The 56,251-nt window shown below is 71.5% G+C and carries 52 protein-coding genes and 1 pseudogene (2 of these 53 running past the window's edge); 23 read left to right on the top strand and 30 right to left on the bottom strand.

Annotated features, from left to right (window positions below; genetic code table 11):
* Together IE226_RS23195 and IE226_RS23190 are read right to left on the bottom strand one after the other, a co-directional pair.
* Nucleotides 1-590, bottom strand: the 5' portion of a protein-coding gene (locus IE226_RS23195) for a hypothetical protein (RefSeq protein WP_229871485.1). 304 nt of this gene lie to the left of the window's left edge; the window shows 590 of its 894 coding nt (coding positions 1-590); its start codon is at nt 588-590; its stop codon lies beyond the left edge, outside the window.
* Between the two features lie 5 nt (nt 591-595).
* Nucleotides 596-1,135, bottom strand: a complete 540-nt coding sequence (locus IE226_RS23190) for a papain-like cysteine protease family protein (protein ID WP_373307022.1) — start codon at nt 1,133-1,135, stop codon at nt 596-598.
* 430 nt (nt 1,136-1,565) lie between these two features.
* Between IE226_RS23190 and IE226_RS23185 the strand changes: the two genes are divergently transcribed.
* Nucleotides 1,566-2,522 (top strand): hypothetical protein, encoded by a 957-nt coding sequence (locus IE226_RS23185; RefSeq protein WP_190083405.1) that lies wholly within the window; start codon nt 1,566-1,568, stop codon nt 2,520-2,522.
* 294 nt (nt 2,523-2,816) lie between these two features.
* Here the strand turns inward: IE226_RS23185 and IE226_RS23180 are convergent, their stop codons facing one another.
* Nucleotides 2,817-3,242 carry a Rieske (2Fe-2S) protein gene (locus IE226_RS23180; protein WP_190083248.1) on the bottom strand — a complete coding sequence of 142 codons (426 nt, stop codon included), beginning with the start codon at nt 3,240-3,242 and terminating at the stop codon, nt 2,817-2,819.
* A 220-nt stretch (nt 3,243-3,462) separates the two neighbouring features.
* Between IE226_RS23180 and IE226_RS23175 the strand changes: the two genes are divergently transcribed.
* On the top strand, nt 3,463-4,398 hold the full coding sequence (locus IE226_RS23175) for a carbohydrate kinase family protein (RefSeq protein ID WP_190083247.1): 936 nt from the start codon (nt 3,463-3,465) through the stop codon (nt 4,396-4,398).
* 291 nt (nt 4,399-4,689) lie between these two features.
* On the opposite strand, the gene IE226_RS23170 is transcribed toward IE226_RS23175, so the two are convergent.
* Complete coding sequence (locus tag IE226_RS23170) at nt 4,690-5,544, bottom strand: helix-turn-helix domain-containing protein (RefSeq protein WP_190083246.1); 855 nt, start codon at nt 5,542-5,544, stop codon at nt 4,690-4,692.
* Nucleotides 5,545-5,646: 102 nt separating this feature from the next.
* On the opposite strand from IE226_RS23170, the gene IE226_RS23165 reads away from it, so the two are divergent.
* On the top strand, nt 5,647-6,228 hold the full coding sequence (locus tag IE226_RS23165; protein WP_190083245.1) for a YceI family protein: 582 nt from the start codon (nt 5,647-5,649) through the stop codon (nt 6,226-6,228).
* 39 nt (nt 6,229-6,267) lie between these two features.
* On the opposite strand, the gene IE226_RS23160 is transcribed toward IE226_RS23165, so the two are convergent.
* Nucleotides 6,268-7,035: a crotonase/enoyl-CoA hydratase family protein gene (locus IE226_RS23160; protein WP_190083244.1), complete on the bottom strand. Its 768-nt coding sequence runs from the start codon at nt 7,033-7,035 to the stop codon at nt 6,268-6,270.
* Between the two features lie 141 nt (nt 7,036-7,176).
* Nucleotides 7,177-10,278: an excinuclease ABC subunit UvrA gene (gene uvrA, locus IE226_RS23155; RefSeq protein WP_194545473.1), complete on the bottom strand. Its 3,102-nt coding sequence runs from the start codon at nt 10,276-10,278 to the stop codon at nt 7,177-7,179.
* Nucleotides 10,279-10,500: 222 nt separating this feature from the next.
* Between uvrA and IE226_RS23150 the strand changes: the two genes are divergently transcribed.
* Both IE226_RS23150 and IE226_RS23145 read left to right on the top strand, forming a co-directional pair.
* The gene (locus IE226_RS23150; RefSeq protein WP_190083242.1) at nt 10,501-11,184 is read left to right on the top strand and encodes a maleylpyruvate isomerase family mycothiol-dependent enzyme; all 684 of its coding nucleotides are present in this window, start codon (nt 10,501-10,503) and stop codon (nt 11,182-11,184) included.
* A 10-nt stretch (nt 11,185-11,194) separates the two neighbouring features.
* Entirely contained in the window at nt 11,195-11,851 is a 657-nt protein-coding gene (locus tag IE226_RS23145) for an MBL fold metallo-hydrolase (RefSeq protein WP_190083241.1), read from the top strand.
* Between the two features lie 24 nt (nt 11,852-11,875).
* Here the strand turns inward: IE226_RS23145 and aroQ are convergent, their stop codons facing one another.
* Nucleotides 11,876-12,337, bottom strand: coding sequence for a type II 3-dehydroquinate dehydratase (gene aroQ, locus IE226_RS23140; RefSeq protein WP_190083240.1), 462 nt, complete (start codon nt 12,335-12,337; stop codon nt 11,876-11,878).
* A 79-nt stretch (nt 12,338-12,416) separates the two neighbouring features.
* Between aroQ and IE226_RS23135 the strand changes: the two genes are divergently transcribed.
* Nucleotides 12,417-13,733: an MFS transporter gene (locus tag IE226_RS23135; RefSeq protein WP_190083239.1), complete on the top strand. Its 1,317-nt coding sequence runs from the start codon at nt 12,417-12,419 to the stop codon at nt 13,731-13,733.
* On the opposite strand, the gene IE226_RS23130 is transcribed toward IE226_RS23135, so the two are convergent.
* The 7 genes from IE226_RS23130 to IE226_RS23100 form a co-directional block, all read right to left on the bottom strand.
* Complete coding sequence (locus IE226_RS23130; RefSeq protein ID WP_190083238.1) at nt 13,723-14,820, bottom strand: calcium:cation antiporter; 1,098 nt, start codon at nt 14,818-14,820, stop codon at nt 13,723-13,725. The genes IE226_RS23135 and IE226_RS23130 overlap by 11 nt on opposite strands.
* Nucleotides 14,821-14,853: 33 nt before the next feature.
* Nucleotides 14,854-15,024, bottom strand: a complete 171-nt coding sequence (locus IE226_RS23125) for a hypothetical protein (protein ID WP_190083237.1) — start codon at nt 15,022-15,024, stop codon at nt 14,854-14,856.
* Between the two features lie 46 nt (nt 15,025-15,070).
* On the bottom strand, nt 15,071-16,060 hold the full coding sequence (locus IE226_RS23120) for a TerC family protein (protein WP_229871484.1): 990 nt from the start codon (nt 16,058-16,060) through the stop codon (nt 15,071-15,073).
* Nucleotides 16,061-16,394: 334 nt separating this feature from the next.
* Entirely contained in the window at nt 16,395-18,332 is a 1,938-nt protein-coding gene (locus IE226_RS23115; protein WP_190083235.1) for a TerD family protein, read from the bottom strand.
* A 60-nt stretch (nt 18,333-18,392) separates the two neighbouring features.
* A complete protein-coding gene (locus IE226_RS23110) occupies nt 18,393-18,971 on the bottom strand; it encodes a TerD family protein (RefSeq protein ID WP_190083234.1) in 579 nt (192 codons plus the stop codon).
* A gap of 133 nt (nt 18,972-19,104) precedes the next feature.
* A complete protein-coding gene (uvrB, locus tag IE226_RS23105; protein ID WP_190083233.1) occupies nt 19,105-21,243 on the bottom strand; it encodes an excinuclease ABC subunit UvrB in 2,139 nt (712 codons plus the stop codon).
* Between the two features lie 40 nt (nt 21,244-21,283).
* Nucleotides 21,284-22,150, bottom strand: coding sequence for an MHYT domain-containing protein (locus IE226_RS23100; RefSeq protein WP_190083232.1), 867 nt, complete (start codon nt 22,148-22,150; stop codon nt 21,284-21,286).
* A gap of 249 nt (nt 22,151-22,399) precedes the next feature.
* On the opposite strand from IE226_RS23100, the gene IE226_RS23095 reads away from it, so the two are divergent.
* From IE226_RS23095 to IE226_RS23080, 4 genes are all read left to right on the top strand, one after another.
* Nucleotides 22,400-23,308 (top strand): glycerophosphodiester phosphodiesterase, encoded by a 909-nt coding sequence (locus tag IE226_RS23095; protein ID WP_190083231.1) that lies wholly within the window; start codon nt 22,400-22,402, stop codon nt 23,306-23,308.
* A gap of 242 nt (nt 23,309-23,550) precedes the next feature.
* Nucleotides 23,551-24,129 (top strand): methylated-DNA--[protein]-cysteine S-methyltransferase, encoded by a 579-nt coding sequence (locus IE226_RS23090; protein WP_190083404.1) that lies wholly within the window; start codon nt 23,551-23,553, stop codon nt 24,127-24,129.
* A 61-nt stretch (nt 24,130-24,190) separates the two neighbouring features.
* Nucleotides 24,191-25,453: an MFS transporter gene (locus tag IE226_RS23085; protein WP_190083230.1), complete on the top strand. Its 1,263-nt coding sequence runs from the start codon at nt 24,191-24,193 to the stop codon at nt 25,451-25,453.
* Between the two features lie 33 nt (nt 25,454-25,486).
* Nucleotides 25,487-25,627: a hypothetical protein gene (locus IE226_RS23080; RefSeq protein ID WP_190083229.1), complete on the top strand. Its 141-nt coding sequence runs from the start codon at nt 25,487-25,489 to the stop codon at nt 25,625-25,627.
* On the opposite strand, the gene IE226_RS23075 is transcribed toward IE226_RS23080, so the two are convergent.
* The gene (locus IE226_RS23075; protein ID WP_190083228.1) at nt 25,614-25,982 is read right to left on the bottom strand and encodes a cupin domain-containing protein; all 369 of its coding nucleotides are present in this window, start codon (nt 25,980-25,982) and stop codon (nt 25,614-25,616) included. The genes IE226_RS23080 and IE226_RS23075 overlap by 14 nt on opposite strands.
* A gap of 104 nt (nt 25,983-26,086) precedes the next feature.
* Here IE226_RS23075 and IE226_RS23070 point away from each other — a divergent pair, with 104 nt between their 5' ends.
* Both IE226_RS23070 and IE226_RS23065 read left to right on the top strand, forming a co-directional pair.
* Nucleotides 26,087-26,992 carry a pseudouridine-5'-phosphate glycosidase gene (locus IE226_RS23070; RefSeq protein WP_190083227.1) on the top strand — a complete coding sequence of 302 codons (906 nt, stop codon included), beginning with the start codon at nt 26,087-26,089 and terminating at the stop codon, nt 26,990-26,992.
* Nucleotides 26,989-27,902: pseudogene (locus IE226_RS23065) on the top strand (carbohydrate kinase family protein). Before IE226_RS23070 ends, IE226_RS23065 begins: the two are co-directional and overlap by 4 nt.
* A gap of 159 nt (nt 27,903-28,061) precedes the next feature.
* Here the strand turns inward: IE226_RS23065 and IE226_RS23060 are convergent.
* Nucleotides 28,062-28,886 carry a methyltransferase domain-containing protein gene (locus IE226_RS23060; protein ID WP_190083226.1) on the bottom strand — a complete coding sequence of 275 codons (825 nt, stop codon included), beginning with the start codon at nt 28,884-28,886 and terminating at the stop codon, nt 28,062-28,064.
* 146 nt (nt 28,887-29,032) lie between these two features.
* On the opposite strand from IE226_RS23060, the gene corA reads away from it, so the two are divergent.
* Nucleotides 29,033-30,169 carry a magnesium/cobalt transporter CorA gene (corA, locus tag IE226_RS23055; RefSeq protein ID WP_190083225.1) on the top strand — a complete coding sequence of 379 codons (1,137 nt, stop codon included), beginning with the start codon at nt 29,033-29,035 and terminating at the stop codon, nt 30,167-30,169.
* A 50-nt stretch (nt 30,170-30,219) separates the two neighbouring features.
* Here the strand turns inward: corA and IE226_RS23050 are convergent, their stop codons facing one another.
* The 3 genes from IE226_RS23050 to IE226_RS23040 form a co-directional block, all read right to left on the bottom strand.
* Complete coding sequence (locus tag IE226_RS23050; RefSeq protein WP_190083224.1) at nt 30,220-30,639, bottom strand: CBS domain-containing protein; 420 nt, start codon at nt 30,637-30,639, stop codon at nt 30,220-30,222.
* Nucleotides 30,640-30,755: 116 nt separating this feature from the next.
* Nucleotides 30,756-31,160, bottom strand: a complete 405-nt coding sequence (locus tag IE226_RS23045; protein WP_190083223.1) for a PPOX class F420-dependent oxidoreductase — start codon at nt 31,158-31,160, stop codon at nt 30,756-30,758.
* Nucleotides 31,161-31,277: 117 nt separating this feature from the next.
* Nucleotides 31,278-31,910 carry a nucleoside/nucleotide kinase family protein gene (locus IE226_RS23040; RefSeq protein ID WP_190083222.1) on the bottom strand — a complete coding sequence of 211 codons (633 nt, stop codon included), beginning with the start codon at nt 31,908-31,910 and terminating at the stop codon, nt 31,278-31,280.
* Nucleotides 31,911-32,017: 107 nt separating this feature from the next.
* Between IE226_RS23040 and IE226_RS23035 the strand changes: the two genes are divergently transcribed.
* The 3 genes from IE226_RS23035 (at nt 32,018) to IE226_RS23025 (ending at nt 35,370) form a co-directional block, all read left to right on the top strand.
* Nucleotides 32,018-32,713, top strand: a complete 696-nt coding sequence (locus IE226_RS23035) for a DUF2293 domain-containing protein (protein ID WP_190083221.1) — start codon at nt 32,018-32,020, stop codon at nt 32,711-32,713.
* Between the two features lie 593 nt (nt 32,714-33,306).
* The gene (locus tag IE226_RS23030) at nt 33,307-33,786 is read left to right on the top strand and encodes an anthrone oxygenase family protein (protein WP_190083220.1); all 480 of its coding nucleotides are present in this window, start codon (nt 33,307-33,309) and stop codon (nt 33,784-33,786) included.
* Nucleotides 33,787-33,879: 93 nt separating this feature from the next.
* Nucleotides 33,880-35,370, top strand: a complete 1,491-nt coding sequence (locus tag IE226_RS23025; protein ID WP_190083219.1) for a glutamate synthase subunit beta — start codon at nt 33,880-33,882, stop codon at nt 35,368-35,370.
* Between the two features lie 273 nt (nt 35,371-35,643).
* Here the strand turns inward: IE226_RS23025 and IE226_RS23020 are convergent, their stop codons facing one another.
* Together IE226_RS23020 and IE226_RS23015 are read right to left on the bottom strand one after the other, a co-directional pair.
* Nucleotides 35,644-35,859: a DUF397 domain-containing protein gene (locus IE226_RS23020; protein ID WP_190083403.1), complete on the bottom strand. Its 216-nt coding sequence runs from the start codon at nt 35,857-35,859 to the stop codon at nt 35,644-35,646.
* Nucleotides 35,860-35,952: 93 nt separating this feature from the next.
* On the bottom strand, nt 35,953-36,813 hold the full coding sequence (locus IE226_RS23015) for a Sco1979 family transcriptional regulator (RefSeq protein ID WP_190083218.1): 861 nt from the start codon (nt 36,811-36,813) through the stop codon (nt 35,953-35,955).
* A 263-nt stretch (nt 36,814-37,076) separates the two neighbouring features.
* Between IE226_RS23015 and IE226_RS23010 the strand changes: the two genes are divergently transcribed.
* The 3 genes from IE226_RS23010 (at nt 37,077) to IE226_RS23000 (ending at nt 40,510) form a co-directional block, all read left to right on the top strand.
* Nucleotides 37,077-37,445: an ATP-binding protein gene (locus IE226_RS23010; RefSeq protein ID WP_229871483.1), complete on the top strand. Its 369-nt coding sequence runs from the start codon at nt 37,077-37,079 to the stop codon at nt 37,443-37,445.
* A 98-nt stretch (nt 37,446-37,543) separates the two neighbouring features.
* The gene (locus IE226_RS23005) at nt 37,544-37,969 is read left to right on the top strand and encodes a hypothetical protein (RefSeq protein ID WP_190083402.1); all 426 of its coding nucleotides are present in this window, start codon (nt 37,544-37,546) and stop codon (nt 37,967-37,969) included.
* Nucleotides 37,970-38,596: 627 nt separating this feature from the next.
* On the top strand, nt 38,597-40,510 hold the full coding sequence (locus IE226_RS23000) for an ABC transporter ATP-binding protein (protein ID WP_229871503.1): 1,914 nt from the start codon (nt 38,597-38,599) through the stop codon (nt 40,508-40,510).
* A gap of 24 nt (nt 40,511-40,534) precedes the next feature.
* On the opposite strand, the gene IE226_RS22995 is transcribed toward IE226_RS23000, so the two are convergent.
* The 4 genes from IE226_RS22995 to IE226_RS22980 all read right to left on the bottom strand — a co-directional run bounded on the left by IE226_RS22995 (nt 40,535) and on the right by IE226_RS22980 (nt 44,346).
* The gene (locus IE226_RS22995; protein ID WP_190083216.1) at nt 40,535-40,744 is read right to left on the bottom strand and encodes a DUF8839 family protein; all 210 of its coding nucleotides are present in this window, start codon (nt 40,742-40,744) and stop codon (nt 40,535-40,537) included.
* A gap of 114 nt (nt 40,745-40,858) precedes the next feature.
* Complete coding sequence (locus IE226_RS22990; RefSeq protein WP_190083215.1) at nt 40,859-41,548, bottom strand: DUF899 domain-containing protein; 690 nt, start codon at nt 41,546-41,548, stop codon at nt 40,859-40,861.
* Between the two features lie 130 nt (nt 41,549-41,678).
* Nucleotides 41,679-42,947 carry a cytochrome P450 family protein gene (locus IE226_RS22985; protein ID WP_190083214.1) on the bottom strand — a complete coding sequence of 423 codons (1,269 nt, stop codon included), beginning with the start codon at nt 42,945-42,947 and terminating at the stop codon, nt 41,679-41,681.
* Between the two features lie 37 nt (nt 42,948-42,984).
* Entirely contained in the window at nt 42,985-44,346 is a 1,362-nt protein-coding gene (locus tag IE226_RS22980; RefSeq protein ID WP_190083213.1) for an amidohydrolase, read from the bottom strand.
* Between the two features lie 106 nt (nt 44,347-44,452).
* Between IE226_RS22980 and IE226_RS22975 the strand changes: the two genes are divergently transcribed.
* A complete protein-coding gene (locus IE226_RS22975; RefSeq protein ID WP_190083400.1) occupies nt 44,453-45,409 on the top strand; it encodes an endonuclease/exonuclease/phosphatase family protein in 957 nt (318 codons plus the stop codon).
* A gap of 79 nt (nt 45,410-45,488) precedes the next feature.
* Here the strand turns inward: IE226_RS22975 and IE226_RS22970 are convergent, their stop codons facing one another.
* Nucleotides 45,489-46,550 carry a phosphatidylinositol-specific phospholipase C domain-containing protein gene (locus IE226_RS22970; RefSeq protein WP_190083212.1) on the bottom strand — a complete coding sequence of 354 codons (1,062 nt, stop codon included), beginning with the start codon at nt 46,548-46,550 and terminating at the stop codon, nt 45,489-45,491.
* Nucleotides 46,551-46,786: 236 nt separating this feature from the next.
* Here IE226_RS22970 and IE226_RS22965 point away from each other — a divergent pair, with 236 nt between their 5' ends.
* Complete coding sequence (locus IE226_RS22965) at nt 46,787-47,320, top strand: DUF3574 domain-containing protein (RefSeq protein WP_190083211.1); 534 nt, start codon at nt 46,787-46,789, stop codon at nt 47,318-47,320.
* Between the two features lie 69 nt (nt 47,321-47,389).
* Here IE226_RS22965 and IE226_RS22960 read toward each other — a convergent pair whose 3' ends face one another.
* A complete protein-coding gene (locus IE226_RS22960) occupies nt 47,390-49,273 on the bottom strand; it encodes an FUSC family protein (RefSeq protein WP_373307021.1) in 1,884 nt (627 codons plus the stop codon).
* 257 nt (nt 49,274-49,530) lie between these two features.
* On the opposite strand from IE226_RS22960, the gene IE226_RS22955 reads away from it, so the two are divergent.
* Entirely contained in the window at nt 49,531-50,157 is a 627-nt protein-coding gene (locus tag IE226_RS22955; RefSeq protein ID WP_190083209.1) for a DUF4291 domain-containing protein, read from the top strand.
* Between the two features lie 21 nt (nt 50,158-50,178).
* Here the strand turns inward: IE226_RS22955 and IE226_RS22950 are convergent, their stop codons facing one another.
* Nucleotides 50,179-51,408: an SWIM zinc finger family protein gene (locus tag IE226_RS22950; protein ID WP_229871481.1), complete on the bottom strand. Its 1,230-nt coding sequence runs from the start codon at nt 51,406-51,408 to the stop codon at nt 50,179-50,181.
* Between the two features lie 185 nt (nt 51,409-51,593).
* Complete coding sequence (locus IE226_RS22945) at nt 51,594-54,623, bottom strand: SCO1167/SCO6262 family helicase (RefSeq protein WP_373307014.1); 3,030 nt, start codon at nt 54,621-54,623, stop codon at nt 51,594-51,596.
* A 329-nt stretch (nt 54,624-54,952) separates the two neighbouring features.
* Between IE226_RS22945 and IE226_RS22940 the strand changes: the two genes are divergently transcribed.
* Nucleotides 54,953-55,372 carry a RidA family protein gene (locus IE226_RS22940; protein WP_190083207.1) on the top strand — a complete coding sequence of 140 codons (420 nt, stop codon included), beginning with the start codon at nt 54,953-54,955 and terminating at the stop codon, nt 55,370-55,372.
* A gap of 52 nt (nt 55,373-55,424) precedes the next feature.
* Here the strand turns inward: IE226_RS22940 and IE226_RS22935 are convergent, their stop codons facing one another.
* On the bottom strand, nt 55,425-56,251 hold the 3' portion of the coding sequence (locus IE226_RS22935; protein WP_190083398.1) for a glycoside hydrolase family 6 protein. The gene runs 178 nt beyond the window's last position; only the last 827 of its 1,005 coding nucleotides appear in the window; the start codon falls outside the window, past its right edge; it ends in the stop codon at nt 55,425-55,427.

Raw genomic sequence — 56,251 nt, 5'->3', positions numbered from 1 at the left:
CGCCCCTGCACATACCAGGCGTTGATCTGCGGCTCGTGGAAAACGGTGCCCCCGGAGAGCTTGTCGGCGCCCACGCGCGCGTAGTGGGTCTCGTCGTCCCCGGTGGCTATGTTCACGACCTTCCAGGAGCCGCCCTGTTTCACCGTCCACAGGGAGGCCTCCTGTCCGTCGGAGGAGACCGCCTTGCTGGCGAGGAACTCCACGCGGCCGACCGGCGCGCCCTTCTTCCCGGCGACGAAATCCGGGGAGAGGTAGCGCACGGGCACGGCGGCGCCCCGCACACGCGGGTCCGCCGCGGCCTTGCTGACGGCACCCTCCCGCGCGAAGAAGCGGGAGAGCGTGTCGAGGGTCCCGGGGGCACTGGCGGCGTCATGAGCCGCCTCACGGGAAGCGGTCGAAGGACCAGGACCGGAGTCCGCGGAGGCGTAAGGCGCCGCGAGACCGAGCAGCAGGGTCGCTGTCGTGCCGGCGAGCGCCGCCGTCAGCAGAGGACGGCGAAGGGGAAGAGACAGGGGAAGAGACCGGGAAGCAGTCAGGGGCGAGGGCAGGGGCAGGAACAGGGACAGGGACAGGAGAAAGTGACGGCTCATCGCGCTCACGCCCCGATCCGGTACAGCGAGTGGGTCCAGGAGAAGGTGTTGTTGTTGACGTACCAGCTGTGCGAGGCCCAGTTGTAGCGGTCGCTGGAGGGCCACGGGTCGCCCCAGTAGACCCAGCTGTTCGCGTCGTCGTACCCGTAGAGGACATGCATGTGGCCGCCGCCGTTCGACCACTGGATGCGCGTCTCGACCGGGCGGCCCGCGTTGATCTCGCTCTGCACGGTCGGATAGCGCAGCCAGCCGCTGACGTACGAGCCGGGGCTGATGCCAGCCCAGTCCAGACCGTTCTGCACGTCACCGAGAGTGGCCTGCGAATTGGGGCACTCGGAGCTCTGGCTGCGCCCGAAGGCGGCGTTGCAGAACTGGTTCTGGCTGTAGTTCCTGCCGTAGAAGGTGGCGATCGTGTTCCCGGCGGCGGCCCAGCACCAGTTGGTCTTCTGCTGGGCCTGCATCGTGATGTTCAGGCGTTTGGCGGCGAGGAGGGCGGGGGCCGAAGGGTCGGCCGCGCCCATACCGGTGCCCGCGCCCATGCTCATGCCCGTGTCCGTGTCCGTGGCCGTGTCCGTGACCGTGCCCATGCCCGTGCCTCGTACGGAAGCGGACGGAGAGCTGTCGGGGACGGCCGTGGCCGTGGCCGCCGGCGCGGCCACCAGGGCCGCTGCCACGACGGCGAGCGCGGACAACCGTCTGCGTCCGCTGTACCTGCTGCTTCTATGGCGCATCGCGTTCCTCCCGAGCGGGGGGGTGAGGTGATGGAGGAGCGCGTCCGGACGCTGCGATTGAGCATCGAGTGTTGTCGGGTGCAGGTCAACAAGGTTCAATGCGGGATTACTTGGGCCGTGAACGGCGGCGTACGGATGTGAACACCCCTCGTACGCCCACCTGGTGGCCCGCTCCGACCGGCGCGTACGCCCGGACGGCCGATGTGAATGTTCACAGAAGGGCCTTGCGATGGGGCACGGCACGATGCGGCACGGCACACAGCTCGCGGACGGCGCGGGCGGCGCGCCCGCGGACCTGGAGACCGCCCTGCGCACCGGGCCCTTCCACGTCGCGCTGCGGGCCGCGATCGCCGCACGGCGCCTTCCCCTGCAACGCGTACGGCATCATCTCGCCCGCCAGGGCGTCAACGTCGGCCTGACGAGCCTGAGTTACTGGCAACAGGGCGCGCGGCGTCCCCAGCGCACGGAGTCGCTCCGCGCCGTGCGCGCTCTCGAGGAGATCCTCGATCTGCCGGAGGAGTCGCTGATCCGACTCCTCGCCAAGCCGTCCGACCACCCCGACTGCGAACGCCCCGCCGCCCGCTCCTACCGCTCCCTCATCGACGCGTCCGACGTCGTCCAGGAGCTGATCGCCGAGCTCGGGTCGCCGCTGGACGGCGGCCTGCACACCGTCGGGCACCACGAGCGGGTGCGTATCGGCGGGCGCCGGGAACTGCTCGGCCGCGACTCGCAGCACGTCGTGCGCGCCCACCGGGACGCCGTGGACCGCTACCTCGCGATCTACCACGGCGACCCCGGCTGCCTACCGGAACGCATCGGCGTCCACGCCCTGGAGAACTGCCGCACCGGACGTGTGCGGTGGCACCACGAGACGGGGGTGCTGGTCGCCGAACTGCTCTTCGACGCACGCCTGCGCGCGGGCGACACGCATCTGTTCCGCTACGGCTTCGAGGACGGCACCGCCGGGACGGCCACCGAGTACTTCCGGGGCTTCACCTTCGCGGGCGGTCAGTACGCGCTCCAGGTGCGCTTCGACAAGGACGCGCTGCCCGTACGCTGCCACCGCTTCACCCAGCACTCGGCCGCCGCACCGCGCGGCGGGCGCCAGGAACTGACCCTGAGCGGCAGCCATCGTTCGGTACACCTGGTGGAACCGCAGGTGCGGGCGGGAATCCTGGGGATCGCCTGGGACTGGGAGTGAGCTGCGGGACTGGGCCGGTTCGGGCCGGACCAGACCGGCAGGGGGCGGCCGGTCCGGGGGCGAGTGGTCCGGCTGGGAATGAGCTGGTGGCCGGGGCGGGCGGTCCTCTTGGGCATGAGCAGGCGGGCCGGGGCGGGCGGTCCTCTTGGGCATGAGCAGGCGGGCCGGGGCGGCGGTTCCGACCGGGAACGAGCAGCCGGGCGGTGGGCGAGCGGTCCGGCCAGGGTTGAGCAGGCGGGCCGACGCCGACCGGGATCGAGCAGGCGGGCCGGAGGCCAGTGGTCGGCGCGGGGCTCAGCCTGCGACGATCTTGCCGTCCTCCACCTTCACCGGCAGCTCCGCGAGCGGCGTGACCGCCGGGTCATGCAGGACCTTGCCGTTCGTGGCGTCGAACTGGCTGCCGTGACAGGGACAGATCAGCTTGTGCCCCTCCAGCTTGTTGATGGGGCACTTCGCGTGCGTGCAGATCGTGCTGAACGCCTTGTACTCGTCGTCCGAGATACGGCTCACGACCACGTTCTCGTCGGTGTACAGCTTCGAGGCGCCCACCTTCACCTCATCGGACGCACCGAGGTCCGTCGGCGCGGTCGGCGCCGAACGGTTGGAGCCGCCGTCGCTGCCACCGGAGGAGCAGGCCGTGATCCCCAGACCGGCGACCGGGACGACGGCGGCGGCGGCACGCAGCACGGTGCGGCGGGCGGGGGGCGGCGTGCCGGGCATGGAATCTCCACAGGTCAGGCGCTTCGGTGACGGATCAGACCATACCGGTGGGGGGCCACGTGCCCGCGTTGGGCACGGCCGTGCCCGAGTGCCGCCCGTGTCGGGCCGTACCCGCGGGAAAGCCCTAGCCTGTGCCGAAAGCCGGGGAGCACGAGCGCAGCGCCATGAGCGCAGAGCCACCAACGCAGAGCCGAGAGCGCAGAGCCGAGAGGAACCACCCGTGATAGTCGTCGCCGGAGAGGCCCTGATCGACCTCGTCCCGCAGGATTCCGCCGGCGAGGGCGTCGGTACCAGCACCGGCCCCGGACTGCCGGCGCTCGCCCCGCGGCTCGGCGGCGGCCCGTACAACACCGCGGTGGCCCTCGGCCGGCTGCGCACCCCCGTCGCCTTCCTCTCCCGCGTCTCGACGGACACGTTCGGGGACGCGCTGATCGACGGCTTGCGGACCGCGGGCGTCGACGTGTCGCACGTACAGCGGGGCGCCGAGCCGACGACGCTCGCCGTCGCCTCGATCGGCACGGACGGCTCCGCCGGGTACTCCTTCTATGTCGAGGGCACGGCGGACCGGCTCTTCACTGCCCCCGAGCGGCTGCCCGACGACGTACGCGCGGTGTCGTTCGGCACGTGCTCGCTCGTCCTCGAACCAGGCGCGAGCGCGTACGAGGAGCTGATGCGGCGGGCGGCGGCGCAGGGCGTGTTCACGGCGCTCGATCCCAACATCCGTGCGGGTCTGATCCCGGACGCGGACGCCTACCGGGCGCGGTTCAAGAGCTGGCTGCCGTCGGTCTCGCTGCTCAAGCTCTCGGAGGACGACGCGAGCTGGCTCGGCGGCACACCGCGCGAGTGGCTCGCTTCCGGCCCCGGCGCGGTGGTGATCACGCGCGGCGGCAAGGGCCTGACCGTCTTCACGCGGGACGGCGGGGAGTGGTCGGTGCCGGGCGAGCAGGTCGACGTGGTGGACACCATCGGCGCGGGCGACACGGTCAACGCGGCTTTGCTGCACGGGCTCTGCGGGCGGGACGCGCTCTCCGCGGAGTCCCTGGCCGGGCTCGGCGCGGAAGGCTGGAGCCAGATCCTGCACTTCGCGGCACGCGCCGCGGCCGTCACCGTGTCCCGCGCGGGCGCGGAGCCGCCGTACGCGACAGAACTGAGCTGAGACCACCCGCCCCCGGCCGACGTAACTGCGCCAAAACCACCCGCCCCCAGCGGAGCCGAGCCAAGACCGCCCGTCGCCGGCGCAGCTGATGAGCCGAGACCACCCGTCCCCCGGCGGAACTGAGCCGAGGCCATTCATCCCCGGCGCAGCTGAGCCAGGACCACCCATCGCCAGCGCAGCTGAGCCAAGACCACTTATCCCCGGCGGGGCCAAGCCGAGACCACCCGCCCCGGCGCAGCCGAACCGAGGCCGTCCGCCCCCGGCCGGGCTGAGCCAAAGGCCAGCCCCCCGTCAGCCAGTGACCGCGCGCAGCCCCCCCGGCTTGCGGCCGTTTAGGCGGTCCAGCGCTGCCGATGACGCGTCGTCGGCGGGGAGGTGGACGAGCAGGCGCTGGCCGTCGGCGTCGGGCAGCGTCAGCGTCTCGTACGACAGCCGCAGCGCACCCACCTCCGGGTGCGCCATGCGTTCGACGCCGCTGTGCCGGGGCAGTCGCGGCACGGCCGCCATGCGGTCGGCGAACGGCGCGCCGGCGATGACGGTCAGTTCGTCGGCGAATCCCTCGGCATGCGGGTCGGTGAGCATGGACTGGGTCCGGAGCGAGGCGACGTGTTCGTCGGCGACGCTGTCCCAGTCGGGGTAGGCGGCGCGGGCCCGTTCGTCGGTGAAGACGAAGCGGACGAGGTTCGGCCGCCCGTCGTCCAGGAGACCGAGCGGCCCCATGATCCGCTCGTAGCCGGACGTGTACGCGAGAACGTCGCTGAGCCGGTTGAGCAGGACGGCGGGGCCGGGCTCCAGGCGTTCGACGAGCGCCCGCACCGTGGGTCGCACCGACAGGGAGGGTTCGCTCGCCACCGGACAACAGGGATCGCCGCTCATCTCTTTCTCCAGGCGGCGCAGGTGGAAACGTTCCTCCACCGTCAGTCGCAGGGCATCGGCGAGCGCGCCGAGCACCTGCGGTGACGGGTGCCGGTCGCGGCCCTGTTCGAGACGGGCGAGGTACTCGACGCTGACGCCGGCGAGCGTGGCGACCTCGGACCGCCGCAGGCCCGGCGTGCGGCGCCGGGGACCGGTCGGGAGCCCGACCTCGGCGGGCGTGACCGCTTCACGGCAGGTGCGCAGGAAGGTACCCAACTCGTTGTCGCTCACGGGCCGAACGTACCAGTGGCCGGCGGGCCGGATCGTGGCCCTGTCACTACCAGTCTCGGCCCGGCCTTCCTCGGACGCGGACGGCCTCGCATCGTGGAGGGCATGACTTCTGACACGAGCACCGCCCCCGCGACGACCACGCTTCCCCTCCCCGCCGGGGCCTGGGAGATCGACCCGTTCCACTCCGCCGTGAACTTCACCATCCGCCACCTCGGGATCTCGAAGGTGCGGGGCCGGTTCACGGAGGTGACGGCCGGTCTCGTGGTGGGTGAGAGCGCCGAGACCTCGTCGGTGACGGCGACCATCGCCCTGGCGTCGATCGACACCGGCAACACGGACCGCGACGCGCATGTCCGCGCGTCCGACCTCCTTGACGTGGAGCGCCGCCCCACGATGACGTTCCGCTCGACGCGGGTCCTCGGCAAGGAGGACGATTGGAGCCTGGAGGGCGAGCTGACCATCGGTGACGTGACGAGGCCGATCACTCTCGCCGTCGAGTTCGGCGGGCTCCAGGCCTTCCCGGGCGACCCCCGCCGTCATGCGGGATTCGAGGCGACGGGCGAGATCAAGCGCAGCGACTACGGCCTCGATTTCGCCCCCGGCCTGCTCGGTGACGTGGTGAAGATCCAGCTGGACATGCAGTTCCTGGAGCCGGAGGCCGACGCCGCGCCCACCGAGAGCTAGCGGGTGCCGGGAGGGCCGGCGGTCGCCCCAGGGGTCCGGCTAGGCGCCGTCCGTGAAGGCCCCGTGCCGCCCCTCCCCCGCCGCGAACCTCGCCGCCCCGTCCGCCGCCTCGGCGAGGGACCGCAGGCCGTGGCGCAGTTCGCCCGCCATCGCCTCGTCCTCGGTCAGGCCGCCCTGCTCCCGTACGGAGAGTCTGTCGTTCCGCAGGCAGGTCTGGGGGAACGCGGCGATCTCCGCGGCGAGGTGTTCGGCGGCGGCGCGGGACGTGCCGGGCGGTACGGTCCTGTTGACCAGGCCCATGGCCAGCGCCTCGGGGGCGGGGACGGGGCGGCCGGTGAGCACCAGGTCCATCGCGCGGCTCTCCCCGATGAGCCGGGGCAGCCGTACGGTCCCGCCGTCGATGAGCGGGACACCCCAGCGGCGGCAGAAGACGCCGAGCACCGCGTCCTCGTCGGCGACGCGCAGATCGCACCAGAGCGCGAGCTCGAGGCCGCCGGCGACCGCGTGTCCGGAGATCGCGGCGATGACGGGCTTGGAGAGACGCATCCGGGTCGGCCCCATGGGCCCGTCGCTCTTCTCGGTCACCTCGTTCCCGGCCGGCGTTCCGATGGCCTTGAGGTCCGCCCCGGCACAGAAGGTGCCGCCCTCGCCCCACAGCACGGCGACCGACGCGTCGGGGTCCGCGTCGAAGGCACGGAACGCGTCGGCGAGGGCACGGGCGGTGGGCCCGTCGACCGCGTTCCGCACGTCGGGCCGGGACAGCACGATGGTGGTGACGGGACCTCGACGTTCCGTACGTACGGTCATGCCGCCCAGGCCACCACGCGAACGGGCCGCGGGACAAGGGGGAAACCCTTGTCCCGCGGCCCGTTCAGTTGCGCCCCCGTAAGGGGCGCGGGGAACTGCGCGACCAGCCACGACACACCCGCGGACACAAACGGCGAACCGTCAGCTCTTACGGGCCTTGGCCACCTTCTTCGGAGCGGCCTTCGCCGGAGCCGCCTTCTTCGCGGCGGTCTTCTTGGCGACGGCCTTGGTGGCAACGGCCTTCTTGGCGGTGGACTTCGCCGCGGAGACCTTCTTGGCCGGGGCGGACTTGGCCGGAGCCGACTTGGCCGGGGCCTTGGCCGTCGCCTTGCCCGCCGCCGACTTCTTCACGGCCGAGGACACCGCCCGCTTACGCCCCTGCGAGGCCCCGTCACAGATCCGCTCCGCCGCGAGGATGTCCCGCAGGAACTTGCCGGTGTGGCTCGTCGTGACCCCGGCGACCTCCTCGGGCGTGCCCTCGGCGACGACGAGCCCGCCGCCGTTGCCGCCCTCGGGGCCCATGTCGACGACCCAGTCCGCGGTCTTGATGACGTCGAGGTTGTGCTCGATGACGATGACCGAGTTGCCCTTGTCGACCAGACCGGACAAGACCGTGCTCAGCTTGCTGATGTCCTCGAAGTGCAGACCGGTGGTCGGCTCGTCGAGGACGTAGACCGTCCGGCCCGTCGAGCGCTTCTGGAGCTCGGAGGCCAGCTTCACGCGCTGGGCCTCACCACCGGAGAGCGTCGGCGCGGGCTGGCCGAGCCTGACGTACCCGAGGCCCACGTCGTTGAGCGTGCGCAGGTGACGGGAGATGGCCGGCACCGCCTCGAAGAAGTCGAGCGCTTCCTCGATCGGCATGTCCAGGACCTCGGCGATGGACTTGCCCTTGTAGTGGACGTCCAGCGTCTCGCGGTTGTAGCGCGCCCCGTGGCAGACCTCGCAGGGGACGTACACATCCGGGAGGAAGTTCATCTCGATCTTGATCGTGCCGTCACCGGAGCAGTTCTCGCAGCGACCGCCCTTGACGTTGAAGGAGAAGCGGCCGGGCAGATAGCCGCGGACCTTCGCCTCCATCGTCTCCGCGAACAACCTGCGGACGTGGTCGAAGACTCCGGTGTACGTCGCGGGGTTCGACCGCGGGGTGCGGCCGATGGGCGACTGGTCCACGTGCACGACCTTGTCGACCAGGTCGTCGCCCTCCACGCGCGTGTGCCGTCCGGGGACGGACTTGGCGCCGTTCAGCTCGCGGGCCAGGTGCGTGTAGAGGATGTCGTTGACCAGCGTCGACTTGCCGGAGCCCGAGACACCGGTGACCGCGGTGAGGACGCCGAGCGGGAAGGAGACGTCGATGTCCTGGAGGTTGTTCTCCCGGGCCCCGCGCACCGTCAGGCGCCGGGAGGGGTCCGCGGGGCGGCGCACGTCGGGCACCGGGATGGACCTCTTGCCCGCGAGGTACTGACCGGTGATCGACTTGTCGTTGGCCAGGAGCTCCTTCATGGAGCCGCTGTGCACGACCTTGCCGCCGTGCTCGCCCGCGCCGGGGCCGATGTCCACGACCCAGTCGGCGACCTTGATGGTGTCCTCGTCGTGCTCGACGACGATGAGCGTGTTGCCCATGTCGCGCAGGCGGACGAGGGTCTCGATCAGGCGGTGGTTGTCGCGCTGGTGCAGGCCGATGGACGGCTCGTCCAGTACGTACAGAACACCGACGAGGCCCGAGCCGATCTGGGTGGCAAGGCGGATGCGCTGCGCCTCGCCGCCGGAGAGGGTGCCGGCCGCTCGGTTCAGCGAGAGGTAGTCGAGGCCGACGTCGACCAGGAACTTCAGCCGTTCGTTGACCTCCTTCAGGACACGCTCGGCGATCTTCTTGTCGCGGGCCCCCAGCTTCAGCTGGGCGAGGAAGTCCGCGCAGTCGCTGATCGACATCGCCGAGACCTCGGCGATGGAGCGGCCCATGACCGTGACGGCGAGGACGATCGGCTTGAGGCGCGTGCCCTCACAGGTGGGGCAGGGCACCTCGCGCATGTAGCCCTCGAAGCGCTCGCGGCTGGAGTCGCTCTCGGCCTCGCTGTGGCGGCGCTTGACGAAGGGGACGGCGCCTTCGAAGGCGGTGGTGTAGACCCGCTCGCGGCCGTACCGGTTGCGGTAGCGGACCTCGATCTGCGTCTTGTGGCCGTTCAGGAGGGCCTTCTTGGCGCGCTGCGGGAGTCCGGCCCAGGGCATGTCGGTGGAGAAACCGAGGGCGTCGGCGAGGGCGCCGACGAGCCGCGCGAAGTAGTCCTTGGTGTGGCCGTGCGACCAGGGGTGGATGGCGCCCTCGTCGAGTGACTTGTCCTCGTCCGGGACGATCAGCTCGGGGTCGACCTCCATGCGCGTACCGATACCGGAGCAGTCCGGGCAGGCGCCGAAGGGCGAGTTGAAGGAGAAGGAGCGGGGCTCCAGCTCCTCGAAGGACAGGTCGTCGTACGGGCAGTACAGGTGCTCCGAGTACATCCGCTCGCGCTCGGGGTCGTCCTCGGGGAGGTCGACGAAGTCGAGCACGACCATGCCCCCGGCGAGGCCGAGCGCGGTCTCCACGGAGTCGGTCAGGCGGCGCTTGGCGGACTCCTTCACCGTGAGGCGGTCGATGACCACCTCGATGGTGTGCTTCTCCTGCTTCTTCAGCGTGGGCGGCTCGGAGAGCTGGATCGTCACGCCGTCGACCCGGGCACGGCTGTACCCCTTGGTCTGGAGGTCGGCGAAGAGGTCGACGAACTCGCCCTTGCGCTCGCGCACCAGCGGCGAGAGGACCTGGAAGCGGCTGCCTTCCGGCAGGTCGAGGACCTTGTCGACGATGGCCTGCGGCGACTGCCGGGAGATGGGCCGCCCGCACTCGGGACAGTGCGGCTTGCCGATGCGCGCGAAGAGCAGGCGGAGGTAGTCGTAGACCTCGGTGATGGTGCCGACCGTCGAGCGCGGGTTGCGCGAGGTCGACTTCTGGTCGATGGAGACCGCGGGCGAGAGACCCTCGATGAAGTCGACGTCCGGCTTGTCCATCTGACCGAGGAACTGCCGGGCGTACGAGGACAGCGACTCCACGTACCGCCGCTGGCCCTCGGCGAAGATCGTGTCGAACGCGAGCGAGGACTTGCCCGACCCGGAGAGCCCGGTGAAGACGATGAGGGAGTCGCGCGGGAGGTCGAGCGAGACGTTCTTGAGATTGTGCTCGCGCGCGCCACGGACGATGAGACGGTCGGCCACGCCGGTCCGCACCTTTCTTGAGAGAAGTGACAGGGGCGGGACCCCCGTCGAAAACAGACTAGGGCGAGCCACTGACAACGCCGGGGGGATGCCCTGGTTGATAACAAACCCGGACCATCAAGAATGCCCGACGCCGCACTCGACCATATAGCACGTGCATTCGATTTGCGGTCACGCTCAGACACCTTCACCCGAACGTGTGGCGCGACTATCGTCGGGCGCATGATTGATCATGTGCGCGACCTGGCGTCTGTACGTGACGCGACCGAGCGACTGCTCACCGCAGCCGCGAAACTGAACAACGATTCGATCGCCGAGCCGTCACGGCTGCCGGGCTGGACCCGCGGCCATGTTCTGGCTCACATCGCCCGTAACGCGGACGCGCTCGTCAATGTGCTGGCCGGACGGCCCATGTACGTCAGTGGTGACGCACGCGACGACGACATCGAGCGTGACTCGCCGAGGCCGCTGACCGAGCAGCTCGTGGACGTACGCGAGTCCGCGGCGCGTTTCGAGGCGGCGGGCACGATCCCCGCCGACTGGTCCCGCACCGTGGAACTGCGCAACGGTGTGACCGACTCCGCGTCCCGGTTGCCGTTCAGGCGATGGGTCGAGGTCGAACTGCACCATGTCGACCTGGGCATCGGGTACGAGCTCGAGGATCTGCCCGGTGAGTTCGTGCAGCGGGAGATCGCGTTCCTGGCGGCACGTTTCTCCGGAAGTCCGGATGTGCCGCCGACGCGCGTGACGGACGGCACGCACGCGTGGAGCACCGGCCGGGACGGCGAACCTCAGGTCACTGTCTCCGGCCCCGCGTCCGACGTGGTCGGCTGGCTCGCAGGCCGCCGCGACGGCTCCGCGCTGACGGCCGAAGGGGGGCTCCTGCCCTCCCTGCCGCCGCTATAGGCTGAGTCACATGACGTACAGCGGAGCAGTGAAGGTCGGCGGCGGGGCGGACGTGCACGAGCTGCAGGACCTGATGATCTCGAAGGTCGCCGTCGGCCCGATGGACAACAACGCCTATCTGCTGCGCTGCCGGGCCACGGACGAGCAGCTCCTGATCGACGCGGCGAACGACGCCTCCACGCTGCTCACGCTGATCGGTGACGACGGCATCACGTCCGTCGTCACCACCCATCAGCACGGCGACCACTGGCAGGCCCTCGCCGCGGTCGTCGAGGTCACCGGCGCCCGGACCTACGCGGGCCGCGAGGACGCCGCGGGCATCCCCGTACCCACGGACGTCCCGCTCACGGACGGTGACACCGTGAGCGTCGGGCACGTCGCCCTCACCGCGCGTCACCTGGTGGGCCACACGCCGGGCTCGATCGCCCTGGTGTACGACGACCCGCACGGCCACCCCCACGTCTTCACCGGCGACTGCCTCTTCCCCGGCGGCATCGGCAACACCCACCAGGACCCGCAGGCCTTCGCGAGCCTGCTGCACGACGTCGAGACGAAGATCTTCGACACGCTCCCCGACGAGACCTGGGTCTACCCCGGCCACGGGAACGACACGACCCTCGGCACCGAGCGCCCGCACCTCTCGGAGTGGCGCCGTCGGGGCTGGTGAGCCCCACGCGCGCGCAGGCGGGGCTCAGGCCCCGCCGACCAGCGCCGCCACCCGCTCCACCGCGAACGCGTACCCCTGCACCCCGCACCCCGCGATGACCCCGTCGGCTCGCTGGGAGACGTACGAGTGGTGCCTAAACGCCTCGCGCTGATGGATGTTGGAGATGTGGACCTCCAACACCGGCATTCCGTCACAGGTGTTGAGCGCGTCCAGGATCGCGACCGACGTGTGGGAGTAGGCGGCGGGGTTGATGACGATGCCCGCGTGGTGCTCGCGCGCCTCGTGGATCCAGTCCACCAACTGGCCCTCGTGGTTGCTCTGGCGCAGGTCCACGGTGCCACCGTGCGCGGCTGCCGCCTTGGCGCACAGCGCCTCGACGTCGGCGAGGGTGTCGGAGCCGTAGATCTCGGGCTGGCGCTGGCCGAGCAGGTTCAGATTGGGGCCGTTCAGGATCATGATCGGAGCGTTGGCAAGAGTGCGCGTCATGCCGTCAGCGTACTGAGGAAGCTCCCGACGCCCCCGCACGCCCCCGTAACCGGCCGTCACAGCGGGTAGTTGACGCGGCATGCGCAAGAGCCACTCCCCTCTCGGTACCACCGGCGCCGGCGGTGCGCCTTCTCTGCCGCGGCTCGCGGCCGCCTCGCTCGCCGGGACCGCCATCGAGTTCTACGACTTCTTCGTCTACGGGACGGCCGCGGCCCTCGTCCTCGGCCCCCTGTTCTTTCCGACTTTCTCGCCGCTCGCGGGAACTCTCGCCGCCTTCGCGACATTCGGAGTGGGCTTTGTGGCGCGGCCCCTGGGTTCCGTGCTCTTCGGGCACATCGGCGACCGGCGCGGGCGGCGCCCCGTACTCATCGTCTCGCTGCTCCTGACGGGCCTCGCCACGGTCGCCGTCGGCTGTGTGCCCACGTACGACTCGATCGGGACGGCCGCTCCCGTGCTGCTCCTGGTGTTGCGCTTCCTGCAAGGGCTCGGGCTGGGCGGGGAGTGGGGCGGTGCGGTGCTGCTGACCGCGGAGCACGCGCCTGCCGAGCGGCGCGGGCTCTGGTCGAGCTTTCCGCAGATCGGGCCCTCGCTCGGTTTCCTGCTGGCCAACGGGATCATGCTGGTGCTCTCGGCGACCCTCACCGAGGCGCAGTTCACCTCCTGGGGGTGGCGTGTTCCGTTCTGGGCGGCGGGTCTGCTCGCGGCGGCCGGACTCGCCCTGCGCACGTCGCTCCCGGAGAGCCCGAGCTTCCTGGAACTGCGGGAGCACGCGCGCGTGCCGCTCGCCGAAGTGGTGCGCGACCACTGGCGGCTCGTCCTGCTCACCGCGGGCGCCCTCGCCGTCGGGTACGCCGTGTTCTACGCGGTGACGACCTGGTCCCTCGCCTACGCCGTGGAAGAGCTCGACGTCAGCCGTACGGTCATGCTGGCCTGCATCATGGCGGCGGTCGTGGTGAAGGGCGCGCTGACGCCCGTGGCCGCGCTGCTCGGCGACCGGTACGGGCGGCGGCCCCTCTGCCTCCTCGGCTGTGCGCTCTGCGCGCTGTGGATGTTCCCGATGATCGCGCTGCTCTCGACCGGCGAGCCGCTGCTGATGTTCGTCGGCTTCCTGGTGGCGATGCTCGCGTTCATCACGATGTTCGCCGTGATCGCGGCGTATCTGCCCGAGCTGTACGAGCCGCGGGTGCGCTGCACGGGCGCCGCCGTGGGCTACAACCTGGGCGGGGTCCTCGGCGGTGCGCTCACCCCCGTCGTGGCGACGGCGGCGGCGCACGGCGAGGGGACGCCGTGGGGCGTCGCGGCCTATCTGACGGCCGTGGCCCTGCTGAGCCTGGGCTGCTTCGCCCTGCTGCCCGAGACGCGCCCCGCCTCGGAGCCGGCCCCCGTCACGGCGTGACCGCGAGCTCCAGGTACGCCGCGAACAGCACCAGATGGACCCCGCCCTGAAGCAGGGTGGCGCGGCCCGGCACGACCGTGAGCGTGCCGACGATCACGGTCAGCACGAGCAGCACCATGTGGGTCGGGCCGAGGCCGAGCACCAGCGGCCCGGAGAGCCAGAGGGAGGCGACGGCGACTGCCGGGATGGTCAGACCGATGCTGGCCATCGCGGAACCGAGGGCGAGGTTCAGGCTGGTCTGCACCCGGTCGCGGCGCGTGGCGCGCACGGCGGCGATCGTCTCCGGGAGCAGGACGAGGAGCGCGATGATCACGCCGACCACCGCGTGCGGCATACCGGCGTTCTCCACGCCGGACTCGATGGTCGGCGATACTCCCTTGGCGAGTCCGACCACGCCGACCAGGGCGAGGGCGAGCAGGCCCAGGCTGATCACGGCGGCACGGGTCGAAGGGCCCGCGCCGTCCTCGGAGTCGATCACCTCGCCCTTGCGCGTGATCGGCAGGAAGTACTCGCGGTGCCGCACGGTCTGGGTCGCCACGAAGAGGCCGTACAGGACGAGTGAGGCGAGTGCGGCGAAGGTGAGCTGTGCCGTGGAGAACTCCGGGCCCGGTTTGCTGGTGGTGAAGGTCGGCAGGACCAGGCTGAGGGTGGCGAGTGTGGCGACGGTCGCGAGGGCCGCGCCGGTGCCTTCGGACTGGAAGTGGACGACGCGGTGGCGCAGCGCGCCCACGAGGAGGCACAGGCCGATGATGCCGTTGCAGGTGATCATCACGGCGGCGAAGACGGTGTCGCGGGCCAGCGTGGCGCTCTTGTCGCCGCCGTCCGCCATGAGCGTGACGATCAGCGCGACCTCGATGATCGTCACGGCGACCGCGAGGACGAGCGAGCCGAAGGGTTCGCCGACGCGGTGCGCGATCACCTCGGCGTGATGCACGGCGGCGAGCACGGCCCCGGCGAGTACGAGCGTCACCAGGGCGACCAGCACGCCAGGCAGCCCGCGTCCCCAGGTGAAGGCGAGCAGCACGACGGCGAGGACCGGCACGAGCGCCGTCCACTGTGTGCCGAGCGCCCGGAGCCGAGTGACCATGCCTTTGATGCTGCACCGGGCGCCCGGGCTCCGCTACTTCAGCTCTGTCATCTCCCGTACGTCGCAGTCCGTGAAGGACGGACCGCTCGTGCACGGGGCGGCGAGCCGCTCGGCCATTGTGGTCGTCCGCGGAGCCTCGCTGTCGCGGCGCGCGTCCTCGGGCGGGGCGAACTCCACCAGCACGGGCGGCGGCCCGCGGCGCATTGCCGCGGGCCACCGCCCGTGCTGGTAACTCCTACGCCGGATGCCGTCAGGCCCCGATGCTGTCCTTCGGAGTCTCGTCGCCCGCCTTCTCCGCGGCCTCCTTCTTGGCCTGCTTCTTGGTGGCCATGAGGCTGGTGATCGTCGTGATGATCAGAACACCGCAGATGACGCCGAGCGAGACCGGGATGGAGATCTCGGGGACGTGCACCCCGTTCTCGTGCAGGGCGTGCAGCACCAGCTTCACGCCGATGAAGCCCAGGATGACCGACAGGCCGTAGCTGAGGTGGACCAGCTTCTTGAGCAGTCCGCCGATGAGGAAGTACAGCTGGCGCAGACCCATCAGGGCGAAGGCGTTCGCCGTGAAGACGATGTACGGGTCCTGGGTGAGGCCGAAGATCGCGGGGATCGAGTCCATCGCGAAGAGCACGTCGGTGGTACCGATGGCGAGCATGACGACCATGAGGGGCGTCATGATCTTCTTGCCGTTCTTCTGGATGAACAGCTTGGTGCCGTGGTACTGGTCGGCGACGCCGAACTTCCGCTCGGCGGCCTTCAGGAGGCGGTTCTCCTCCCACTCCTCTTCGTCCTCGTCGGCACGCGCCTCCTGGATGAGCTTCCACGCGGTGTAGATCAGGAACGCGCCGAAGATGTAGAAGACCCAGGAGAAGTTGGCGATGACCGCGGCGCCCGCGGCGATGAAGACCGCTCGCAGTACGAGCGCGATCAGCACACCGAACAGCAGCACCCGCTGCTGGAGATGGGTGGGCACCGAGAACTTCGCCATGATCAGGATGAAGACGAAGAGGTTGTCTACGCTGAGCGACTTCTCGGTGATGAAGCCCGCGAAGAACTCGCCGGACGCCTGGCCGCCGCCCCAGATCAGCAGGCCCACTCCGAAGAGCGCTGCCAGCACGATCCAGACGACCGTCCAGATACCGGCTTCCTTGATCGATACGTCATGCGGCTTGCGGCCGATGAAGAAGTCGGCCGCGATCAGGGCACACAGACCAAGAATGGTCAGCACCCATAGGGTCATTGAAACGTCCACTGCGCCTCCGGCGTCGTACGGCTACTGATCAGCGTCGTCGCTGCCGGAGGTCTCTTCCACCCGAGGCGGCTCACCGCCTGCGGGCCGACGCCCCGGGACCGATGGCGATCCGTATTGACGGGCACGTCGCGTTCGGGAGTACTCCCCTCCGCTGCAAGAAGAGTACGCGAAACACCAAGACTTAGTAAAGGAGATGGCAAGCGGGAGCCAAAATGCCAGGTCAGGCGAGTCAAAAGTCGCTTTACCGGCAGTTGCCGAGGTGGCCTCCCGCGGCCGAGGTGGCCTCCCGTGACGTCAGTGGCCTCCTGTGGCCGTCGTGGCGTCAGCGTCCGCCGGTGCGCCTGGCGTGCGCGACCTGGTCCAGGACCTGCTTCAGCACCCGGCTGCCGGGCGGCACCATCGGCGGTTCGTACGTCCACGCATGGCCCACCCAGGGGTCGGCGAGGTGATCGTCGGCCACTGGAGTGAGGCGCAGGAGCGCGCGCCAGAGCGGGTCGAGCAGCGGGCCGTACTCTGCGGCGTCCTCGCGGTCGGCGACCAGCATCAGATGCACGCCGACCGCCGGGCCCTCGTCCGCGAGGTAGCGGAGCTGGGTCACGGCGCGGTCGTCGAAGCCGTGCGGGAAGTCGTTGACGATCAACAGCTGCTCGGCGGTGTCCAGGTCCGGCGGCAGCGCGTCGGCCGCGCCCGCGCGGATCGCCATCTGCACGAGATCCACGCGCTGGGTGAGCTTGGCGAGCACCGCGGAGACGCCTGCCGCGCCGGCGGCCGGGGCCCCGTCGAGCACGCCCGCCGTCACCAGCGGGGAGAGCGCGCCGGCCGCGGCGCCCGCCGCGTCGATGACGTGCACCGTGAACTCACCGGGCGGATAGACCGCGAGCAGCCGCGCCGCGTGCGCGACCGCGCTGTCCATGGCGAGGCGGCGCAGCTGGTCCGTGTCCGCGAGGGTGTCCGTGCCGGACGAGCGGCCGCTGTCGATCCACAGGCCGCGCTCCAGAGGCAGCCGGACCAGCATCGGGATGCGCAGGTCGGGGCGCTCGGGCAGGTGGAGATCGCCCAGGCGCAGCGCCATGGGGATCTCCATGGGGGTGCGGTAGGCGTGCCAGACGGGGCTGTCCCAGCCGGCGAACGCCATCGGGAGCGCGGGTTCGACGACGCCGGACTCGGCGGCGAGCTGGTCCAGGTCCCGGTCGAGGGCGTCCCGCGCCCGGTCGACGAGAAGGCCGTGCTTGGTGCGGGCGGCCTCGCGCGCGAGGTCCCCGGTGTTGCCGATGCGGCTGCGCGGGTCGGACAGGACCTTGTCGAGCTCCTGGTCCATGCGCGACTCGGCGAAGTCGACGGCGCTTCGGTACGCGGCGGTGGCGCGGGCCAGGTCCTCGAACATGCCCCACACCTGGTTGTAGAGCCGCTCCTCCATGGACCAGCCGGTCGCGTCGCCCGCCACGGGCTGGGCGGCCCTGCCCGGCTCGGCCGGGGCCGCGGCCGGCGGGGGCGGCGGCGGTGCGCTGGTCTGCCGGCCGGGGTGGGTGTAGTTGACGGGGCCGCCGGTGGTGCCGCTCGCGTCGCCCGGCTGGTGCGGCGCCGGGACGGGCTGGGGAGCGGCCGCGCTCTCCGGGCCCGGACCCGCCGGGCCGGCGGCGGTCTGTCCCGTCGCCCGCACGCGGGCCTCGTCCGGGGGGCGGGGCGGTGGTGCGGCCACCGAGCGGGCGAGGCCCCTGGCGACCGCTTCGTTGATCGCGCCCGCCAGTTCGTGGGCCTGCGGGAGGCCCTGGTCGGTGAGCATGTCGGCGAGTCCGCCCGCGTACCCCTGTCCGACGGCGCGCACCTTCCAGGCGTCGTGCCTGCGGTAGAGCTCGAGGGCGACGACGGCGGACTCGGCGTCCAGGTCCGTGATGGTGTAGCTGGCGACCTCGGTTCCGTCGAGCCCGGTGACGGCCACGAAGGGGGCGGCGAGGGAGCCGAAGCTGACCGGTCCCCCGGCGCCGACGGGCAGCGCGAGCAGGACGTTGACCCGGTGGACGGCTTCGGGCACGGCGCCGAGGTCCACCGCGAGGCGGTGGTCGGCGGCGGCCTGCCGGGGCACTTCGAGGCCCGGCAGCGTGGGCGAGCCGGGATGGGCCACCCAGTCCGTGCCGCGCACCTTGCCCCGGTCGTCGCTGAGCGTGGCCCCCGCCACGATCGGCTTACCGACCGAGACCCGGATCTCCAGACGGGTCTCGGGAAGCGGGTGGTTCTGCCCCCGGACCAGCTCGGCCGTCATCGCCTTCGTCCCCCTCGTGCCCTCTGTACTACGGGTGCCGCTCCTGCTGGTGCCGCGTGCCTACAGGTGCGGCAGGATCGACGGCATCAGGTCCTGGAAGGTGCGGCCGTTGGCGGGATTGCCGATGGCCGTCATCTGCCAGCCCGCGCCCGCGCGGTGGACCTTCGCCATGATCTGCGCGGTGTACTGGCCGCCGCCGTCGAGCGTGTACCGGGCGAGCTCCTGGCCGTTGGTCTCGTCGACCAGGCGGCAGAACGCGTTCTGCACTTCCTGGAACGTCTGGCCCGTGAAGGAGTTCACCGTGAAGACGATCTGGTCGATGTGGACCGGGATCCGCGCCAGGTCGACGAGGATCGACTCGTCGTCCCCGCCCTGCCCGGCGCCGCCGACCAAGTTGTCACCGGTGTGCCGCACGGAGCCGTCGTCACTGACGAGGTGCTTGAAGAACACGACGTCGATCGGCTGCTTGTCGGCGAACAGGACCGCCGAAGCGTCCAGGTCGACCTCGCGCGTACGCGAGCCGAACAGGCCCCGCCTCGGGGCCGCCTGCCAGCCGAGCCCCATGCGCACCGCGGTCAGGGCGCCCCCGTCGTCCTTCTGCAGACTGATGGCCTGACCCTTGGTCATGTTGACCGTCACGCGCTGTCCCCTCTCGAACCGCCTGGGCAACCGCCGGTCTGTGCGGTTGCCCAGCACCCTACGCAGAGGCACTGACAGTGCCGTACCGCGGGAAGCACTTTGTGTCGGTCTTGCAACACACCAGGCCGTACGCCTACGCCTGCCCCGCCTCCCTCATCTGCCTGAGTTCCTTCTTCATCTCCGACACCTCGTCACGCAGCCGTGCGGCGATCTCGAACTGCAGGTCGGCGGCGGCCGCGCGCATGCGCGTGGTCATCTCCTCGATCTGCTCGGCCAGTTCGGCGGCGGGCCGGTCCGTGGGCACCTTCCCGGCGGGCTTGCCCTTGGCGGCCTTGTTCGCCTTGCCGCCGAGCGCGGGCACCGGGGCCTTGGCTGCCGTGCCCGCGTCGCCGCCCTTCGCCTTGCGGTAGTCCGTGCCGAGCAGCTGCTCCGTGTCGACCTCCTCGCGCGCGATCGCGGACACGATGTCGTTGATCTTCTTGCGCAGCGGCTGGGGGTCGATCCCCCTCTCCTTGTTGTACGCGATCTGCTTCTCGCGCCGGCGGTTGGTCTCGTCGATGGCCTGCTCCATCGCCGGGGTGACCTTGTCCGCGTACATATGGACCTGGCCCGAGACGTTGCGCGCCGCGCGGCCGATGGTCTGGATCAGGGAGGTGCCGGAGCGCAGGAAGCCCTGCTTGTCGGCGTCGAGGATCGACACCAGGGAGACCTCGGGCAGGTCGAGGCCCTCGCGCAGGAGGTTGATGCCGACCAGGACGTCGTACTCACCGGCGCGCAGTTCGCGCAGGAGCTCGACGCGGCGCAGGGTGTCGACGTCGCTGTGGAGATAGCGGACCTGGATGCCCAGTTCGAGGAAGTAGTCGGTGAGGTCCTCGGCCATCTTCTTGGTGAGCGTGGTGACCAGGACGCGCTCGTCCTTCTCGGTGCGTGTACGGATCTCGTGCACCAGGTCGTCGATCTGGCCCTCGGTGGGCTTGACCACGACCTCCGGGTCGATCAGGCCGGTGGGGCGGATGATCTGCTCGACGAAGCCGTCTCCGCGCGAGAGCTCGTACTTTCCGGGGGTCGCCGAGAGGTAGACGGTCTGGCCGATGCGGCCGAGGAACTCTTCCCATTTCAGCGGGCGGTTGTCGAGGGCGGACGGCAGCCGGAAGCCGTGGTCCACCAGCGTGCGCTTGCGGGAGGCGTCCCCTTCGTACATCGCGCCGATCTGCGGGACCGTGACGTGCGACTCGTCGATGACGAGGAGGAAGTCCTCGGGGAAGTAGTCGAGGAGGGTGTTCGGCGCGGTGCCGGGCGCGCGGTCGTCGAAGTGCATGGAGTAGTTCTCGATGCCGGAGCAGGAGCCGATCTGGCGCAGCATCTCCAGGTCGTACGTCGTCCGCATGCGCAGGCGCTGGGCCTCCAGCATCTTGCCCTGCTTCTCCAGCTCGGTCAGGCGCTCGGCGAGCTCCTTCTCGATGCCGTTGACCGCCTTCTCCAGGCGCTCCGGGCCCGCCACGTAGTGCGAGGCCGGGAAGACGTACAGGTGGTTGTCGTCGCTGATGACCTCGCCGGTGAGGGGGTGCAGCGTGGAGAGCGCCTCGATCTCGTCGCCGAACATCTCGATGCGGACGGCGAGCTCTTCATAGACCGGGAAGATCTCGATGGTGTCGCCGCGGACCCGGAAGGTGCCGCGGGTGAACGCCAGGTCGTTGCGTGTGTACTGGATGTCCACGAAGCGGCGCAGGAGCTGGTCGCGGTCGATCTCGTCGCCGACCTTGAGCGGGACCATCCGGTCGACGTACTCCTGCGGGGTGCCGAGACCGTAGATGCAGGAGACGGAGGCGACCACGACCACGTCACGCCGGGTGAGCAGCGAGTTCGTCGCGGAGTGGCGCAGGCGCTCGACTTCCTCGTTGATCGAGGAGTCCTTCTCGATGTACGTGTCCGACTGGGGGACGTACGCCTCGGGCTGGTAGTAGTCGTAGTACGAGACGAAGTACTCCACCGCGTTGTTCGGCAGGAGCTCTCGGAACTCGTTCGCCAGCTGGGCGGCCAGTGTCTTGTTCGGCGCCATCACGAGGGTGGGGCGCTGGAGCTTCTCGATCATCCACGCGGTGGTGGCCGACTTGCCGGTGCCGGTCGCGCCGAGCAGGACGACATCCTTCTCACCTGCGCTGACGCGCCGCTCCAGGTCGGCGATGGCCGTGGGCTGGTCGCCGCTTGGCTGGTAGTTACTGACGACCTCGAAGGGCGCCACCGTGCGTTCGATCTTGGATACGGGCCGCATGGAATCAACCGTACGACTCCGCACTGACAACGGGGTCGGATCACCAGCTCTGCGGGGTCCTGGAGTCGGGGTGCTGCGGTGGCCTGCGACCCGCCCGCGGGTCGTGCCGGTCGCCGGAGCGCGGGACGGGATAGGGGGCGCGCTGCCCCTGTGCGGCGCTCTGGAGCTCCGCCTTGCCCATCACCATCAGTGGGTCGAACATCACGATGACCCCCGCGAGGAGCAGGAAGGCGAGCGGGCCGATCATCATGGGCGCGAGCAGTTCGGCGGCCGAGTCCCCGCCGCTCGGCGCGGCGGACGAGCCGTGCAGGTGGACGCTGAGGGCGGCCATCCCCGTGTAGTGCATGCCGGTGACGGCCAGGCCCATGACGAGGCTCGCGCCCAGGCTCCAGAGGAAGCCCCTGACCTGTGCGGCCGCCCACAGTGCGGCGGTGGCGGCGACGACGGCGATCACCACGGACGCGGAAACGGTGAGGGTGTTGTACTCCAGCGTGCCGCGCAGACGCATACCGGCCATTCCCAGATAGTGCATCGTCGCGACGCCGAGGCCGGTGATCGTTCCCCCGGTGAACAGCGCCGCACCGGTGGCGCCGCGGTATCCCACGATGAAGATCCCGATGCCGACCATGACGATGGCCACGGCGAGGCTCGCGAAGGTCAGGGCCTTGTCGTAGTGGATCGGGGCCTCCTCCACGGAGAAGCCCATCATCGCGATGAAGTGCATGGTCCATATGCCGGAGCCGATCGCCGCCGACCCCAGTGCGAGCCAGCCGGGCCGCCAGGAGTGCGCCACAAGGAGTGACCTGGTGGTGCAGCGCAGGCCGAGCGCTCCGCCGAGACACGCCATGAGGTACGCCGTCACCGGCGTGACAAGTCCATAGCTGAAACCGTCGACCGTGCCCTGCATGCGGGGTAGCCCTTCCGCTTATTAAGTCTGAATGTCCGGGATTACACCCAAGTGGCCCCAGCCGGCCATTCCCTGACAGGCCATGGGCTGACGCAGAGAGTAAAGCTCACTCCGAAACTTGCGAACGATTTTCCGCGAAATAAGCCCGGCTGTCTCCGTTCAACCTGTGGCCATCCTGCACCTGTCTCGCGTTGGCCGTGGACTGTCACTCTCATCCGGTCCGTGCCCGAACATCGCGAGGAGTCACCGTTGTACGCACGCGTTGCCGCCGCCACCACTGCCGCTCTGCTCGGAGCCGGTGCGCTCACCCTCCCCTCCGCTACCGCTCACGCCGCCGACCGGCCGTCGGCGCAGACGTCCGCCTCGCACAAGCGCCCCCTGGTCGTCGCACACCGGGGCGCGTCCGCGTACGCGCCAGAGAACACCTTCGCAGCCATCGACAAGGCGGCTGACATGGGGTTCCGCTGGGTGGAGAACGACGTCCAGCGCACCAAGGACGGCGAACTCGTGATCATGCATGACGACACCCTGAAGCGGACGACCGACGTCGAGGAGCGCTACCCCGACCGCGCGCCGTGGAAGGTCGCGGACTTCACCGCGAAGGAGATCGCCACGCTGGACGCGGGCAGCTGGTTCGGCCCGGAGTACGCGGGCCAGCGGGTGCCGACGCTGAAGCAGTACATGAACCGCGTCTCGCGCAACCACCAGAGCCTCGTCTTCGAGTTCAAGAAGCCCGAGCTGTACCCGGGCATCGAGGCGCAGGGCCTCGCCGTCCTGCGCAAGACGGGCTGGCTGGACCGGCACCACGTCAAGAACAAGCTCGTCATCCAGAGCTTCAGCGCGGACAGCGTCAAGACGGTGCACAAGCTGCGGCCCGACATCAAGACCGGCTTCCTCGGCACGCCGGCGGTCGCCGATCTCCCCGAGTACGCCAAGTTCTCCGACCAGATCAACTCCACGCACACCTCCATCTCCGGCGAGTACGTCGCCGCGATACACGCGCTCAAGGGGCCGCACCGCAAGCGCCTGGAGATCTTCACCTGGACCGTGAACAACGCGACCGCGGCGCAGCGGGTGGCGGGCTTCGGGGTGGACGGCATCATCACGAACACGCCCGACGTCGTCCGCAAGGCCGTCTCCGGCCGAGTCTCCGGCTGACGGGGCGCTGCCGCGGGACGGGCTCGGGGTTTGCTCCGGGTCTGCGTCGGGCTTGCCCGGCCCTGCGTCGGGCTTGCCCGGCCCTGCGTCGGGCTTGCCCGGCCCTGCGTCGGGCTTGCCCGGCCCTGCGTCGGGCTTGCCCGGCCCTGCGTCGGGCTTGCCCGGCCCTGCGTCGGGCCTGCTCGGGCTTGCTCGGGGCGGCGTTGTCAGTGCCCGGTCGTACCGTGGTCCGCATGAACGCCATGGGGCAGCACGGGCAGGACGGTCAGGGCGGGCCGGAGCAGGACGGCCCGCGGCAGGTGGTGTGGGCCGTCGTCGCGAGCGACATCGGCCCGCTGATGCTCGCCGCGACGGACGAGGGCCTGGTCACCGTCGTCTTCCACGCCACGGACGCGGTGCGCGACGCGGCGCTCGAACGGCTCGGCTCCCGGCTCGGGGCCGAGCCGGTCGAGGCGGCCGGCTCCCCTCTCCTCGCCGAACCCATACGCCAGCTCGCCGCCTACTTCGCGGGCGAGCGGCACGACTTCGCGCTGCCGCTCGACTGGTCGCTCATCTCCGGGTTCAACCGCCAGGTCCTGCGTGAGCTGACGACCGTTCCGTACGGCGCCGTCGTGGGCTACGGCGACCTGGCGCGCCGCGTGGGACAGCCCGGCGCGGCCCAGGCCGTCGGCATGGCGATGGGCGCCAATCCGCTGCCGGTCGTGGTGCCGTGCCACCGGGTGGTCGAGAGCGACGGCGGCATCGGCGGCTTCGGCGGCGGTGTGGAGACCAAGCGACAGCTCCTCGCCCTGGAGGGGGTGCTGCCCCAGCCGCTGTTCTGACGGTTTGCGTGTCCCTGAGAACTCTGTTTCCCGCGTACGGAAGCGCTGGCACACTGCGTCAGTGACCTCGACCCTCGACGCTCCTGGCATACCCGCGCCGGAGGCGCTGCCCGCGCTGCGCCGCCGCACCACCGCGGTGCTGGTCTGCAGCCAGATACTGGGCGGACTCGGGGTACCGATCGGCATCGCCCTGGCCCCGATGCTCGCGACCGAGGTGAGCGGGACCGAGGCGCTGTCCGGCCTCGCGCCCACCGCGTCCGTGGCCGGCACCGCCCTGCTCTCGCTGCCGCTCGCCGCCCTGATGACCTCGCGCGGACGACGGCCCGGCCTCGTCCTCGCGTATCTGATCGGTGCGCTGGGAGCCGGGCTCGTGGTCCTTGCCGCCGTCATCGACAGCTTCCCCCTGCTGCTGCTCGGCATGGCGGGCTTCGGGGCCGGTTCGTCGGCCAACCTCCAGGCCCGCTTCGCGGCGGCCGACCTCGCCGAGCCCGACCGGCGGGGCCGCGCCATCTCGCTCGTCATCTGGGCCACGACCATCGGTTCGGTCCTCGGCCCCAATATCTCCGCGCCCACCAGCCGCGCCTTCTCCGGCACCTCCATACCCGAGGCGGCGGGCCCGTTCCTCTTCGCCGCCGTGATCTTCGCCGTCGCCGGTCTCGTGGTGGCGGTGCTGCTCCGTCCGGACCCGCTGCTCACCGCCCGCGCGCTCGCCCCGCAGGAGGACAATTCCGCGCAGAGCCGTTCGCTGCGGGCCGGTGTCGCCGCGGTGGCCGCGTCGCCGATGGCCCGGCTCGCCCTGGTGACGGTGGCCGCGTCGCACACGGTGATGGTCTCGATCATGGTGATGACCCCGGTCGACCTGGGACATCACGGGGCGGACCTGCAACTGGTCGGCCTGGTCATCAGCGGTCACATCGCGGGGATGTACGCGCTCTCGCCGCTGATGGGCTGGCTCGCCGACCGCTTCGGGCGGCTGTCGGTGATCGGTCTCGCGGTCGGGCTGCTGTGCTGCGCCGCGCTCCTCGCCGGCACGGCGGGGCCCGCCCACGGGCAGACCGCCGCCGGTCTCTTCCTCCTCGGCCTCGGCTGGTCCGCGGGCCTGGTCGCCGGTTCCGCGCTGCTCACGGACTCGGTGCCGCAGCCCGCGCGGGCCGCCGTACAGGGCCTGTCGGACCTGACCATGAACACGGCGGCGGGCATCGGCGGCGCGGTGGCCGGCCTGATCGTCGCGCGCGCGAGCTACGGCTGGCTGAACCTCATCGGCGTCTGCGTGCTGCTGCCGCCGGCCGCGCTCGCGCTGCGGCGGGCGATCAAGAAGGCCTGACTCCGGGTGCCGCGGTCCCGGCCCTCGGCTCGCGTGTCCCTGAGCGTCGTGGTCCCGTCCGTGGTCCGGGGTCTCGCGATCCCGGCCGTGGTTCGGGTTCTAGCGGTCCCGGCCGTGGTCTTCGCCGTGCTCCTCGCCGTCCTCTTCGCCGTGGTCCCGGTCAGGGGAGCGTGATGTGGTACGCCTTGCGCAGCGTCTCGTGCACGGTCCACGTCGTACGGTCGCCCTCGCGCAGGACGGCCGCGTCGCCGGGTCCGACCTCGATCACGTCGCCGCCCTCGACCGCGATGGTGGCACGGCCGCTGACGACCACGAAGAGCTCGTTGGCCTCGGTGTCGGTGACCACGCCGGGCGTGATCTGCCAGATGCCGCGCAGCTGCTTGCCGTCCGCCGACTCCCACAGGACCTTGCCGGTGACCTCCGGGGTGCCGGAGACGATCTGCGCAGGGTCGAGCGGCTCGGCCTCCAGGTCGACGTCCGGAATGTGTACGGCGAAGGAGGGCGCGACGGCTTGATCATTCGTGGTCATGGCGGGTCACCCTAGCCGGACCGTGCCGCAGGGGTTTGCCGGGGCACGTCGGCCGCCAGGGATGAGAGAAGACCCGACTGGCCCGACTGGCAGGAGGCAGGCCCGTGTTGGTGGTGTCCGACGAGGTACAGGCGGCTGTGGCGGACCGGCGGCCCGTGGTCGCCCTGGAGTCCACGATCATCGCGCACGGGCTTCCGCGTCCGCGCAATCTCCGGGTGGCGCGTGAGCTCGAAGAGCTCGTACGGGAGGAGGGTGCCGTTCCGGCGACAATCGCCGTCCTGGACGGGCGTCCGCACGTCGGCCTGGACAAGACGCAGTTGGAGCGGGTGGCGAACGAGGAGGGCATCCGCAAGCTGGGCCACCGCGACCTGGCGCTCGCGGTCGCGGCGGGCGCGAGCGGGGCGACGACCGTGTCGGCGACGGCGCTGCTCGCCGCGAGAGCGGGGGTGCGGGTGTTCGCCACGGGCGGGCTCGGCGGGGTGCACCGGGAGTGGACGGCGACGCAGGACGAGTCCGCCGACCTGAGGTTGCTGGCCCGTACGCGCGTCACGGTCGTCTGCGCGGGCGTGAAGTCGATCCTGGACGTGGCGGCGACACTGCAGCGCCTGGAGACGCTGGGCGTCGCGGTGGCGGGGTACGGGACGGACCGCTTCCCCGGCTTCTACCTCACCGACTCGGGGCACCCGGTGGACTGGGCCCTTCGTACACCCGAGGAGGTCGCCGCGGTGATGCGCGCCCAGGACTCGCTCGGCGGCCCGGAGTCCGCGCTGCTCGTGGCGAACCCCGTACCGGAGTCCGAGCAGCTCGATCCCGCGCTGCACGCGCGCGTGCTCGCCGAGGCGCTGGAGGCCTGTGCCGAGCGGGGCATCACCGGGCAGGCGGTCACGCCCTTCCTCCTCGACCAGTTGGTGCGGCGCACGGACGGGGCTTCGCTGAGCGCCAATCTCGCGGCCGTGCGGGGCAATGTCCGTCTCGCGGGGCGGATCGCGGCGGCCCGGGCCGCGCGTTGACGTCGCCGCGGGGCGGGGCGCTGCTGGTCGTGGGTGACGTCGTCACGGACATCGTGGCGCGGCACGGCGCACCGCTCGCTCCGGGTACGGACACCGCGGCGGCGATCCGTACGGTGCCGGGTGGCGCGGGCGCCAATGTGGCGTGCTGGGCGGCATCCCGGGGCTGCGGCGACGTGCGGATGCTGGGGCGGGTGGGCGCGGATTCGGCGGCGTGGCACGAGGAGGCGCTCACCCGGGCGGGGGTGCGTCCGCGGCTCGTCGTCGACTCCGAGGCGCCTACGGGGACAGTGATATGCCTGGTGGACGGGGGTGCCGGGGGCAAAGCCGAGCGGACGTTCCTGTCGGACGGCGGCGCGTCGGTGCGCCTGTCGGAGGCGGACTGGTCGCCCGATCTCCTCGACGGCGTGGGGTGGCTGCACCTGTCGGGCTACTTGTTCTTCGCGGACCCCAGCCGGGCCGCGGCCGCTGCGGCGCTGGCGGCGGCACGCGCGCGTGGAGTGCCGGTGAGTGTGGACCCGGCCTCGGCGGGGTTCCTGGCGGGGCTGGGGGCGGATCGGTTCCTGGCTGCGGTGGAGGGGGTGGAGGTTTTGCTGCCCAGTAAGGGAGAGGCGCGGTTTCTGGCGGGGGCGGCGGCCGGGCTGACGGAAGTGGCGGGGGTGTTGAGTCGGCGGTTCCCCGCGGTGGTGGTCAAACGGGGCCCGGCGGGGGCGCTGGTCGCCACGGGGGGCGAGGTACAAGCCGAGATCCCCGCGCCGCCGGCCACGGCACGGGACTCCACGGGCGCGGGCGACGCGTTCACGGGTGCGTTCCTCGCGGCACGCCTCGCCGGCGCGGGGCTCTGCGAGGCTTCGGGGAGGGGTGCCGGGCGGGGGCGCTTGCCGTTGAACTGGTGGGGGGCAGGCCCGGGTGACGGCCTGCTACTGCGTCTCGCTGCTGGGTGCGGGCGCGTTCGGGGGCTGGGCGGCGCGGATGCCTGAGGGGGCGGGCCGCGCCGGTGCGTTCGTCCTTGCCGTCCGCCCCCCGACCGCAGCGAAGGGTTGGCGGGGTCCGGCCGCATGGTTTCGTTTTGTTACGGCTTTCTGCCCCAGGTGGAGATCAAGGGGGCCGTTGCCAGGTCCAGGGGCTGCGCCGTGATGTTCGCCAGGTGGTCCGCGATGTCTGCTTCCGTGGTCAGGCCCGCCGAGGTCAGGGACGTGCGGGAGTGGAGGATCGTGGCCGTTTCCAGGGCCGCGCAGGCGGGCGACGCCAGAGGGAAGTACGCGTCGGCCTCCACCTGGCGCAGGCCCGCCGCCCGCAGCAGGCGGGGCAGCCCGCGGCCGTAGGCGAGATCGTTGCCGCGCTCCGCGATGAGCGCGGCCCGCAGCCGGTTCGCCAACTGCTCCGCGGGGCCGTGCTCGTCCGGGCAGGCCAAGGGCTGGAGCGCCGGGTCGGCCTCCTCGACCAGGAGACGCCCGCCGGGCCGCAGGGCCCGGATCATCGACCGCAACGCCGCCTCCCGGTCCGGCACCCGGTCGAGCACGAGCCGCGCATGGACCAGGTCGAAGCCCCCGCCGGGCGGCACATCCGCCGCCACGTCATGCACACGCACCTCCACCGGCGGCCGGGCGGCCGACGTCTGCCAGGAGATGTCCGTGTCGGTCGCGAGGACCCGCCCGGTGGGGCCGACCCGTTTGGCGAGCCAGGAGACGACGGAGAAGCCACCCGCGCCGACCTCCCAGCAGCGCCACCCCGGCCCGATGCCGAGCCGCTCGATGTGCCGGAAGGTCGTGGGGTCGAAGAGTGCGGAGAAGGCCTCGGAGCACTGCCCCGTACCCGTACCCGCACCCGCTCCCGCTCCCGCTGGAAGCCGATTGCGATTGCGATTGCCGGTCAGATGGGCGTCGATGAGCGTCATGACGCAATTATCACGATTGTCCGGCTTACCTATGGGAGGCCGCTCCGAATACTGGAGCGGAGTCCTCCGTTCCCCCAGGGTCCTGCCGCGCTGTCGGAACGTACTGGCAGACTGGCACGCCAAGTCAACGGAACGAGGAGCCACGCATGTCGATGGCAGGCAACCTGCGAAAGGTAGGAAACCTTCGCAAGGTAGGCGGCCTGCGGAAAGTCGCGCGGGTCGCCCAGTTCGTGCGCAAGCACAAACGCGTGGACCTGAGCCACCCCGCCCGCTCCCCGCTGGGCTCGGCGGTGGTGAAGTGCGTGACGTACCGGAAGGGCGTGCGCCAGGAGGGCGGCCACGATCTCGTCCAGGAGGTCGAGCGCGTCCGCAGGAGCGGCGACGGCTTCGTCTGGCTCGGGCTGCACGAGCCGACGGAGGAGGAGTTCGCGGGCATCGCCGACCTCTTCGACCTGCACCCGCTCGCCGTGGAGGACGCGGTCCACGCCCACCAGCGACCGAAGGTCGAGCGGTACGACGAGACGCTGTTCGCCGTCTTCAAGACCGTTTGCTACGTGGAGCATGCCGAACTCACCGCGACCAGCGAGGTGGTGGACACCGGCGAGATCATGGTCTTCGTCGGCAAGGAGTTCGTGATCACCGTGCGGCACGGCCGGCACGGCTCGCTCGGCCCGTTGCGCGAGGAGCTCGAAGCGGCGCCCGAGCAGCTCGCCCAGGGTCCCGGCGCGGTGCTGCACGCGCTCGCCGACCATGTCGTGGACGACTATCTCGTGGTGACGGACGCCGTACAGGCCGACATCGACCAAGTGGAGATGGACGTGTTCTCCAAGGAGGGGGAGCGCGCCGACCCCGGCCGCATATACCAGCTCAAGCGCGAACTTCTCGAGCTGAAGCGGGCCGTGGTGCCGCTGGGCCGCCCGCTGCAGATCCTCTCCACCCAGCCGATGCGGCCGATCGCCCCGGAGATACAGGCCTACTTCCGGGACGTCGACGACCACCTCAAGCGGGTCACGGAGCAGATCGCCGCCTTCGACGAGCTTCTGAACTCCATCCTCCAGGCCCATCTCGCGCAGGTGACGGTCGCGCAGAACGAGGACATGCGCAAGATCACCGCCTGGGCCGCCGTGATCGCCGTACCGACGATGGTCTGCGGTGTGTACGGAATGAACTTCGACCACATGCCCGAACTGCACTGGAAGTACGGCTACGGACTGGTGATCGGCGTCATCGTCGCCACCTGTTGCGCCCTCTACCGCGGCTTCCGCCGCAACGGCTGGCTCTAGTTCCCGGCTCTGGTTCCCGGCTCTAGTTCCTGTACGGGGTGTCAGCTGTGTCAGCCCTTCGCGTACACGCTCTCGACCCAGCCCGCGAGCTGGTCGTCGGTGAGGTGCGTGGCGAGGTCGGCCTCGCTGATCATGCCGACGAGGCGTTTGTTGTCGATGACCGGAAGCCTGCGGATCTGGCTGTTCTTCATCTCCCGGAGAACCTCGTCGACGCCCGCCCCCGAGTCGATCCAGCGCGGCGTGCCCTTGGCCATGTCGCCCGCGGTCACCCGGGACGGGTCGTGTCCCATCGCCACGCAGCCGACCACGATGTCGCGGTCGGTGAGGATGCCGCAGAGCCGCTCGTTCTCGTCACTGATGGGCAGCGCGCCGACGTCGAGCTGACGCATCAGTTGTGCGGCGCGGTCCAGGGTCTCGTGTACGGGGATCCACTGGGCGCCGCGGTGCATGATGTCTCCGGCGGTGGTCATGAGGTACCTCCCGTTGCCGGACGGCCGGCGCGGCGCGGGGGCACCGCTAGTCCCGGCGCCCTTCATTCTCGCCGGGTGACCGGAGGTCCGCATTCCGGGGCCCCGCGGTCCACCCCTCAGGGGGCGAAGCCGATGACCTTCTGCGGGATCACCCTGATGATCACCCGGATCTCCTCGTCCTTCTCGCCGGGCGGGTCGATGCCGAGGTACTTGTGCGCGAGCTCGTGGGGCAGCCGCTTGTGCGGGTCGGGGAGTATCTCGGCGACTCCGCGGATCTCCGTGGAGGTGTACGGGTTGGCCAGGTCGAACACCGAGACGCTGATGCGTGGATCGCGTTCGAGATTGCGGACCTTCTGCCGCCGCGCCGTGGAGGAGAACAGGACGGTGTCGCCCTCCCGTTTGATCCACACCACAGAGTTCTGGGGTGCACCGTCGGGGCCGAGCGTCGCGACGCTGGCGAAGTTCTTGCCGTCGAGGAGAGTGCGGACAGATTCGCTGAAGTGGATCGCTGCCGTTGCCATGCCCAGACTCTAACTACATGCACGTGCATATAAAAGCGCTTTCGGGAACTTCCCCGGCCTCTCCGTCGCGGGAGACCCCCGCAACCGCTCAGCCGCAGCCGCCGACCGCGAAACCGCTCAACCGCTCCACGCCGGATGCCGTGGATCGTCCGCCCGCACGACCACGTCGGCCACCGCGCCGGGATCCGTCTCCGCCTCGTACCGCTCGAAGGCGGGCAGCGTCCACCGCTCGCTCTGCGCCGTACGTCGCCGCAGGGCACCCGGCGAGAGGTTCATGTGAACGGTCAGATCGAAGGGGAACCAGTGACCGAGCAGCAGCGGGCCGTGCAGCAACAGCAGGGCGCCGGGCTTGAGTTGTACGTACGGACTGCGTGTGGCGCGGTCCGTGACCGGATCCCACAGGTCCGGGAGGACCCGCCCCGTGCCGCCCGGGTCCAGCGGCCCGAAGACCTCACGCCAGAGCGCGCCGGTGTCGAACCAGCCGCTGTAGTACGCCTCCACGTCCTCGCGCCCGTATTCGAGGCGCAGGGAGGCCGGGCGCAGAAAACCCTCCGTGCCGACGACGAGCGCGGACCGCCCGCGCACCCGCAGCGCGTCGGCGACGCTCCGGGCCAGCTCGCCGGGCCCGGCCGCCGGTGCCCCGTCGAAGGCGACGCGTGGCCAGGGGCTCGCGTCGGCCGTCTCCAGGTCGAGCAGCCGGTCGGCGAGGGTGTCCGTGAGCCGGTCCCAGGTGATCGCTTCGAGTCGCACCCGTCCCATGATGCACGGCCGTCCCGGCGCGACGGCGGGGCCTGCGTCGCGGCGTCAGTCCCTCGTTCACGGCGGTACGCGCCCGCTGGCCGGGGAATGAACATTTCATGGCATCAATTCCCCTCGCCCGTAGCGGACTTCTCGCCATCCAGCCCCTCAAGCGCCGCCACTGCGCGGAGTGCCATGGCGGGCCGCTCACCCTTCTGGTCATCGAGGATGCCGAGCCGCGCTGCCTGGACTGCGCCGACCTCGGGCATCTGGTCTTCCTGCCGCGCGGCGACACCGCGCTGACCCGCAGGGCCCGCGAGGGGAGCGGGCTCTCGGCGGTGGTCGTCCGCTTCAACCGGCGGCAGGGACGGTACGAGCGTCAGGGCGTCCTCGTGGAGGAGGCGGCGCTCGCCCGGGCCGAGTCGCGGTGCCTCGCGGACGCGGAGGCGCGGGCACGCCGCCGGGCGCGGGACGCGGTGCGCCGGGCCGCGGAAGACGTGCGCTTCACGGCGGCCTTCGCGGACGAGATACGCCGCCTCTTTCCCGCGTGCCCCGAGGAGCGGGCCCGTGCGATCGCCGGGCACGCTTCGGTGCGGGGCAGCGGGCGGGTGGGCCGGAGCGCGGCGGGCCGGGCGCTTTCCGCCGCCGCGGTGACGGCGGCGGTGGTGGCCGCGGTCCGGCACACGGACACGCCGTACGACCGGCTCCTCATGAGCGGAGTCCCGCGGGGAGAGGCCCGCCGCCGGATCGCCCCTGCGGTGGAGGCGGTGCTTCGGGCCTGGCAGCGGCCAGGGCACGAGGGCGTGGCGGTCTGAGGGACGGGCGCCCCTGCGGCGAGAGGCGCCGGGCCAGGGCCCTGGGCCGAGGGAGCCGGGCACAGGGCCCCGAGCCGAGGGGCCCGGACCGAGGGGCCCAGACCGAGGGAGCCGAGCCGAGGGAGCCGGGCACAGGGCCCCAAGCCGAGGGGCCCGGACCGAGGGACCCAGACCGAGGGAGCCGAGCCGAAGGAGCCGGGCACAGGGCGCCGAGCCGAGGGGCCCAGACCGAGGGAGCCGGGCCGAAGGAGCCGGGCACAGGGCGCCGAGCCGAGGGGCCCGTGATCCCGAGGAGTAGAACCCCGACCGCGAGCCCGAGTCCGAGGACGAGAACCCCGACCGCGAGGCCCGCACCCGCACCCGCAAACGGCGCCCCACACCCACAACCCACACCCCGCAACCCCCCACCCACGCCCCGCAACCCGCAACCGGCGTTCCGCACCCCGCCCCCAGACGCCCGCACATGCGTCCGCGCGCCCCACGCATGGTCTTCCACGCCGTCGAGGCAATTCACTTGTGGTGCGAAGCCGCGCCATGGAGGATCACTGCGGCTCGCTCACCTGACGGTTGCCTTACACAACGCGGGAGTTGCCATGATCGAGGGACCATACTTCGTGCTCGTCGTGCTGAGCGCGCTCGCCAGTGGCCTGGTCGCGGGAGCGTTCATCGCGTTCTCGACGTTCGTGATGCCCGCCCTGGCCGCGCTGCCCGCAGCGCAAGGCATCGCCGCGATGCAGTCGATCAACGTCAAGGCTCTCACCGCCGGGTTCATGGCCGTGTTCATGGGCGCCGCAGGCCTCAGCGCGGTCGTCGCCGTCGTCACTTTCGTGCTCTGGCCCGACGACGGCACCGTGGAGCTGCTTCTCGGCAGCGCGCTGTATCTGTTCGGGTCGTTCGGGGTGACCATCGTCGCGAACGTCCCGCGCAACGACGCCCTCGGCAAGATCGACGCGCAGGCGCCGCAGAGCGCGGACCACTGGCGTACGTACGTCAGTGAGTGGTCCCTGTGGAACCACATCCGGGTCGGAGCCTCGCTGGCCGCGTCGGCGTCCTTCATCCTGGCCCTGACGTAAGCCGACGTGCCTGGCCCGCCCTCCCGTCGTACGGTGGGTCGAAAGCCTGAGAAAGCCTGCGAAAGCACGCGAAAGTACCCGAGGGAGACGGCCATGGCCGACCCCAAAGGCTTCCTCAACACCGCCCGCCGGGAATGGCCGCGCCGGTCCGTCGGCGAACGGGTCAAGGACTGGGACGAGGTGTACGTCCCCGGCGCGCTGCTGCCCATCGTCGAGCAGCAGGCCGACCGCTGCATGGACTGCGGCATCCCCTTCTGTCATGACGCCTGTCCGCTGGGCAATCTGATCCCGGACTGGAACGAGCTCGTCTCTCGCGCCGACTGGCGGGCCGCCGCGGACCGGCTGCACGCGACCAACAACTTCCCCGAGTTCACCGGCCGCCTCTGTCCCGCGCCCTGCGAGTCGGGCTGCGTCCTCGCGATCAACCAGCCCGCGGTGACCATCAAGAACGTCGAGGCGGCCATCGCCGACCGTTCCTGGCAGGACGGCCTCAATGCGCCGCGTCCCCCGGACCGGCACTCGGGCAGGACCGTCGCCGTCGTCGGGTCAGGGCCCGCCGGACTCGCCGCCGCCCAACAGCTGACGCGAGCCGGTCACACCGTGGTCGTGTACGAGCGCGACGACCGCGCGGGCGGGCTCATGCGCTATGGAATCCCGGCGTTCAAGATGGAGAAGCACCACCTGGAGCGGCGGCTCGCGCAGATGCGGGACGAGGGCACGGTCTTCCGTACGTCCGTCACGGTCGGGCGCGACATCGGCGCCGATGAGTTGCGCGGCCGGTACGACGCGGTGGTGCTCGCCGTGGGGGCCACCGCCTGGCGGGAACTGGACCTGCCAGGGCGGGAGTTGGACGGCATCCATCAGGCGATGGAGTACCTGCCGTTCGCGAACCATGTGTGCGAGGGAGACATCGACACCTCCCCGCTGTCCGCCGCCGGCAAGCACGTCGTGATCGTCGGCGGCGGGGACACCGGTGCGGACTGCCTGGGTACGGCGGTACGTGAAGGCGCGGCGTCCGTCACGCAGTTGGACATCTACGAGCGGCCCGGCGACCTGCGCGACGAACTGGCCGAGCCGTGGCCGACGTACCCCAAGATTTACCGCCTCTCCCCCGCGCACGAGGAGGCGGACGAGCTGCGCGTGTCTCCCGCGGCGGACGCCGACGCACGCCTCTTCGCCGCGTCCACACTGCGCTTCACCGGTGACGCGGCGGGGCGGGTGCGCGCTCTGCACGTGACCGAGGTGGACGCGGAACGCCGCCCCCGCCCCGGCACCGCACGTACCCTCCCAGCCGATCTGGTGCTGCTCGCGCTCGGCTTCTCCGGGCCCGAGCGGACGCGGGGCGGCCTGGTCGACCAGCTCGGCCTCGACGTCGAGGACCGCGGCACCCTCGCCCGCGACGCGGACTTCACGACGAACGTGCCCGGCGTCTTCGCGACGGGCGACGCGGCCCGCGGTCAGTCACTGATCGTATGGGCCATCGCAGAGGGCCGCGCGACCGCCGCCGCGGTGGACCGGTGGCTGACGGGCGAAACCCGGCTGGCAGCGCCGATCGGCCCGTACGACCGCCCGATGACGGCCTGAGGACACGGGGAGTGACGCCCCTCTGGCCTGGGCGAAGAGGATGCCGGCGGCGCGTCTCGTACCCGCCGGGCAGCGTTCGCCACGGCCGGCGGCCCGGCGCGATCCCGGGCCGAGCCGCCCGCGGTAGAGCAGGACTACTGCCCGCCGCAGTCGGCCCGCCCACCGTGGAGCGGATCTACTACGCGCCACGGCCCGCGGCCCGGCGCCACGCATGACTGTGAGCCGCCACCCGGGCGACGGCGACGGGTGACGGCTCACGACACAGCCCGGCATTCACGACAGCAGGAAGTCGGCCTCCCCCGCCTTCGCTCCCTGGATGAACGCGGTGATCTCGCCGTGCGTGTAGATCAGCGCCGGGCCGTCCGGATCGGCGGACTGGCGGACCGCGACGCGGCCGTCGGCCAGCTTCATGGCCTCCAGGCAATTGCCGCCGTTGCCGCCGCTCCACGGCTTGTGCCAGCCCTCGCTGCCGAGATCACGGGCGGGCATGCCGTTGTAGATCCGCGAGTCGTCCCGTGACTCGGGGCGGGACCCCGCTCCGGGTTTTGAGCCCGGTCGCGTACCGGCTCGGTGTCGATCCATTCACAGCTCCTTGCGGAGATCCCGAAGGAGCTCCTTTGTGCGTTGTGCCGTCGCGGCTTGCGCCGCCATGCGGTCCATGACCTCGAGGTGGGTCGCCACCTCGGTGCGCGCGTCCAGATAGACGGCACCGGTCAGGTACTCGCTGTAGACCATGTCCGGGAGCTCCGCCATGGCGAAGCGGAAGAGCACGAACGGTCCGAACGTGCCCGGGTGCGGACCCGCCGCGAACGGCGCTATCTGCAGCGTCACATGAGGAAGTTCGACGGCTTCGAGCAGCTTGTCGATCTGCTCGCGCATCACCTCGGCGTCGCCCACCGGCCTGCGCAGGGCGGTCTCGTCCATCACGACCCAGAGCCGGGGCGCGTCCTCGCGCGTGAGCAGGGACTGGCGCTCCATCCGCAGCGCGACATAGCGCTCGATGTCCTCGGGACGGGTCTGGCCGATGGCGCCGGAGCGCATCACACCCCGTGCGTACTCCTCGGTCTGCAGCAGACCGGGCACGAAATGCGGTTCGTAGGACCGGATGAGGCTGGCCGCCCCCTCCAGGCTGACGTACATGCTGAACCAGCCCGGCAGGATGTCGTGGAACCGCTGCCACCAGCCCGGCTTGTTCGCCTCCTCGGCGAGTGTCACAAAGGCGTCGGCCTCGTCGTCGGCGACTCCGTAGGACTTCAGGAGCAGCTGGAGATACGGGATCTTCAGCGCGACCTCGGCCATTTCCATGCGGCGGACCGTGGCGGGGGCCACGCGGAGAATCCGCGCGGCCTCCTCCCGCTTGAGGCCCGCGCTCTCGCGCAGGTCCTGCAAGCGACGGCCTAGGACGACCTGGCCGACGGTCGGCGCGGACCGCGGTTCGCTCACGTCCTACCTCCACGCACTCCATGTAATGCCAATTCACTCCGCACCTGGAGCCGTTGCGAGCAGTGTGCCACGAGCTGCCTCGAAGGAACACGCCACTGTGCACTTTTCAGAGTGGGTCTTGCCAAGGTGTTCCCGGCGGGGCGATAGTGGATGCTGTGACTCCGCCCGCGCCGTTACACACAGCTGCCGCCGAAGCCCCTGTTGGCGTTAACGCCGACGTGTGGGCCGATGGCGGCTCCGAGCTCTGCGTCAGCTTCGCGCTCGTGCCTCGGCCGGGCTCCGCCGCAGAGGCCAGACAGCTGGCAAAAGCCCAGCTCCTGGGCTGGAACATCGGCGAGGACTGCCGCGACGCCGCCGCCCTTGTGGTGTCAGAGCTGGTCACGAACGCGATCGTGCACACCGCGAGTCACCGGATCGTCTGCGAGCTCTGCACTCGGCCCGGCACCCTGCGCATAGCTGTGCGTGACGACGGATACGGATCAGGTGTCCCGCGTCCCGCACAGGAGGGGCCCGACGCAGACGATGAGCACGGGAGGGGATTGCTTCTCGTCGAGGCGGTGAGCAACGCGTGGGGTGTCCGGGACGAGGGTCCCGGGGCCGGCCTCACCGTGTGGGCGGAACTGCGGGCATGACGCGACTTCGCGACGTGACCGGGTGACGTGACCAAGGGTGCTGGCATGAGAACGACGTGGGCGGGAGGCGTGTGAGCACGGTGACGGTGCGGCGGCTGATGGATCTGGACACGCTGGTCCGCCTCGAACGGAGGCGGACCGCCGCTGCCTCTGTGCCGCCCCCGACGCGACTCGCCGTCCCGGAGGGGATGTCGCAGCCCCTGGGGTGCGACGCCGTCGCGGTGCCCGCGCGGTACGGCCCCCGGTTGATGGCGCGGCTGCCTCGCGTGGGCTGTGTGTACGAGGACGTGGACGCGGCGCTCTGGTGGTGGATCGTCCCGGCCGACTCCGACGTGGCCCTGGAATGGCCGTCCCCCGCGTACTACGCCGCGGGAGCAGTGGTCCCCGGCACCCATAGCGCCCCCTCCCTGATCCACACGCCCTCCGGGTCCGAGGTCCCCTACACCCCGCCGATCCCGCTGTACCTGGCCTGGTGCGGCGCCACGGGCACCACACCGGCGTGGTCACGGGCCGTACGGGCCTAGTTCTCCGTACGGGCCTGGTTCTCCGTACGGGCCTGGTTCTCCGTACGCCAGACGTACGGCACACCATCCCGACGCCGCCCCTGCCCCCCGTGCCGCCCGTGCCGCCCGCGCCGCGGCACGCCCCGGTCGTGCGCCCGTAGATCTCGGCCATCATCGACTTCACGTCGGCGTGCCCGGCGACGCAGTGCCCGCGGCCCCGGTGCGTGGGTGAGGTGACGTAGCGGTCGCCGTCGAGACGCGCGTACACGCCGGCGGCCTACCCCTCCTCGCCTGCGTATAGGCGGACGAAGCCGGGGATGTCGCCGGTCGCGAGCTCCTCTCGTAGACGCTCCTCGAAGTCACCGTTCGTGCGCATCGTGCGGTACGCGGCAAGCAGCGCGGGCCGTCGAGCCCCTGCTCGTACGGAGCACGAGGTGTCCGGAGAGCGCCGCTCACGGAATAACTCCTTTGCCCGCGCGGGTGCCAAGTTGCCTGCATGGGGTATGGCACAGCGGCCCGGGCGAACCGGCAACAGCCGCCCGGGTTTGCGCGTCCGCACTGGACGTACGCCGAACGCGGAAGGAGAAGCAGACGAACGACAAGCAGAGCAACACGAGCGCGCGGAACGGCACTTCGGACTCGGAGGCCCTGCTCTTCGGCGGGCCCCTGCGCTACGACACCGGCTGGGCCCAGTACGAGGAGGCCTTCCTCCAGCTGGGGTTCCGGTCCATGCTGAAGCGGCTTCCCACGCTTCTGGCCGCCAGCTTCCGCCTCGCACGGCAGGCCGACCGGCAGGCCGCACGCATCGTCGTCAGCGCCGAGGTGGGCCGCGGAATCGCCCGGGCGGTGAGTCTCCTCGCGGTGAACAGCGTCCTCGGGCATCTGATGACCGATACGCCGGTGGCCGACCGGCTGCGCGGGGCGACGCCGGCCCTGGTGACGGTGGCGTGCGTCCTGTTCCTCGCGGCGCTGCTGCGCGCCGTGTCCACGTACGCGACGGGCCGCCTCGAACCGAAGGTGGAGCGCGTCGCCACCGAGCAGTATCTGGAGAAGGCCGCGTCGGTGGAGCTCTCCGCCATCGAGGACGACGCGTTCCACAAGCTGCTCGACACCGCACAGTACGGAGCCGCGTCCGCCCGCCGCATGATCGGCATCGCCACGCGCGTGGTGAACGCGCTGATCTCGCTGCTCGCGGCGGCGAGCGTGCTGACCGTCCTGCACCCGCTGCTGCTTCCGCTCCTGGCGACGATGACCCTGCCGAGCGCGTGGAGCGCCCTGACGATCGCCCGGCGCCGCTACGTCTCCTTCCACGCATGGGTGCAGCACGCCCGCGCGGGACGGCTCATCGGCAGTCTGCTCACCGAGGCGGGCGCGGCCCCGGAGATCCGGGTGCACGGCGTGGGCCCGTTCCTGCTGCGGCACTTCAGGTCCATGTCGGAGGCCGCGGAGGAGGAGCAGGCCCGCCTGGCGCGGCTCGCCGCCCGTACGGGGCTGTTCGCGGCGGCCTGGACGGGCGTCGCGACGGTGGTGACGTACGCGACACTCGGCGGGCTGCTGCTGGCCGGGGCGATGGCGCTGTCCGTCGCGGGGACCGCCGTCATCGCGATCCGCACCGGTTCCGCCAGCCTGGACACCCTCGTCGTGGAGATCAACTCCCTGCACGAGGACGCCATGTTCGTCGGCGACCTGGAGCGGCTCTTCGTGGAGGCGGCGCAGCGCGCGATTCCGGTCGGCGGGGCCGAACTCCCGGCGGAGCCGCGGGAGATACGGTTCGAGAACGTCACCTTCCGCTATCCGGGCACCTCGGGCAGGGACGCGCTCAGCGACATCTCCCTCTCCCTGCCCACCGGAAAGATCGTCGCCCTGGTGGGCGAGAACGGCTCCGGCAAGACCACGCTGGTGAAGCTGCTCGCGGGGCTGTACGCGCCGAAGGACGGCCGGATCATGTGGGACGACGTCGACGCGGCGACCGCGGACCGGCATCAGCTGGCGGAGCGCATCGCGATGGTGGCGCAGGACTTCAAGCGCTGGCCGTTCACGGCGCGCGTGAACATCGCGATCGGCCGGTCTTCGGTGCCGCTCACGGACGACCGGATCGGCACCTCGGTCGGCGAGGCGGGCGCCGGGGACGTCGTGGCCGATCTGCCGCGCGGGCTCGACACGCTCCTTGCCCGCGCGTTCACCGGCGGGCACGAGCTGTCGGGCGGTCAGTGGCAGCGGCTCGGCATCGCGCGTGCCGCGTACCGGCGCGGCAGCATCCTCGTCGTGGACGAGCCGACGGCGGCGCTCGACGCCCGCGCCGAGCTGGAGGTCTTCGAGAAGATCAGGGCCCTTGCCGGGACGGGCCAGACCGTCATCCTCATCACCCACCGCCTGGCGTCGGTGCGCCACGCGGACCTCGTCCATGTCCTGGAGGGCGGGCGGCTGGTGGAGTCGGGCACGCCGGACGACCTTCTGCGCACGGGTGGTGTCTATGCGGAGCTCTACGCGCTGCAGGCCGACCAGTTCACGGCCAAGGTCCCCTCACCGAACGGCTCACCGAACGGGCACGCCGAGCGCTGAGGGGAGGGACGTAACGTCTGCCGCCTACGCGGCGGCGACTATCTCGGCCAGGTCCGTCACGGCGGTCGCGACCGGCCCGCGCACGATCACCAGGAAGGCGTCGGACGCGAGGTCCATGACGACCTCCGCCTGCTGCCCTTCCATCCGGCGTGCCTCCGCGAACTTCTCCGCGGGCCACGATCCTCGCGGCCCACCGGCCGGAAAGCGTTCAAGTACCACTCGGCTGTTCATCATCGTCCTTACTACTCCCCCGTTGAAAGTCCTCATGGACTCTTTCGGAGTAGAACGCACCGAGGGGCGGAAAGGGATCGCAACGTGACGGACCTGACACCGACTTGTGGCGGTTCCTCACATCTCGTACTCGTCGTGGTACCGCACCCGCGGGCTGCCCGCCGGCGCTCCGAGCCCCGTCGAGCGGCCCTTCGGCTCCTCCCACTCCTCCTGCCGGCCGAGGGCGGTGAGATCGAGGAGGCTGGAGTACGAGCCCACCCAGTCGAGGCCGCGGTCGTACGTCGAGTACGTGTGGAAGACGCGGTCGCCGTCGCGCAGGAAGCAGCTGAGGCCGGGCTGCTCGCGGGCCTCCTCGCTCTCCCCGACGGTGGCTTCGAAGTCGCGGTTGAAGTCGCTGTCGTTCGAGGAGTACCACGGCACCGTCCAGCCCATCCGCGCCTTGAAGGGCAGGATCTTGGTGAAGGGCGCGCGGGAGACGGCGATGAAGTTCGTGCTGCGGGCCCGCAGGTGGGCGAGGTGCCCGATCTGGTCGAGGAAGGCCGAGCAGCTGCGGCATCCCGCGTCCCACTCCGGGGCGAACATGAAGTGGTAGGCGATGAGTTGGGCGTCGCCGTCGAAGAGGTCGAACAGCGTCGCCTTGCCGTCGGCGCCGTCGAACAGATACTCCTTGTCGATCTCGACCATCGGCAGCCGGCGCCGCTCGGCGTTGAGCGCGTCGCGCGCCCTGGTCTCCGCCTTCTCCTTGGCGAGCAGTTCCTCGCGCGCGGCGAGCCACTGCGTCCGTGTGACGATGCCGGGAAGTCCCATGGTCCGTCAGTCCCTCCTGCGGACCCGCCCCTCGGATCCGTGCTTCTGCGAGGGGTGACCTGCGCGATCGCCGGAACTCATCGGTCCCGGCGAAGAAACTTCGAAAAAATCCGGGAGCCCCCGGGCGGGTTCAGAACGTCACCGGAAGCGCGAGCAGCCCGCGCGCCCGCATCGAGGGACGCCACCGGAGTTCCTCCGCCGGTACGGCGAGTGTCATGCGGGGGAAGCGTTCGATGAGCGCGGCGAGCGCGGTCGCCGTCTCCAGGCGGGCGAGGGGCGCGCCGACGCAGTGGTGGATGCCGTGGCCGAGGGCGAGCTGGCCCGTGGTGTCGCGGGTGAGGTCCAGGCGGTCGGGCTCGGGGAAGCGGCGCGGGTCGCGGTTGGCGGCCGACGGGGAGAGCAGCACGGTCTCGCCCGCCGGGACGCGCACGCCGCCGATGGTGATGTCTTCGAGGGGGAAGCGGCGGATGGCGAGCAGGGCGGGCCCGTCGTAGCGGCTGAACTCCTCGACCGCCGCCGGTATCCGGGCCGGGTCCGCGCGCAGGGACGCGAGCTGTTCGGGGTGCCTCAGGAGCGCGAGGGTCGCGTTGCCGATGAGCTGGACGGTGTTCTCGTATCCGGCGAAGAGGATCAGGAAGGCGAGCGACATCAGCTCGTCCTCGGTGAGCCGGTCCTGACTGCCCTCGCCCTCGCCCTCGCCCTCGCCATCGCTCTCGTCCCGTACGGCGATGAGGTCGGAGAGCAGATCGTCGGCGGGCTCCTCGCGCTTGTCGGCGAGCAGCTGCGTGAAGAAGCCGAGCATCGCGACGACGGCCTCCCTCGCGCTCTGCGGCCGTGCGGGGTCGGGCGCGATCAGGGCGTCGGTCCAGCTGCGGAAGTCCGGGCGGCTTCCTGCGGGCACGCCGAGGAGGTCGCAGATGACGGTGATCGGGAGCGGCGCGGCGTACGCGGCCACGAGATCGGCGTGCCCCAACGGCTCGACGGCGTCGAGGAGTTCGTCGGCGGTGCGGCGGATCGGCGCGCGCAGGCTCTCCACCCGGCGCGACGTGAAGGCCTTGACGACCAGGCGCCGGATGCGGGTGTGGTCCGGCGGGTCCATGTTGAGCAGGTTCGCGTCCAGGGCGGGCGGCAGCGCGAAGCCCCGGTAAGCGCCCGGCAGCGCATGGCTCTTGTCGAGCGAGAGCCGGGGGTCGGCGAGCGCGGCGCGTACGTCGTCGTACCGCGTGACCAGCCAGGCCGGGCTGCCGTCGGGCCCCGCGATCCGGTGCACGGGCGCGGTGTCGCGCAGCCGCGCGTAGGTGCCGTACGGGTCGTCGATGAGGCCGGCGGCGGGATCCGGGCTTTGAGTGAGGCCGTCGGTGAGGCCGTCGGCCGGGTCCGGGTGCGGGGCGCGTGGCATGCCTCCAGCCTAGGCAGCCCTCTCTCCCCGCTCGCCGTCAGCCCTCGTAGTCCTGGATCCGCTTTCCGTGACTGCGGTCGATCAGGGCGGGCAGCTCGGCGTCCAACTCCTCGACGATCCGCGGCACATCGAGGGTGAGGAGTCGTCGGTCGCGCATCAGGATCCGGCCGTCGACGATGGTCGTGGTGACGTCCGCCGAGCGCGCGCTGTGCACGAGCGTGGCCGCGAGGTCGTGCACGGGCCGGGTGTGCGGGCCGTCGAGGTCGACGAGGATGAGGTCGGCGCGGCGGCCAGGGGCGAGGCTGCCGATCTCGTCTCCCAGGCCGACGGCCCGCGCGCTCTGCAGCGTGGCGTGGTCGAGGGCCTGGCGCGCGGTCAGCCAGGCCGGGTCGCGCTGCGTGGACTTCTGCACGAGTGCGGTGAGCGTCATGGACTCCCATACGTCCAGGGTGTTGTTCGACGCGGCGCCGTCCGTGGCGAGGCCGACGGGGATGCCGATCTCGCGCAGGGCGCGTACGGGCGTGGTGTCCCAGCCGAACTTGAGGTAGCCGCGCGGCGCGGTCGCCACGGCGATACGTCCCGTGCCCTGCCGGAGGAGAGGCAGGTCGCGGTCGAGGATGCCGGTGCCGTGCGCGATGAGGACATCGACGTCGAGCAGGCCGGCGCGTTGCAGGACCTCGATGGGGGTGCGGCCGTGGCGCTCCAGGCTGTGGTCGGTCTGGGCGCGGTCCTCGGCGGCGTGCAGGTGGACCATGAGGCCGTGCTCGCGGGCGAGTCCGGCGGTCGCGGCGAGGTCCGCCTCGTCGACGGTGTACGGGGCGTGCGGGGCGAGCGAGGTGGTGATGCGGCCGTCCGCGGCGCCGCGCCGGCGCAGCGCGAACTCCAGGGACGCGGCGCGGCCGTCGGGCCCCTGCGAGGAGAAGAAGGCGGCGCCGAGATTGGCACGAAGGCCGCTCTCCTCCACGACATCGGCGACGGTGTCCATCGCGAAGTAGTGGTCGGCGAAGGTCGTCACGCCGCCCCGGATCATCTCGGCGCAGGCGAGCCGCGCGCCGAGTTCGACGACGCGCTCGGTCAGGTTGGACTCGATGGGCCAGATCCAGTCGTTGAACCACTCGTGCGCCGGCAGATCCTCGGCGATGCCCCGCAGGGCCACCATCGGCGTGTGCGTATGGCAGTTGATCAGTCCCGGCAGGGCTGCCTGGCCGTGTGCGTCGATGCGCTCGGCGGCTTCGAGGCCCGCGACCGCGGGGGTGGTGGTGACGGCGTCGATGCGCCCGCCGCGTACGACGACGGCCGCGTTGTCCAGGAAACCGGCCCGGCCCCCGGCGTCGTGGACGAGGGCCGTGCAATTCGTGACGACGAGATCGGCGGGGCCGTGCGCGGGATGCGGCGTCATCTCTTCACGGTACGGGGACTGCGCATCCCGTGCCCTGTCGCGTCGCCGGTTTCGCGAGCACGCTGGCCTCAACCGACCGCCCGTGCGACAACAGTTGGAGCCCGCCATGCTCCTCGGCACCTGGAACCTGGAGAACCTCTACCGGCCCGGCGGCAAGTTCGGGCCGAAGGACAAGGCCGCGTACGAGGCGAAGCTCGCCTCGCTCGCGGCGACGATCAATGTGCTGAACCCGAGCGTGCTCGGCGTGCAGGAGGTCGGTGATCCGGAGGCGCTCGCGGACCTGGCCGAGTTGCTGGACGGCACCTGGCACACCACGCTCTCGGAGCATGCGGACGAGCGCGGTATCCGCGTCGGCTTCCTCACCTCGCTCCCGGTGTTCGCCGTGGCCGACGAGAACCGCTTCCCCGCGCCGCTGCGCGCGGTGCAGACCGGCGACTCGGGCAGGCCGGCGGACCGGGCGGGGCGTGGAGTGCTCGCGGTGACGGTATCGACGCGCGCTTTCTTCTTCGACGTGGCCGTCTGCCATCTGAAGTCGAAGCTCCTCTCGTACGGGGACGGCCGCTTCCAGCCGCGGGACGAGGGCGAGCGGGCCCGTTTCGGGGCGTACGCGCTGTACCGGCGTGCGGCCGAGGCGACGCTGGTGCGGTCGGTGGCCAACCGGCTGCTCAAGGGCGACGGCCGCGAGCACGACGTCGTGGTGCTCGGCGATCTGAACGACGAGGTGTCGGCGGCGACGACGCAGCTCCTGCTCGGCCCGCCGGGCTCCGAGATCGGGACGCCGGGCTTCGACCATCCGGACAAGGGTGACGCGCAGCGGCTGTGGAACGTGGCCCCGCTCATCCCGGCCGAGCAGCGCTACTCCCGCATCCATGCGGGGCGCCGCGAACTGATCGACCACGTCTTGGCGAGCCGCAGTCTCCTGCACATGGTCACCGAGGCGGGCACGGGCGTGCCCGGCACGACGGCGACCGCGCTGCCGTCGGTCGGGGACGAGGATCCGGCGGAGCGGAGGAACGCTCCGGGCTCGGACCACGCGCCGGTGTGGATACGGATCGAGCGCTAGGGCCCTTCTGACGGATTACCGCGGCGTCGCGACGCCCGGGACCGCGCTGGTGCACATGGTGGTCGCCGCAGACCGAGGCTCAGCCGCGCGGGAGCACCGTGGAGAGGACGCCCGGCAGCGGGTACCAGTCCGACGAGACGATGCTGGCGTTGCCGCGCGCGAGCAGGGCGACGCGGTCGCGGGCCTGTGCCTCGGTCGGGTTCACCGCGTCGATGGCCGGGGCGACGTTGTGGGCGTCGGACATGACGACCAGATAGCGCCGGTCGGCGTACCACTTGGTGTCGATGGTGCCGCCCGCGTACTTCGACGCGTCGCCGTCGAACAGCACGAACCAAGGCCGGATCGCCGCGTCCGTGTACCGCCCGCGCGGGTCGCCCGCCTCGGCGCCGAGCACGGCGGGGAAGGCCGCGGCCTCACCGAGGCGTCCGGCCGCCGCGAGGTCGCGCAGGTGCGTGGCGTACTCGCGGTCCGTCCACAGGGTGTCGGCCGGGTTGCCCTGCTCGACGGTGCCGGGGATGAGCTCGACGATGAACTTGCCCGCGAGGTCACTGCGCCGGGGCCAGCCGTCGCTCCGTACGGCCTCGTCGAGGGTGGCGTGCCCGCCGGTGAGCTGGCCCGGGCGGTAGACGGCGTCGCCGAGCTTGCTCTTCAGGAGGGCGTCGAGGTCGGCGGGCCCGCGTCCGTTCCTGCCCTGGAAGCCGTCCTTCAGCTCCACTTTCAGGAGGATGGGCCGGTGGCCGGGGTGGGCGTCGTGCCAGCTCTTCATGTCCGTGAGGCAGCCCGCGAAGCTCTGATTGCGCGACTTGGTGCGCAATTCGGCCGGAGTCGCGGCGTTCTCGCAGTTGTTGTCGTTCCCGAGGGGGTTGCTGTGCGAGACCCGCCAGCCGCTGCCGAACACATTGGTCCACACGTCGAGTTCGAGCATCCCGGCGCCGGAGTCCAGCGCGTCGGCGAAGTACGGGTACTTCGACTTCTCATAGGCGTTGTGGACGCCGACGCCGGTGGTCGAGGCGTACGGCGACTGCGGGGCCGGATCGCTCGCGGCGGGAGCGGTGCCGTTCGCGGACCCGGCGGTGCCGAGCGCAAGCGCGCCCGCCGCCGCGACCGCCACGGCGAAACCTGTCCCTGTACGTGCCCTCATACCGGCCGTCCCCTCCACCGCTGTCGTCAAGTCCGGTGAAACGTATGGGATTTGAGTGTCGGAAGGGAAGACGGCGGCTTACGGGCAGGGAGAGATATCCAGCCGTGCGGCCATGCGGGAGGGGGCGGGCGGCGCGGCGTGTCCGCTATTGTCCGCGCCCGTTATGGATCAACGTACGCAGAAGATCCGTACGCACGCAGAAACTGATCTGCCCCCGCAGAAAGGGATCAGCCCTCATGGCCCGCACCCTCTCCCGCGTCTCCAGCGCCTCTCGCACCTCTCGCACCTCCCGCACCCGCCTCGGCGTGGCCGCGGCCGTCACGGCGGTGCTCGCCGTCGGCGCCCCGGCCGCGTACGCCTCGCTCGACACGGACACGCGCGCGCCCAGCGCGACCGGCAGCACGTCCGGCACGACCACCACGGCTCATGTGGCGCGCGGCGACGCGTACACCGAGACCCGTCTCCTCTTCGGTACCGAGCGCCCCGACGGCGGCCCCGATGTGACGGACAAGCAGTTCATGAAGTTCATCGACGACGAGGTGACGCCGTCGTTCCCCGACGGGCTCACGGTGCAGGACGGCCGCGGCCAGTGGCGGGACTCGAACGGCAAGATCGAGCGTGAGCGGTCGTACGAGCTGATCCTGCTGTATCCGACGACGCAGGCGCACAAGCGCGACGCGTTGATCGAGGACATCCGCGAGGACTACGTGAAGGAGTACGCGCAGGATTCGGTGGCGCGGCTCGACGACAGGGTGCGCGTGGACTTCTGACCCGCGCTCGCGCCGTCCGGGTCCGTCCGGTCGGGCCCGTCCGGTCGGGCCATCGCGGTGGGTGTCCGCTCAGGCCACCGTGGTCAGCTCCGCGAGCAGTGCGTCGATGCGTTCCGCGTGGCGCCGCGGCAAGCGGCCCGTGTCGTCGACCTGCACCGCGCAGGCGGTCGTGGTGTCGACGAGGCTTTCGAGGGTGGCCGCCACCTTCTCCGAGCCCGCGGAGTGCCGAGCGAGGGTGGGGTGTTCGGCGGCGGCCAGGTCGATCGCGGTGCGGGCCTCGGCCAGCGTGCGGTAGGCGTCGCGGCGCAGGGCCCAGCGGGCGGCGCGGTGCTCGGCGTCGGCGGGGCCGGCGTGGCGGGCTCCGTCGTGGACGCCGCCTTGTGCTCCGCTCAGGACGTGGCGCAGGTAGGCGTGCGCGGACTCGCGGGCGGCCGAGAGCCGGTCCTGTACGCGACCGCCGCGCTGCACCGGCCACGGCAGGTGCCCGACGAGCAGGACGATCCCGCAGGCCAGCAGCGTCTCGCCGATCCGCCCCGGGGAGGCCTGCGGCTCCCCGCCGACCATGACGAGGGCGAGGACCAGGACCGTGACGACGGCGGTCAGGGCGGCGAAGTGCCGGGTGGCGACGGGGATCAGCGCACCGCACACGGCGACGAGGACGACGAGCCCGGCAGGCTGCGGCAGCAACGCGGCGAGCCCGGCGAAGACGACCGCGCCGATGACGGTACCCGCGGCGCGGCACAGGACGCGGGAGACCAGCGGCCCGAGGTCGGGCTTGACCAGGAAGACGGTGGTGGCGGGGAGCCAGTACCAGTGGGGGTGCTGCAATGCCTGTGCGACGGCGACGCTCGCCCCGAAGCAGAGCGCGACGCGCATGCCGTACTCGCGTCCGCCGGGCCCGGCCGCCGTGCGCAGTACGTCGGCGGGTCCGCGGCGGCGGCCGTGCGGGGGCTTCGCGGTGCCGCTGTCGAAGGCCTCGGCGGCGTGCAACAGCGCGTCGTCGAGGGCACGCAGCCCGGCGTCGGAGCGGGCGGGTGCGGGCAGCGGCCCGCAGGGGCCGCCGTCGCGGATGGCGGCGGCGAGCCGGCGCGGCCCCTCCCCCACGCGCTCCGGCAGCGGCACACCGGCCCAGGCGAGCGCGGTCGCCGCCTCGCCGAGCGGCAGTGCGGCACGGTACTGCGCGTGCAGGCGCCGCTCGGCGGCCGAACTGGCGTGCCGGCGCAGGCGCGGCCCGGAGAGGGCGTCCTGTGCGTGGTCGAGTGCTGCGGTGAGGGCGGCGCGCCGGTCGGTCGAGCGGGAGGTGCCGACGGAATCGAGAAGCGCCGCGACGGCCTCGTATACGGCGCAGACGGCGGCGCGCTCCCCGTCGAGCCGATAGGGACGACCGGCACCGGCCGCTCCCGTGACCGGCAAGGGCGAGGGCAGGAGCAGCCTCAGCAGGATCAGCCACGCGGCCCCGGCGAGAAAGAGGAGCGCCCGCTGCCAGCCGGGTTCCGGCAGAGGCATCCCGGCCCCGATGGCCGCGGTGACGAGCAGCTGCGTGCCACCGGCGGACGCGACGGGCCCGACCGCGCTGAAGGCACCGGCGACGAGCCCGAGCACCGCGAACGCGAGGGACAGCACCCAAGGCGCGTACGCCCCGCCGATCCCTTGTCCTGCGGCGACGACGTAAGAGCCGAAAGCCATGCCGCAGGCGCCCGCGAGCGCGGGCACCCCGAGCCGCCGCACGGCCACGCGCCGGCCCCCCGGCCGGTCATTGATCCCGGCAAGCATGGCCCCGAGCGCGGCCACCACCCCGAGGGACACCCGTCCGGCAACGACACCCGCGCCCAGCAGCGGCCCCGCGGCCATCGCACCCCGCACCACGGCGTGCCACGGCACGGGCCCGCGCTGCGTACGCAGGGCATGGCCGAGCCAGGGCGGAAGGGATGCGGATGCTGCGCGCGGGAACACCGAACTCACTGCTCCAGTCGTCATCGAAACGGGTACGTACCACCGGACGACATCGGCCTGGGCTTGCGATCAAGCGTAAGGCGTGTTTTTGGAGGGGGAGGAACGGGCGTATTTCGACGACGTGACGTCCGGTGACCGTTCCGTGAACGCCACGCGGGTAATTCACCTACGAACCGGCGCTCCGCCCGCCCCCGCGACCGCTCGCGTCGGGAACAATTCGCTGGCGGCATGGACACGCAAACCGCAGGCTGACGGTCATGAAGCGCACCGACACCGACGACACCCTCGTCACCGCGGCACCCACGCACCAGATCCGCGCCCTGCACACGGCGACGACCGTCACGGTCTACCAGGCGTACGCCCCCGAGATCGCGGGCCCGGCGGCCCGCACCGGCCGCTTTCCCGCCGCCTGGAAGCGGGACCGCATGACGTGGATCAAGCCGTCCTTTCTCTGGATGATGTACCGCTGCGGCTGGACCACGAAGGAAGGGCAGGAAAGGGTTCTCGCGGTGGAGATCACGCGGGAGGGCTTCGAGTGGGCGCTTCGGCACGCGTGTCTGTCGCACTACGCGCGCGGGGTGCACTCCGACCAGGCCGCCTGGAAGCGGGAGTTGCGGCGTGCGCCCGCCCGTGTCCAGTGGGACCCCGAACGCGATCTACACCTGAACGCGCTCCCCCACCGCTCCCTCCAGCTGGGCCTGGCGGGCGATGCCGCGCGGCGCTATGCGGACGAGTGGACGGTTTCCATCACGGACGTCACTGAGCGGGCTCGGGCCGTCCACACCCTCGTACGCGAGAACGACCTCGCGGCGGCCGGGGGGCTCCTTCCCGCGGAACAGCCCTATCCGGCAGGGGACGAACTGCTCGCTCACCTTCGTGCGTGACGAGGGCGACCGCGGGTGGTTTCAGGTCCCGATCATTCCCGTGACCGCGCCCACCGGATCCGCGTCCGCCTCTCCCTCCGGCCACCAGTCGTCTTGGCCCGGCTCGCTGCGGTACGGGTACCAGCGGCCGTCTCTGCCGTAGCGGAGTTGGAGGGAGCCGGAGGCGTTGGTGAGGTGGTTGTGGTGGATCGTCATGCGGGGGAGGTCTGCCGTGATGAGGGCGCCCCTGGCTCGGTCGAAGGGGCCCGCCGGCGGGTCCCAGGGGGATTCCAGGACCGCCAGGCCTTCCTCGCCGCCCTGGCGCCAGGCCGCCGCGGCGCGGGCCAGGTCGGCGGGGGTGTGGCCCACCGATCGGGCGAGCTCGGCGAACTGGCGGCTGAAGCTGCGGCGGCCCGTGAGGCCGGGGTGCGACGCGGCGAGGCGGACCGCGTCGTACCAGGGGTCGGCGGTGGGGAAAGGGTCCGCGCCGGTGGTCAGGTACGCGTGGGCCCGGCTCGCCGTGTCCGTGGCCAGGAACTCCAGGGATGTGGGGTCGGGGGCGCCGGGGAGTGAGGGCAGCAGCGGGGGTTCGCCCTGGTGGGTGGGGGGTGGGAGAGGGGCCGGGAGCGGCGGGCGGTAGGTCGTGGACAGGACGTCCCTGGCCAGGGTTCCGGGGAGCGTCTCGGCACGCCCGCCCTGCGTGGTGGCGGACTGCTCGCGGGCCGCCTGGTGCGCGTTGCGCTGGGCCAGTTCGTCGAGGAGCGCCTGCTCGTCGCCGCCGCGCAGGAGGAGGAGTACGAAGGCGTCGGCGTCCAGGAGTCTGGCCGTCTGGTAGGTGAGCGCTGCCGCGTGCTTGCAGGGGCGGCCGTGGTCCGGGCAGGTGCAGGAGGGGATCAGGTCGCCCGGCCCCGGGAGGAGTTGGACACCGGAGCGTTCCGCCGCGTCCACCAGCGCGTGCGGCATGTCCTTGTCCAAAAGCGCCGCGATGTGCGCCGGTTCCGTGGCCACCGCGTCCAGGAAGTTGTCCCAGTCCTCCGGCGTCAGGGTGCGCATACGGATCTCGGCACGGTACGGGCGCGGCCTGCTGCCGTGCACGTACGCCACGATGCGGCCCGGCGCCACCGTGATCGTGTCGACGTGCCCCTCCCTGGCGTAGGCCCGCCCGCGCGCAAGGCGCCCCGCGTCCAGCGAGGTCTCCTCCAGCGCACCGATCCAGGCGTTGCCCCACCAGGAAGTGGCGAACGGGGCGTGGGGATCGGGGTGTCGGGGCAACGGAGGGAAGACACGCCCGGCACCTGCGGCGCGGCTGACGGCGGCACGGCTGACGGCGGCACCACTGACGGGCGCGCGGCCGGCGGTGGCCGCTCCGGGACGGCGGTCGGCTCCACCCGAACCGCCCCCGCCGCCACGGCCCTTACCCCCGCCGCCCTCGCCCCCACCGCGCACGCCCCCGCCCCTCACGACGCCCTCCGCAACGACACCAGGTCCGCCAGTTCCGCGTCCGAGAGTTCCGTCAGGGCCGCCTCTCCGCCGCCCAGTACCGCGTCCGCCAACGCCTGCTTGGCCGCGAGGAGTTCGGCGATACGGTCCTCGACCGTGCCCTCCGTGATCAGGCGGTGGACCTGGACAGGCTGGGTCTGGCCGATGCGGTAGGCGCGGTCCGTGGCCTGTTCCTCCACCGCCGGGTTCCACCAGCGGTCGTAGTGGATGACGTGGCCCGCTCTGGTGAGGTTCAGGCCGGTGCCCGCCGCCTTCAGGGAGAGGAGGAACACGGGGGCCTCGCCCGACTGGAAGCGGTCCACCATCTCCTGCCTCCGCTGCACCGGCGTACCCCCGTGCAGGAGCTGGGTGCCGATACCGCGCGACGCGAGGTGCGTCTCCAGGATGCGGGCCATCTCCACGTACTGCGTGAAGATCAGGACCGCGCCGTCCTCCGCCAGGATCGTGTCGAGGAGTTCGTCGAGCAGTTCCAGTTTCCCCGAGCGGGAGCGGGCCCCTCGTCCCCCCACGCCCCCGCGTCCCACGATTTCCCCGTCCTTCAGATACTGCGCCGGGTGGTTGCAGATCTGCTTCAGCGCCATGAGCAGCTTCATGACCAGGCCCCTGCGCGCGATGCCCTCGGACGCCTCGATGCGGGCGAGTGTCTCGCGCACGACCGCTTCGTAGAGCGACGCCTGTTCGCGGGTGAGCGTGACCGGGTGGTCCGTCTCCGTCTTCGGGGGGAGTTCGGGCGCGATGCCCGGGTCGGACTTCTTGCGGCGCAGGAGGAAGGGCCGGACCAGGCGGGCGAGGCGCGCCATCGCCTCGTCGTCCTCGCCGCCCTCCACGAGGCGGGCGTGGCGCGCGCGGAACGCCTTGAGCGGGCCCAGCAGACCCGGTGTCGTCCAGTCGAGCAGCGCCCAGAGCTCGGAGAGGTTGTTCTCGACCGGCGTGCCGGTGAGCGCCACCCTCGCCGCGGAGGGGATCGTGCGCAGCGCCTTCGCCGTCGCCGCGTGCGGGTTCTTCACGTGCTGCGCCTCGTCCGCCACCACCAACCCCCAAGGCAGGGCGGCAAGTTCGGTCGCGCTCGTACGCATCGTTCCGTACGTCGTCAGGACGAAACCGCCCGACAGGTCGCCGTCGAGGCTGCGTCCCGTGCCGTGGAAGCGGCGCACCGGCACTCCGGGCGCGAACCGCTCGATCTCCCGCTGCCAGTTGCCGAGCAGCGAGGCGGGGCAGACCACCAGCGTCGGTTCGGGGCGGGCCCGGTGCAGGTGGAGGGCGATCAGGGTGACCGTCTTGCCGAGGCCCATGTCGTCGGCGAGGCAGCCGCCGAGGCCGAGCGACGTCATCCGGTCCAGCCAGGCGAGGCCCCGGAGCTGGTAGTCGCGGAGGGTGGCGGCGAGCGCGGGCGGCGGGTCTACGGGGCGCAGGTCGTCGGTCAGGCGCTCGCGGAGGCCGGCCAGTGCGCCGATCGGGACCGCATCGACCCGCTCGCCGTCCACCTCCGCGACCCCGGTCAGGGCGACGGAGAGCGCGTCCACCGGGTCCAGCAGACCGAGATCCCTCTTGCGCGCCTTGCGTACGAGTTCGGGGTCGACCAGAACCCACTGGTCACGGAGGCGTACGACCGGCCGGTGGGCCTCCGCCAGGATGTCCATCTCCGCGTCGGTGAGGGGCCCGCCCTCCCCGTCACCCGAACCGTCGGCGGGGCCGAGCGCCAACTGCCAGCGGAATTCGAGGAGTTGCTCGGTCTTGAAGAAGTCGAAGTTGTCGGCAGCGGTGCCGGGCGCGGGACGTACGACAGCGGCCGCCGTGAGGCAGCGGGTCAGCTCGCGGGGCCAGTGCACGGCCACGCCCGCCGCGCCGAGCCTGGTCGCCGCCACGCCGAGGAGTTCGTACAACTCGCTCTCACCGAGCGGCAGTACGTCAGGGACCGGACGTTCCAGAAGACGGGCGAGCGGCTGCCATACGCGGGCCGCGCGCCGCACCGCGAGGAGCGTGTCTACGCGGGCGCGAGGGCCGAAGTGGTCTGCCCCGGACCAGAGTTGGGCGGCGTCCGCGACGAGGGTGGGGTCGGCGAGGCTGTGCACTTGTACGACGGCTGCCGCGGGGCTCGCCATGCTTTCCCGGGGGCCGCCGTCGGCCTCCCGTGCGCCTGCCTGACCGCCCTCGCGGTCACCGGGCGTGGCGCCCTCGCGGTCACCGGGCGTGGCATCGGGTAGGCCGTGGTGACGGGGTGCGGCATCCGGCGCGTCGTGGCCATGGGGAGCGGCATCCGGTACGTCGTCCGAAGCCCTTTCGAACACCTCGTGCGCCTGGAGATCGAGCCGCAGCGACACCCGCACCCCCGCGTCCATCCCGGCCGCCACTTCCGCGGCCCACTCCCGCGCCCCCGGCAGCCGCTGCGGCTCCCGCGCCGCGAAGGGCGCGCCGACCGCGTGCGCCGCGGCGGGCGTACGCGGCAGCGTGTCCACTACGGCATCGACGAACGCCCTGACCAGGGCGAACGGCTCGGGGAGCAGGAGCGGCCTGCTCCCCGGCAGCGGTACGGCGTGTGCCTCCGCCGGCAGCGCGGCGGCGATCCCCCGCAGCTGCGTGACGTCGGCGGCGTCCAGCGGCCCGGCGCGCCACGCGTCGAGGTCGCCGCCGGTCAGACCGGGCAGCAGCCTGCCCCGCGCGGCCAGGTGCAGGGCGTGCCGGACGGCCGCGGCCCAGCAGGCCACCGCCGGGTGCGCGGGTCCGGCACGCAGCAGGAGCGCGGCGGCTTCGGCCACGGGCAGGATGAGTGCGGGGACGGTACGTGTACGGACGCCCTTGCCGTGCGGGCGTACGACGGCGATCTCGCTCTCGGTGGCGCCGGGGAGCCCGCCCGCGTCAGCCCCGCCCGCGTCAGACCCTCCCGCATCAGCCGCGGGCCCGTCCCCCTTGTCGGCCCCCGCCCCGGCAAGCCCCGCCGGGAGCTTCCCCTCCGGCGCCCAGAAAGCGACCCGCCCCTCCCGCGGCACCGCGCCCGGCAGGAAGACGGCGGCGCAGGAGCGTACGAGCTCTCCGACCCGCTCGGCAGCGGGCCCGGCAGCGGCCCCCGTAGAAGCGGAGGACCCAGACCCAGACCCAGACCCAGACCCAGACCCAGACCCAGCAGCGGCAGAAGGCGAAGCAGAAGAAGCAGAAAAAGCGGAGTCCGCGACGCCCCTGACCACCACCTTCACCACCTCGCTCACCCTGCGTCACTCACATGCCGCCCCGCACACCATTTCCACCCGCCAGCCTAGGCCAGCCGTTCCGGAACGAAATTCGGCTGCGCGCCAAAGCCCCCTCCCTCAAGATCAGGCCCATGACTACTTCTCGCCGCACCGTCGTGCCCACCCTCTTCCCGCCGCCCGGATACGCCCATGCCGCCCTCGTGGAAGCAGGCACCAAGCTCGCCTTCATGGCGGGCTCCGTGCCACTCGATCCCGAGGGGAATCTCGTGGGGGAAGGTGACGTGGTACGCCAGACCGAGCAGGTCATCGCCAACCTCGACGAGGCCCTGCGCGCGATCGGCAGCGACTTGACGCAGGTGGTGGCCAGCACGGTGTACGTCGTGAGCGACGAGCCGGGGCCGCTGAGCGAGGCCTGGGAGGTCGTCCGCGCGTCCGACCTGCTCGCGAAGGGCCCGCACACCTCTACGCTGCTCGGCACGACGTGCCTCGGCTACACCGGCCAGCTGGTGGAGATCACCGCCACGGCAGTGGTCCCGGACCCGCGCCCCTAGCCCCACCCCCCGGCCGACCCGGCCGCCCCCGTATCCCCTACTCCCGAGCTGGCTACTCCGAAGCCGGCTGCTCCCGGGCCCTGCTCGCGAGCCCCAGCGCGTACTCCGGCCACCACTCCCCCGCCCGCGGCCCGCCCCGGCAGGTCCCGTCGGACTCGCCGGGCCGCTTGATCCACAAGTAGGCGTCGAGCGCGGGGTCGCCGGTGGCGGTGGTGGGCGGGGTGCCGAGGGCGCGGCCGGGCGGGTTGCACCAGGTCTCGCCGCCCTCGCCGATGTAGGGGCCGTTGCCGTTGCGGCTGCTGTCCACGACGAAGTGCTTGGCGCCGCCGAGCGCTCCGGCGAGGCGGTGTCCGTAGGCCGTACTCTCCGCGTCCGTGCGGTAGTTGGAGACGTTCAGCGCGAAGCCGTCGGCCTTGTCGATCCCGGACCGGCGGAGCGGGGCGAGCAGGCGCTGCTCGTCCGGGATCCAGCTGGAGTTGCCCGCGTCGAGGTAGACCTTGGTGTTCGGGCGCGCCTTGATGCGGTCGACGGCGTGGGCGAGCAGCCCGTACCGCTCCTCCGCGTCGGCCTTCGCGCAGCCCGTGACCTCCTGCGCGACGGCGTCCGGTTCGACGACGACGTACGCGGCGCGGTCGCCGATGCCGGCGGCGAACTCGTCGATCCACCGGCGGTACGCCGCCGCGTCCGCCGCCCCGCCTCCGGAGTAGTCGCCGCAGTCGCGGTCCGGGATGAAGTACGCGACGAGCACCGCGGTCTGCCCCGCCGCGGTGGCCGCTTCGGTGACCGCGCGGACCACCGGGCCCGGCCCGGGGCTGTGCAGCCACACGGCTTGGGGCCGGCCCGCGATGCGCTCGATGAGCCGGGCGTCGGCGGCCCGCC

The organism is Streptomyces longisporoflavus, from assembly GCF_014649775.1.
GTDB classification, from domain to species: domain Bacteria; phylum Actinomycetota; class Actinomycetes; order Streptomycetales; family Streptomycetaceae; genus Streptomyces; species Streptomyces longisporoflavus.
This window is presented reverse-complemented; position numbering and strand designations above follow the sequence as displayed.

Bases quoted from the DNA above. Each gene is read 5' to 3' on its own strand.
- uvrB (WP_190083233.1), bottom strand. From the start codon at position 21,243: ATGCGGCCCGTATCCAAGATCGAACGCACGGTGGCGCCCTTCGAGGTC.
- IE226_RS23120 (WP_229871484.1), bottom strand. From the start codon at position 16,060: ATGACCCTATGGGTGCTGACCATTCTTGGTCTGTGTGCCCTGATCGCG.
- IE226_RS23115 (WP_190083235.1), bottom strand. From the start codon at position 18,332: ATGACGGCCGAGCTGGTCCGGGGGCAGAACCACCCGCTTCCCGAGACC.
- IE226_RS23190 (WP_373307022.1), bottom strand. From the start codon at position 1,135: ATGAGCATGGGCGCGGGCACCGGTATGGGCGCGGCCGACCCTTCGGCC.
- IE226_RS23045 (WP_190083223.1), bottom strand. From the start codon at position 31,160: ATGGCAACGGCAGCGATCCACTTCAGCGAATCTGTCCGCACTCTCCTC.
- IE226_RS22955 (WP_190083209.1), top strand. From the start codon at position 49,531: ATGAAGCGCACCGACACCGACGACACCCTCGTCACCGCGGCACCCACG.
- IE226_RS23180 (WP_190083248.1), bottom strand. From the start codon at position 3,242: ATGCCCGGCACGCCGCCCCCCGCCCGCCGCACCGTGCTGCGTGCCGCC.
- corA (WP_190083225.1), top strand. From the start codon at position 29,033: ATGTCGATGGCAGGCAACCTGCGAAAGGTAGGAAACCTTCGCAAGGTA.
- IE226_RS23060 (WP_190083226.1), bottom strand. From the start codon at position 28,886: ATGACGCTCATCGACGCCCATCTGACCGGCAATCGCAATCGCAATCGG.
- IE226_RS23075 (WP_190083228.1), bottom strand. From the start codon at position 25,982: ATGACCACGAATGATCAAGCCGTCGCGCCCTCCTTCGCCGTACACATT.
- IE226_RS22985 (WP_190083214.1), bottom strand. From the start codon at position 42,947: ATGCCACGCGCCCCGCACCCGGACCCGGCCGACGGCCTCACCGACGGC.
- IE226_RS23185 (WP_190083405.1), top strand. From the start codon at position 1,566: ATGCGGCACGGCACACAGCTCGCGGACGGCGCGGGCGGCGCGCCCGCG.
- IE226_RS22995 (WP_190083216.1), bottom strand. From the start codon at position 40,744: ATGATGAACAGCCGAGTGGTACTTGAACGCTTTCCGGCCGGTGGGCCG.
- IE226_RS22940 (WP_190083207.1), top strand. From the start codon at position 54,953: ATGACTACTTCTCGCCGCACCGTCGTGCCCACCCTCTTCCCGCCGCCC.
- IE226_RS23030 (WP_190083220.1), top strand. From the start codon at position 33,307: ATGATCGAGGGACCATACTTCGTGCTCGTCGTGCTGAGCGCGCTCGCC.
- IE226_RS22990 (WP_190083215.1), bottom strand. From the start codon at position 41,548: ATGGGACTTCCCGGCATCGTCACACGGACGCAGTGGCTCGCCGCGCGC.
- IE226_RS23145 (WP_190083241.1), top strand. From the start codon at position 11,195: ATGACGTACAGCGGAGCAGTGAAGGTCGGCGGCGGGGCGGACGTGCAC.
- IE226_RS23035 (WP_190083221.1), top strand. From the start codon at position 32,018: ATGGCATCAATTCCCCTCGCCCGTAGCGGACTTCTCGCCATCCAGCCC.
- IE226_RS23130 (WP_190083238.1), bottom strand. From the start codon at position 14,820: ATGGTCACTCGGCTCCGGGCGCTCGGCACACAGTGGACGGCGCTCGTG.
- IE226_RS23150 (WP_190083242.1), top strand. From the start codon at position 10,501: ATGATTGATCATGTGCGCGACCTGGCGTCTGTACGTGACGCGACCGAG.
- aroQ (WP_190083240.1), bottom strand. From the start codon at position 12,337: ATGACGCGCACTCTTGCCAACGCTCCGATCATGATCCTGAACGGCCCC.
- IE226_RS23090 (WP_190083404.1), top strand. From the start codon at position 23,551: ATGGGGCAGCACGGGCAGGACGGTCAGGGCGGGCCGGAGCAGGACGGC.
- IE226_RS23160 (WP_190083244.1), bottom strand. From the start codon at position 7,035: ATGACCGTACGTACGGAACGTCGAGGTCCCGTCACCACCATCGTGCTG.
- IE226_RS23005 (WP_190083402.1), top strand. From the start codon at position 37,544: ATGGATCTGGACACGCTGGTCCGCCTCGAACGGAGGCGGACCGCCGCT.
- IE226_RS23020 (WP_190083403.1), bottom strand. From the start codon at position 35,859: ATGCCCGCCCGTGATCTCGGCAGCGAGGGCTGGCACAAGCCGTGGAGC.
- IE226_RS23100 (WP_190083232.1), bottom strand. From the start codon at position 22,150: ATGCAGGGCACGGTCGACGGTTTCAGCTATGGACTTGTCACGCCGGTG.
- IE226_RS23135 (WP_190083239.1), top strand. From the start codon at position 12,417: ATGCGCAAGAGCCACTCCCCTCTCGGTACCACCGGCGCCGGCGGTGCG.
- IE226_RS22970 (WP_190083212.1), bottom strand. From the start codon at position 46,550: ATGAGGGCACGTACAGGGACAGGTTTCGCCGTGGCGGTCGCGGCGGCG.
- IE226_RS22980 (WP_190083213.1), bottom strand. From the start codon at position 44,346: ATGACGCCGCATCCCGCGCACGGCCCCGCCGATCTCGTCGTCACGAAT.
- IE226_RS23025 (WP_190083219.1), top strand. From the start codon at position 33,880: ATGGCCGACCCCAAAGGCTTCCTCAACACCGCCCGCCGGGAATGGCCG.
- IE226_RS23050 (WP_190083224.1), bottom strand. From the start codon at position 30,639: ATGACCACCGCCGGAGACATCATGCACCGCGGCGCCCAGTGGATCCCC.
- IE226_RS23125 (WP_190083237.1), bottom strand. From the start codon at position 15,024: ATGCGCCGCGGGCCGCCGCCCGTGCTGGTGGAGTTCGCCCCGCCCGAG.
- IE226_RS22965 (WP_190083211.1), top strand. From the start codon at position 46,787: ATGGCCCGCACCCTCTCCCGCGTCTCCAGCGCCTCTCGCACCTCTCGC.
- IE226_RS23165 (WP_190083245.1), top strand. From the start codon at position 5,647: ATGACTTCTGACACGAGCACCGCCCCCGCGACGACCACGCTTCCCCTC.
- IE226_RS22975 (WP_190083400.1), top strand. From the start codon at position 44,453: ATGCTCCTCGGCACCTGGAACCTGGAGAACCTCTACCGGCCCGGCGGC.